The sequence below is a fragment of the Halovenus aranensis genome, assembly GCF_900100385.1.
GTDB lineage: Archaea > Halobacteriota > Halobacteria > Halobacteriales > Haloarculaceae > Halovenus > Halovenus aranensis.
The window spans coordinates 1-56,114 of the sequence record NZ_FNFC01000006.1 but is presented as its reverse complement, the minus strand read 5'-3'; the positions used below and the strand labels follow the sequence as shown (position 1 = coordinate 56,114).

Sequence of the window (56,114 nt, the reverse complement as noted above, 5' to 3'; positions counted from 1 at the left end):
GGCCGCGATAGCCGCCTCACCAGCGGCCTCTGACCGGCCAGCCCCATCGCCCTGTGGTGGATACATACTTCGAGTGTTCAACTGTGATACAAAACCGTTTATGAATCGATACCGCCGCTCTGGAACCTCTCGCAGGTGGCCTTCGAGCCCACAGTGAACGCTCTCCCGGCCGAACGGCAATCAACTGTCCATCGACCGACCGAGCTGGAAAACGATTGTACATCATTTACCCAGTTAGATTACAGCTTCGACACCCTTATCCGTGTACCCCTGCTGGGGATAGTTGCAATGGCAAACGGTAAGGTTGATTTCTTCAACGACACTGGCGGCTACGGTTTCATCGACACAGAAGACGCGGACGAAGACGTTTTCTTCCACATGGAGGACGTTGGCGGTGAAGACCTGACTGAAGGTACCGAAATCGAATTCGACATCGAGCAGGCCCCGAAAGGCCCGCGCGCGAAAAACGTCGTTCGCCTCTAACGAGGGTTCGAATCTCACTGCGGTCGTCTGCGGTCTCTCGACGGCACGCGACCGACCATCTTTACTCACACACCGCAGAGCAACAGCGCTGTGCGGTCGTCACTACGGACCGTCTACCAGCAGGGCTGACTGTAGAGGAATCGGCAGTCGAAACTCGAATGTGTCTCTATCAGTCGAGACTCAGAGAAGCGTTCGTCAGTCGATGTGGCCTTCGCTACGGAGCTGCTCGGCGTTCTGGTTGGTGTATCGCCACTCGATGTTGGCTTTCTCGTCTTGCCAGTCCCACGGTTCGACGAGCACCACGTCTCCCTCTTCTATCCACGTGCGGTACTTCATTCGGCCTGGAATACGGCCGAGTCGGTCTTTGCCATCTTCACACTGCACGCGGACGTGATTACCGCCGTCGTGGCGGGTAACGACCGCGAACAGCTCGTCGTCGTTGGGCATCCGGAGGTTCCGGCGCCCGTTTTCCTCAGTCACAGTCTCGGTACGAGCCGGAAACGGTAAAGTCCTGCGTGACGCGTGTCAGCCTTTGACCCGGCGACGGAAGCGGGTGCGGAGTCACTTCCTACACACTTTAGCCCGCGTAGGACTGACGGTCACTCGTCAGATGTCAGAGGACAAGCCACCCACCCCACTGGAGGAGATGCTCACAGCCCCCGTCCGGGACGCTATCGACAGGTCTGCGTACGGGAGTTGGCGAAATATTGCGACCGAGGATGCGGTGTCACTGAGCTACGGCTTTCCGGACCCGGACCTATTTCCACAGACTGCTCTCGAGGAGTCGTTCGGTGACGTTCTCGCCGAAGAAGGCGACGACGCCCTCCAGTACGGTGGCGGAGAGTACAGGGAGTCGCTGCGCTCGTTTCTTATCGAACAGGAGCGCGAGCGCGGCATCGATTTCGAGACGCACGACCTGCTGGTGACAAACGGCGCGACACACGCAATCGATACCGTCTGTCGCGCGTTTCTCGACCCGGGCGACACGATTATCGTCGAAGGGCCGACGTTCATGGGTGCGCTGGGCGTCTTCAGAAACTTCGGCGTCGACATTATCTCCGTGCCAGTCGACGACGACGGAATGGTCGTCGAGCAGTTGGCAACGACGCTGCGAGACAGGCGTGAGCGAGGCGACGAGATGCCAACGCTGGTCTATACGATACCAGACTTTCACAACCCGACCGGGACGACTCTCTCGCGAGAGCGACGCGGACACCTGCTCGAACTCGCCGAAGAGTTCGATTTCGCCATCCTCGAAGACGGGGCCTACAGCGACCTCTGGATAGACGAGGAGGCCCCACCGCCACTTGCCACGATGACTGATACCGACCACGTCATCCGGGTCGGCTCGTTCGCAAAGACGCTCGCGCCCGGCGTCCGGATGGGGTGGCTGACAGCGCCTACACGGATTCAAGAGGCTGCGGATACAGTCGCTGCCGGGGGAACGAACACGCTCACGGAGGCCTTCGTCGGCCACTACTGCGGGTCTGGTCGCCTCCAGGACAGCCTGCCAGAACTTCGCCGTGTCTACGGAGAGAAGCGGGACCACATGCTCGCTGAACTCGATGCGAACATGCCTGCTGACGTAGACTGGACCACGCCGGCTGGTGGCTTCTTTATCTGGGTCACGCTCCCCGACAGCGTCGATGCCGACGCGATGTTACAATCCGCCGCCGAAGCCGGTGTCACGTATCTGCCGGGCTCGCTGTTCTATCCCGGCCCTGCCGGCGATAACGAGCTTAGGCTCTCGTTTACTTACGTGAAAAAGCCCGAGATTACCGCGGGAATCGAAGCATTGGCAGCCAGTATCGAGCAGGCGAGATAAGGTGTCCGAGATTACAGCACTCTGTTCGTGATGTCTGCCGGTGTGTTGTCGGCGAGGGCGCGATAATTGTCTGCAATCAGGTCGGCCCACCGCTCGGTCGTCTCCGACGTCGTCCAGGCCATGTGCGGGGTGACGACAACGTTCGAGAGGTCCCACAGAAGTGAGTCGGCGGGAAGTGGCTCCTCCTCGAAGACGTCGAGGGCAGCGCCGTCGATGAGTCCGTACTGGAGTGCCCTGACGAGGTCGTCCTGGTCGACAATCTCGCCGCGAGCCACGTTGATGAGTACGCTATCGCGATTCATCAGACGGAACTCGTCGATGCCCAGGAGGTGTTCGGTCTGGTCGGTCAACGGACAGGCAACGACCACGTACTCCGCTCGTGTGAGCAGTTTGTGATACTCCTCGGCAGGAAACACCTCGTCGAGGGCGTCGGGTGTCGTCGACGTATCCCGCTTCGTTCCGATGGTCTCCATCCCGAACGCACTCGCTAACTCTGCAACCCGCGACCCGATAGCGCCGACGCCGATGATACCGACGGTTTTCGTCCCCAGCTCGCCGCCGCGAATCGACTCCCAGACGCCACGTCTGTGGTTTACCATGGCTTCCCGCAGGCCACGTTCGAACTGAAGCATGTAGCCGAGAACCTGCTCGGCAATCGGCTGTGCGTGGACGCCGGCCGCATTCGCCATCGACACCCCTGCCTCCTCGATATCGTCGCGTGGATACATATCGACGCCGGCCCAGAGCGACTGGACCAGTTTCAGCCGGCGAGCGTGGTCGAGCCACTCGGGTTCAAGTTGCCCGACGACGAGCATCTCGGTGGCTTCGATAGAGGCGCGCGTCTCGGCAGGCGTTACGGCGTTCTCGACGGCTCCGGAGGGGAGTCGCGTTTCGAGTTTGTTACACAGCGCACAGGACCATTCAGGCGAGACGGTGTGGGCAAGTAACAGCGACCGATTGCTCTCCATGGCGGTGGGATTCGACCGCCACCTAATTACGGCTGACGAACTCGGTCGGCCGACCAAGTTCTCCGCGGCAAGAACGAACTCCGGCGTTACCGCCGCAGCTGCTCGATAACGAGTGTGATTTGGTCTCGGAGCAGGTATATCCCAACGCCTGCCGCGATACGCCTGAGCTCCCAGAAAAAGAGGTTCCCGTTGGGGTTGCGCGAGCCGTCAGTCGCGACGGTATACACGCCCCAGACGATTACCACAATCGCGAGTACCGTGACGAGACGCGAAATGAGCTTCGCGGTTCGGCGGTTCTGGTAACACGACTGACAGAGGAGGCGTTCGTGGGAGTTGCCCGTAATCAATCCCGGCGAATCGCCGGTTCGGACCCAGGTCCCGAGCAGGAGAGCGACCCCGAGGATGACCGACGACTGAACGAGTCCCTTCCGCAGAAAGACCGAGTGGCCCCAGATTGCGTCGTACAGCGCGCCCACGATGTCGAAGTTGTACAGCGCAAACGGCACCGCGGCGAGTAACACGACGCCAGCGACGAGGCGCTGTATCCCGCCAGGATGGAACGACCGGAACGCTGGGTCGACAAACCGGTTCGTACAGTCCTCACATAGGAACGAGCCACATTCGCCACAGACGCCGACCGCGTTCGACCGGTCGTTCGTACAGGTGTTCGCTTTTGGTTTCATTTCGCCTCACCCCCCGGGAACGCCTCCTCGAACGTATTGATGAGTTCGGTGTTCAGATCCGAGGAGGCCGACCGCGCGTTGATTTCGACCTGCGTCCGGCCGCGTCGGTCCAGTGCGCCCTCGTCGGCACGGACGAGTTTGTCCGAGCTATCCTCTGACGCAGAGACGTGTTGTTCTTTCGACGAGGGAGTGTACTCGCCGGTGACGAGAATCGAGGCGTAAACCACGCCACGATTCCCGAACTCACGTTTGATATCTAGTTCGCCGCGGTCCTCTTTCCCTTTGACCTCCCAGACGCCTTCTCTGTCGGCCGCAGGTTCGGCTTCTGCCGGTGCACGCTGGTCGCGGACGTGTATCCCCTCGCGGCGGCAGATGTTTTCGAGTTCGGAGTAGATGTTTTCCGGGAGTCCAACGACATTGAACGTGGCTTCGGTCTTTTTCTGAACCTCGCCGCTCAGTGCGTCCGGGTCGATTTCGATGGAGCAGTCCACGTCGACCTCGTGGCTGGCATTGACCGAGCGCCAGATAGATTTCCCACTCTCGTCGAAGGCGCCGGAAATCACCTTGCCGCTGAGCGACGAGCCGACAATCTGTCCAGTTACCTCGGCTGAGATGTGGTTCAGGTCCAGCAGCTGACCGATAGGGCCGATAATAACGTACCGGGTTACGTCGCCGGGACTGCTGATTCGACTGTTCCACTCCACGCGTTTTTGTTCGGGGTTGTACGTCGAGCCCTGCTCGGGCACGAACTCGATGTCAGGGAAGGTCCGTGACATATCGACCCGGAACCTGTCGAGTCGAAGCTTCTGGTCGCTTCCCCCGACGTTCTCGCGGTGTTCGAGCGCGATCGACAGCGCTGCCAGCCCCTCGTATTTGGCCCGCTCGTTTTTCCGCTGCCGGTCGCGTTGCTCTCGCTCCCTGGTCTGGCGTGGGTCTGGCCCGCCGCCCTGTTGTTTGCGAAAGAGTTCGACAGCGTCGCGGTACAGCTTCGCCCGGACGATGAGAGGGAGCTGTTCACTCGGATATCCCTCGATGTCGTACGCTCGCTGGAGACGTTTGCCTTCGTCCTCTGCGAGTGCGTCTTTGAGTTCACGAGCTTCCCAATCACAGTCGAAAGACAGTGTGTCGTTTGCCGGAAGACCATCTTCGGCAGGATTCATGCTCGCGTCGTTCTGGTCTTCCTCGGAGCGCTCTGAGATACCTACGTGCACCCGCGTGCCTGGGTACCCCTGGAATGGGAGCCCCTTTCCAGCAAGCTTCCCAAGCTCTGAAAAGATGTTCGTTGGTTTGGACTGTCTGTTTCTGAGTGCCTCTTTCGTCGGCACGAGGTCGAGCTGGAGTTCTCCCTGAATATCGTGATTGCTCTTGTACTGCGCCTCTGTGATATTGAGGTCAAAGTCGAGCTCCTCGTGCAGCGTTATAGACTCAAGCGTGTCCGATATTTCGCCCCGATACGATTGCGTTTCAGAACCTCCGTTCGACCCTCTCCCTGACATTTTTCGCATCCGTGGATTCAATGGTATCCCTGTTAAAATTACCGGGCCAGCCAGTCTCAATCGCCAGACAACTAAGAGATCATATATTTTGTAAAGTGTACATACCAACAATATCTCTATTTTTGGAGCCATTTTCGCCGATTTGCTCGAAATCTATGTATCCGAGGAACAGAATCACACCGTGTCATTTTTCGTTCTATACCGTGGACCTCCTCGAATCGGCTCGGTCCGGTCAGACTGTTACTGCAGTTATCACAATGTAAAACCGATTAACATGCCAGTAAGACTCGATTTGAGGTACTCTGCGTGTGTTCTCACAGGTGATAACCCGGCAAGAGGTTTTTATACTGTGGGAGATAATGACAAAGTGGAGGCAAAGACGGCCTTTGGCCGCATCAACCATGAGCACGAACACCGCGGACGATACGGATGCACCGGTTGTCGAGAACGAAGAATCCCGGTACGCCGAGCTCAACATCGGCGACGAGGAGTACGTCATCTACGACCGAGAGAATCACCAAGCCTGGATTCAGTCGACAGTAGCATTCGCTCTCGACGACCGTCAATAACCGCGGGCATATTTCTTGGCGGTTCGATTTTGCGACTGCGAACGTACCAGCCGCGTCTTTTTTCAGCGGCGACCGGAAAGGATAGATACTGACCGAGATGGAGTACACGATAGTCGGCTACCCGTCAGACGGCCCCACGCTCGAACTCGACTACAGGGAGTTCGCATACGCCGGGAAGTTCGTGATGTCGTCGACCGGGAAAAGCGTCGCTACCGAGGGAGATGTCGTGGGTGCTGTCGCGTTCAACGCGGACCGTGACTCCCCGGGCACCGGCCACCTCAGATACGTGACTGTTCGCGAGGACCGCAAGGGAGAGGGAATCGGGTCACGGCTGTTGCGGTTTACCGCTGATGCGCTCGAAGGCGATACGTACGATACCGTCACGATTGCAGTGAACAATCCACTCGCCTACCGTGCCTGTTACAGTGCGGGATTCAGATACTGTGGCCGTGAAACCGGAATTGCAGAACTCGTGATGGAATACGACCCCACCGGGGCGAGAAAGTCCAGTCGATACAACGACGGACTGGCGGTGTTTCAGTCGCGTGACCTGCCGCCAGAGCAGCGTCGTGTACTCGAACGAACCACTGTCCCCGACGTTGTCGCGGTTCCTGACCAGTAATACGCCCCACTGCAAGAGAGGGACAGCGCCGAGGCGACAGCCACGCTGGCAAGGAGCGAATCTGCGTTCTGTTCATCCGAACGTGTCCTAAAGGCTGTCCGAGTTGTCCCGATATGCCGGTACAGCTCACTCGGTAGAACGGACTGTCCCGACGCCTTTGCTGTGACCCTCACGGAAAACGAACCGCTGGCCCTCCTCAACGAGATATGGCCGGAATTTGAATCTGATTCGGGCCGTCCCCGAGTCGCCGGGCAGGAGTTGGCCGCCAGACGGATTGATGACTGCCGCTTCGCTGACAGTCTCTAGGTGGACGACCGGCTCGTACCCCTGGTCGATGCGTGTCGGATGGTTCAACACCATCACTTCGGCTTCGAACTCACGGACTGGCTCGGGGTTGCTGTCCCGTGGCACTAGCACCATGCCGCGTTCGATATCGCGTTCGCTGATGTTCTTGAGGGCAATACCGACAATACGCCCGGCGGTGGCCCTGTCGACACGGTGGTAGTGCATCTCGATGCTCCTGACCTCGACCTCGCGGAACTCGCCGTTCGGTAACGGCCCGAGTAACAGCTCGTCACCCGCTTCGACCGCGCCGGATTTGATTGTTCCCGAGGCGACTGGTCCGACGCCGGTAACGTTGTACGTTCGGTCGACGTACATCCGAAACTGTTCGTCCTCGTGTGCAGTCCCTGTTTTCGGCAACTGTTCGAAGAGTTGGTCAAGCGTTCCCAGTCCCTCTTGTGTGACCGCACTGGTGGTCACAATCGGCACGACAGTCTCGTCGATTTCCTCGATAGCAGTCTGGGTCCCGTAACGGTCGACACGCAGTGGTGTCTTGTCAGCGTCCCGGAGGAGTCTCTCGACATCGCGCTCGACGGTCGCCAGCCGCTCGTCGTCTACGAGGTCGGCCTTCGTAATCGCGACGATAGTCGGCAGCTCTGTCGCGAGAAGGATGCCGAGGTGCTCTCGGGCCGTCTCGGTTGGTCCGTCGTCAGCCGCAACCGTCAGGAGACCGTAGTCGAGTTTCTGGCCGACCAGCCCGCGAATCGTCGTTCGAAGCCACGGCTCGTGGCCGACAGTGTCGACGAACGAGACCAGACGGTCGGCCTCCTCGACGATGCGAGCCCGGTCGCCTTTTCGATGAGGGTTATCCATCCGTATCGGCCCGTCGGCGTCGAACCCGTAGACACCATAGGAGAGGTCAGCAGACAGCCCTCGTTCGACCTCGTGAGGCTGGACGTCGAGGAAGCTTCGGGTGCCGCCTTCACCGTCGTCTGGTTCTCCTGTCACGAGAGAGCCAACGAGGGTCGATTTCCCGTGGTCGACGTGCCCTGCAGTGCCGACCACGATGTGCTCGTCGTTGTTCATCACTGGCCCCTCCCGAACCGTCGCGACGCCCACGAGTCGGTCGGGCTCTCCTGTCTCGTCTTCGCCCCACGTCTCGACGTTTTCGATGTGTGTACCGGCCTCATCAGCCAGGAGAGAGAGTACATCCATCGACTCGGAGAACTCCGCTATCGGAATGCCAGTTATCCCGCCGTTATCGGTGACACCGATGACGTACGTAGCCTCGCCGTCGCCCGACAGCACACGGTGGCGGAGCTGTGCCACCAGACTCTCGCGTCTCCCATCCTGGAGGTGGAGGTCTTTGCTGAGCCGCTCTTTGAACTCGACACTGCCACCCTCGCGCTCGCCTTTGTCGATAGCGCGCCTGAGAGCGGCCTTTTCGGGGCTCATGCGCGAGGGTTACGGGCCACCCAACAAAAACTTTCCCCGGGTCAGCGTGTGATGGCGAGCAGACGGCACGAAGGGTCCACAGGGTGGTGTGCCGTACTCCCGCTGGCCACCCCGTGGCGGCTGTCAGGTCATACAGCGCGTGGTCCCGGCATCGTATATAAACAGTCGTTACCGGTATCGCTCGGAGAGCCACTCGACAGCGTCGAGGAAGCCGTCGCCGTACGCCCCTGGGGCGCTGTAGTCGGCCTGTGATTTGACCGCGTCCGGGGCGTTGTCAACAGTGACTGCGATGCCGGCAACCTCGAATCCGGGCACGTCGTTCGGAGAGTCACCGACGAACGCGAAGTCACGGGTCTCGCGGCCGAGTTCGGCCGCCATCCGGCTGAGACCGACCCCTTTGTCGACCGACGCCGAGTGGACGTGATATGCGTAGCCGGTGTCGACGACGGTTAACCCGTACTCGTCCGCGAGATCCGCGAGCGGGTCGAGCGGTGACTCACGACTCACCGCGAGTTCGGTCGCCCGCCAGCGGTTCACCAGGTCGGCACTCCCCCAGCCGAGGCTGTGTCCACGCTCTCTGTAGGCCGCCGCAAGCGACTCGATAGCCTCGGTGTCGGCGAGGAAAATGGCATCCCGCTCGCGTCCTGGGACGACGACACCGCCGTTTTCAGCGATAACACGCGTTTCGAGTCCGAGAAACTCACAGAGTGCAACCGGATACGGCATCGCCTTCCCGGTCGCGATGACGATAGTCGACGGCCACGACTGGAGGACCGGAAAGACACGCGGGTCGACAGCGCGGGTGTCGTCGGTCAGCGTTCCATCGATGTCGACAGTCAGCGGCGGAAGCGACTCGGGCAGCGACCTGGCGAGCTGGAGACTCTCCTCGAAGTCCATACGTCGGCTCAGGGTGCGTGTCTTTTTTTGCTTCCGTTCGGGGCGACAGTAGACTTATTTCAGTCCCAACCCAGGTGCTGTGCATGAGCCAGTCCACGACGCCGACTGCAGAGGAGGCCCTCCACACCACGCTCGAGATGTCGTTCGAGGACGCCGTGCCGTTCGTTCAACTCGAACACGAACTGGCTGATTTCGAGACGGTCAAAGTCACGCGCCTCGACCAGATGATTGCGGGGATGCTCGGCGAGGACGTGTCACGGACCGCGCTGTTGGTCGTCTGTCACCCGACTATCGCGCGTGACGCCCTCCAAATCGACCAGGAGCTTGCCGGTATGTTGCCCTGTACGACTGTCGTCTATGAGAAAGCGGGTGACGACCTGGTGCACGTCCATCACTTTTCGGCCACGAAAGCAATCCGTGACTTGGGCTGTTGCCCGAAGGAACGAACCGAAGATGTTCAGGAACTCATCGAGTTTACCGGCGAGCGGATGACCGAGGTCTGGGAGAACATCGAGACACACAGTTAACCTGGTCCGATGGGCTTAATCGCCTGAACTGCCTATCTGGTAGTCATGACTGACGGGGACGCAGTCACGGGTCCAGCCGCGTTTACTGCGCTTGGCTCACGACTCCGAGACGCTCTCTCGATGCGTGGCTTCGAGTCACCGACCAAGCCACAGCGCCAAGCTATCGGCCCTATCGCTGCCGGTGAGGACGTTGTCGTCGTCGCACCGACCGGCAGCGGCAAGACAGAAACCGCGACGCTCCCCGTTTTCGACGCGCTTGCAGGTGAGGAAATCTTCGGCATCAGTGCGCTGTACGTGACGCCGCTCCGGGCGCTCAACCGCGACATGCGCGAGCGTCTGGACTGGTGGGGCGACACTCTCGGTATCGATGTCGACGTGCGCCACGGCGATACGACCGACTACCAGCGACAGAAACAGGCAAACAACCCGCCAGATTTGCTCGTAACGACTCCCGAGACGCTCCAGGCGATGCTGACCGGCTCGAAACTCCGTCGAGCACTGGAAGACGTAGACCACGTCGTCATCGACGAGATTCACGAGCTTGCGGTCTCAAAGCGCGGGGCACAGCTCGCGATTGGGCTCGAACGGCTCCGAGAGCTCGCCGGCCCGTTCCAGCGGGTCGGCCTCTCGGCGACTGTCCACGACCCGGACGAAATCGGACGGCTTCTGACCGGCGACAGAGACTGGCGAGTCATCGAAGTCGATGTCGGAAGCGCACTCGAGGTGAACGTCGAAGCACCGACTGTGACGGAGGACGACGAGAAACTCGCACAGGAGCTGGTCACGGAGCCTGAGGCGGCGAGTCACGTACGCCGCATCGACGAACTCGTGGCCGAGAACGAGGCGACACTTGCATTCGTTAACACCAGACAGACGGCCGAGGCACTCGGGTCTCGACTCAAGGAACTGGGAACGAGCATCGGTATTCATCACGGCTCGCTCGCCAAAGAGACCAGAATCGAGGTAGAAAAGCAGTTCAAGCGGGGCGAACTCGACGGGCTCCTCTGTACCTCGTCGATGGAACTGGGCATCGACGTCGGGCAGGTCGACCACGTCATCCAGTACAACAGCCCCCGGCAGGTGGCCCGCCTCCTCCAGCGAATCGGGCGGGCGGGACACCGCGAGGGTGACGTTTCGTCGGGCACGATTCTCACGAGCCACCCAGATGACGTGCTGGAGTCACTTGTCGTGGCCAGGCGGGCCAGAGCCGGCGCGGTCGAGCCGGCACCGATTCACCACGGCAGCCTCGACACCGTGGCGAACCAGATTGCGGGGCTGGTGATGGACTTCGGCGAGATAGCGGCACCACGGGCCTACGACGTGGTCACCCGGGCTTACCCCTTCGACGAGTTAGACGAGAGTCAGTTCAAATCCGTCGTGCGCGAACTGGCGAGTAACAATGTCGTGTGGCTCGAAGAGGAAGAAGACCGCATCGAGAAGCGTCGCGGCACCTGGCAGTACTTCTATCGGAACCTCTCGATGATTCCCGACGAGGCGACATACGACGTGGAAGACGTGGCGAGTGGCTCTCAGGTCGGCACTCTCGACGAGCGCTTCGTCGTCAACTTCGCCTCGCCCGGGGAAGTGTTCATCCAGCGCGGCGAGATGTGGCGCATCACCGAGGTCGACGAGGAAGACGAGGTCGTGACGGTCTCACCGATAGAAGACCCCGCAGGCGAGGTCCCCTCCTGGACTGGCCAAGAGATTCCGGTTCCACAGGTCGTCGCGCAAGACGTCGGCGAACTCCGCAGTGTGGCCGGGAGCCAACTTGCGGCCGGTGGTGACACAGGGTCGGTAGCCAGCGACCTTACTCGGCGGTACGAGGTCGACAGCGAGACTATCGCCAGCGGGCTAGAGCGGCTCGCAGAACACGTCGGCGACGGCCAGCCACTCGTGACCGACAACCAGATACTCGTCGAGTCCGGAGACGGGACGGTCGTGGTAAACGCCTGCTTCGGTCACCAGACCAACGAGGCGCTTGGCAGACTCGTCTCGGCACTGCTCGGCCAGCAGACCGGGTCGAGCGTCGGTCTCGAAACAGACCCGTACCGCATCGAGTTGACAGTCCCCTCCGGTGTTCGTGCGAGCGCAGTGGTCGACGTTCTGTCTGAGACCGACCCCGACCACGTTCGGAGTATCATCGAGCTGAGCCTGAAAAACGCCGATACGCTGAAGTTCAAGCTCGCACAGGTGGCGACGAGTTTCGGCGCGCTCAAGCGATGGCGTGGTAACGGCAGTGCCAGATTCGGCAAGGGCAGACTCCTCGATGCGCTCGAAGGGACACCCGTCTACGAGGAGGCAATCCGCGAGATATTCCACGAGGAACTGGCCGTCGACGACGCCACAACGGTGTTGGAGCGGATACAGTCGGGCGACATCAGCGTCGAGACGGTGAGCGGTCACACGCCGCTGGGCACCGGTGGCCGCGGGTCGGGGACTGAGCTACTCACGCCCGAAAACGCCGACGCGAGCGTCATCGAGACGGTCAAAGAGCGCCTCCAGAACGACCGCGTCATCCTGTTCTGTCTACATTGCACCGATTGGAAGCGCAAGAGACAGGTGAAACGAGTCTCCGACCAACCGACCTGTCCGGAGTGTGGGTCGACGCGCATCGCGGCCCTGAACCCCTGGGCCGAAGAGACCGTCAGCGCGGTCAAAGCGACGGACAAGACCGACGACCAACAGAAAGAAACCGAGCGCGCCTATCAGGCGGCGAGTCTCGTCCAGAGCCACGGCAAGCAGGCAGTCATCGCGCTCGCGGCGCGCGGAGTCGGCCCGCACAACGCCGCCAGAATCATCAACAAGCTCAGAGAGGACGAGGACGACTTCTATCGCGATATCCTCTCGCGCGAGCGTGAGTACGCCAGGACGCGGTCGTTCTGGGACTGAGAAACAGCTAAGGCCGTGGCCCGACACCGCACAGTCGATGCGACTGGAGGATTACTGGGGAATCGGTCCCAAGACGCGGGACCGCTTGGCTGAGAGCATCGGCGAAGCGGCTGCAATCGAAGCCATCGAGAACGGCGACGTGCGGACGCTGACCGATGCGGGACTGTCCGGGGGCCGAGCGACCCGGATACTCCGCCACGCCGGCGGTGGGGCCGCACTCGACGTACTCGCCACACGGGACGGGCGCAACGTCTACAAGGAACTACTCGATACGATAAGCAGCTACGCGGTGACCGACCGAGCGGCAGACACCATCCGCATCATGACGCCACTCGAATCCACCGCCGAGATAGAGGAGCGCCTCGACACAGTGTTCGAGGCAGTCGAAAGCTGGCAATCACTCCCTGAGCACGAGCGCGAGGCCGTCATCGAGGTGTTCGACAGCTACGACGAACGCGGCGGCAGGCGCGCGACAGTAGAGACGGCACTGGAGCTTCGTGCACTCGGCGTCGAAAACGGCATCTTCGAGCCTGTCGCGGCCCTCGACACCGACACCCTCGAAGAGGCGTCCCGCGCACTGGCAGGGCTAGAATCGAACGGGACTGGTGTCGGCGAGGGTGCCGACGACCGGCTCGACGACCTCCGGAGACAGCTCGGTGCCGTCGAGGACCTCGCCGCGACGCCCGATTCAGTCCTTGAATCGGTCCAGTCAGGGGCACGCGAGGCGGCACAGCTTCGCGAGGAACTCACCCGCTATCTGGCAGGCGAGACTGGTCTCGACCTCGCGAGAGTCCGGGACGCAGTCCCTGGGGAAGCGACAGATGCCCGAGGGTTCGTCGGCGAAACACTGCGGGCACTCGCCGACGAGCTACGCGAGGCCGTCGACGAGCGCGAGCAGGCAGTCGCTGCGGCGTTCGAGGAGACGCTGGCCGAAGCAGACGACGGTATCGAGGCGGCTGTCTCCGCCGTCGAAGACATCGCTTTCGCCGTCTCGCTGGCGCGGTTCACGGTCGCATTCGACCTGACGCGCCCGGCGTTCGCGAGCGACAGGGTGTCAGCGGTGGTAAACGCCCGGAATCTGTTTCTCGACGCCGCCGGCGAAAGCGTCCAGCCGATTACCTACGCCGTCGGCGAACACGGCCTCGACGTGGCCGCGAGCAGGAACCCGCCGACGGCCCACCGGGTCGCCGTGTTGACCGGCGCAAACAGCGGCGGAAAGACGACGCTTTTAGAGACGCTCTGTCAGGTGCAACTGCTGGCCCAGATGGGATTGCCGGTGCCGGCCGACCAGGCAGAGGTGACTCTCGTCGAGCGTATCGTCTTCCACCGGCGACACGCGAGTTTCAACGCCGGCGTGCTGGAGTCGACACTGCGCTCGGTGGTACCGCCGCTGACCGAATCCGGGCGGACGCTCATGCTTGTCGACGAGTTCGAGGCGATTACCGAACCGGGCAGCGCGGCGGACCTGTTACACGGACTGGTCCGGTTGACTGTCGACCACGACGCGATGGGTGTGTTTGTGACACATCTGGCTGACGATTTAGAGCCCCTTCCCAACGAGGCACGGACCGACGGCATATTTGCCGAGGGACTGACGCCGTCGCTGGAGCTGGAAGTGGATTACCAGCCACGGTTCGAGTCAGTCGGTCGGTCGACTCCGGAGTTCATCGTCTCACGACTGGTCGCCAACGCCGGCGAACCCGCCGAGCGTGCCGGCTACGAGACGTTGGCACAAGCGGTCGGCGAACAGGCTGTCCAACGAACACTCGCCGACGCCCGATGGACGGAGTGACGGCGGAGAATCAGTCTGCGCCGGCGACTGCTGACTGCCCGTGTTCCTCGACACCGGAGCGAGTAATCGAGAGTTCGATGTCGTTCTCGATGGAGACGTGGACATCCTCAACAGACCGGGCGTACTCGCTGGTGTGTTTCCCGTTGCGAGAGATGCGGAGCTGCTCGTCGAGCAGTCCCGTCTCGGTCAGCAGTTCGAGCTTGCGGTAGGCCGTCGACAGCGGCAGGTCGCAGGCTTCGGACAGCTCGTTGGCCGTGAGCGATTCGTCGGCCGTTGCTTCCAAGATGGCCCGACAATCTTCGTCTTCGAGCGCGCCGAGCATCGCCTCTACTTTGCTCGTCTCGCTGACTGTCGTTGACTCGACACCACCGGCGGGGTTCGGCCGGGAACGCGGCGAGTGACTCATATCTAAAGGTCTATTCCCGTTCCAAACCAGTGTACACCACAGATATCGTGGGTAGTTTATATACCCCACCCGCGATATGCGGGGACAGGCCGGAAGGGGTACTGTTTACTTCGTCACCGAACTATCGTCACGCATGAGCGAACTGAGCACACTGGCGTCTAGGTTCAAGCGGCGACGAGGAGGGATGGCTCCGTGAACAGTGCAGCAAAAATCGTCTGCACGCTCGGTCCAGCGTCCGAAAGTGCAGAGAGTATCAAAGCGCTTGCGGGTGCGGGTATGTCCGTGGCACGCCTCAACGCGAGTCACGGGACACCCGAGAGTCGGCGGGAGCTGATAGACCGCATCCGGCGTGTCGAAAAAGAGGGGGAGTACCCGATTTCGGTCATCCTCGATTTGCCGGGACCAGAGGTGCGGACTGCGCCAATCGAGGAGTCGGTTTTCCTGGCCGACGGGTCGACTATCGAACTGTTCGAGGGTGAGACAGCGAGCCCCGAGCGCGTCGGACTCTCCGCGAATCTCGACGCGGTCGCGCCCGGCGACTCGATACTCGTCGACGACGGTCGTATCGAACTCGAAGCGACCGGCGTCGACGACGGTGTCGTGACGGCAACCGTCGCCTCCGGCGGCGAGTTGACGAGTCGGTCTGGCGTTAACGTCCCTGGCGTTGACCTCGGATTGCCGACTATCACCGAGCGTGACAGCCGGGAACTCGACGTTGCGGCCGAGAAAGAGGTCGACTTCGTCGCAGCGAGTTTCGTCAAGCACGCGGGCGACATCTACGAAATCGGCAGAGCCCTCGAAGAACGCGGGGCGGATTTGCCGATTATCGCGAAAGTAGAGCGAGCCGACGCCGTCGAGAACATCGAGGGAATCATCGAGGCCGCCGACGGGGTGATGGTCGCTAGGGGAGACCTCGGCGTCGAATGCCCGCTAGAGGACGTCCCGATGATTCAAAAGCGCATCATCCGGTCGTGTAACAGGGCTGGGACGCCCGTCATCACCGCGACCGAGATGCTCGACTCGATGATATCCGAGCGCCGGCCGACACGCGCCGAAACCTCGGACGTAGCGAACGCGGTGCTGGACGGGACCGACGCCGTGATGCTGTCCGGCGAGACGGCAATCGGCGACCACCCGGCACGGGTCGTCGAGACGATGGGTCGCATCATCGAGGATGTCGAGACGAGCGAGGAGTACGCGGAACTCCGCGAGAGCCGGGTGCCGCCGGCCGACGAGACGCGGACGGACGCACTGGCGCGGTCGGCGCGGTTCCTCGCCCGTGACATCGGGGCCAGCGCCGTCGTCGCGGCGAGTGAATCCGGCTATACCGCGGAGAAGGCCGCGAAGTACCGGCCGAACATCCCTATTATCGCAGCGACCCCCGATGACGAGGTCCGAGGCCGGCTGGCACTTCGGTGGGGTATCATTCCGAGACAGGTGTCGTACGACGGCGAAAGCGCCGATTCGGTCATCCAGAGCGCGGTTCAGGCCGCAATCGACACGGGCGCGGTCGACGGTGGCGACACCGTCGTCGTGTTGTCGGGAATGATGACCGAGTACGACGACCTCGATACCGCGAACATGCTCAAGGTACACGTCGCCGCCGAGGCAGTCGTCTCCGGCCGGTCGGTTGTCTCGGGCTCGGTCACCGGGCCGCTCTATCGGCTGGCAGACGGCGACCTGACCGAAGTTCCCGACGGCACAATCGTGGCACTGCCCGCGGGATTCGACGACGAGTTCGAGGGCGACATCTCGAAGCTCGGCGGTATCATCGACGCCCATCAGGGGTCGACGAGCTACGCCGCTATCGTCGCCCGTGAAGTCGGTCTCCCGATGATTAGCTACGCCACAGTGCCGACGCGAATCGAAGACGGCGAGGAAATCAGCCTAGACGCCGAGCGGGGCGTCGTCTACGCCGACCCGGTCGAGACAGAGTGAGTCGGCCGCCAGCAGCTTTTTGAGAGGGGGCGTCCAGAGCCTGTGTATGGGGGATTTCGACGGACTCGACCTGCAGGCAGTCGAAGACCAACTCGACGACGAGACTGACGACGACAGCGACGGGGCAAACTGTGTCGTTCTGGGCGTCCTCGATGGGTCGACCGCGCCAGAGGAGTGGGTGTCAGTCGTCGCCGAAGGGAATATTCTTGTCCTCAACGTCGAGGGCGACCTGAACCAACTCGCCTCGGGGTTCGCCCGAGATGTCAAAGACGGCGGCGGCAGCCTCACGCATTTCCGTGGCTTCCTAGTCGTGACGCCAGCAGGCGTCGATATCGACACGGACCGTCTCAGCCAGTGACTTGCATCGCCGGTGACCCTGTTACTCGGAGGCCGGGAACAGCGTGAGGTAGTGCCCGTCGAGGTCACGAAGCCGGAGTCCCCCGTCTCGCTCATCGATGGTCAACACGTCGTCACGAACCTCGTCGACGACGGCGGCCGGACTCTCGACAGTGACGCCCATGTCGACGTGGAGACCGCCTCGTGCGTCGGCGATACCTAGCTGTGGCTCCCAGAGTTCGAGCGCGAAGGAGTCGGCGTTCAGGCGGACACGCCGGCGGTCCTCGCCGCGGTCGACCACCTCGAACCCCAGACGCTCGTAGAGGGAGACGGCTCGTTCTAGGTGCTCGACCTCGAGAACGACCTCGAAGAGACCGGCGATACCCGTTCCGTCGGCGGCAGACTGCCCGAGTTCGAGACAGTTCCCGTCCGGGTCGTAGAAATACAGCGACTTCGAGTCGCCGAAGCTGTGTTCGACGAGGTCGAATCGCTCGTCGAGGTCGTCGTACCAAGAGTCGTACTCGTCGGCGGGAATCGAGAAGGCGTAATGTGTGTGAACGCCACCGCGAGGCACCGGTCCAGGCGACCGGAGAATCAGGTCGGTCTCGCCGGCTCCGAACGTGACCTCACTCTCGGACCGAGAGCGAACGTCGAGGTCGAGAAACGCCTCGTAGAAGGCTTCTGCGCGGTCGAGATACTTCGTTTCGAGTGCGAGCCATCGGAGTGTGTCGACCATATCGGCGGTTGGTCGTCCCGCGATATAAACGGTCCGTGATACTACAGGGTGAAAACGAGGCGTTCGTTGCTTCCGAGTGAATGGACGACCTCGACGACCTCGACGTTGGCCGGGAGTGACTCGACCAGCGTGACGATGCGGGCCTTCCGCCCCGGCTGTACCTCGACCTGTCTCGTGTGACAGCCGGGACCGAGAGAGGATGGGTCCAGGGATGCGCGTGTCGGCCCGTAGGTGTACTCGTCGTCACCGATGAACTGCGTCCGGCTCGACTGCCAGCGCAGCGGGCTGTCGCTCGTGTTTTCGACGTCGAACAGCGCGACGGGCTGCTGTCCGCCGCTGTCGACCTGATGGTCGTAGACGAACTCCTCGATATCGACTCTGGGGACACCGACGAGCGTCGCCCGGGCGGAATCGGAAGCGACAGTCACCGTCTCCCGACTGGAGAGCGAGCCGGAAACGGCGTCGGCAATCGACCCCGCTTCGGCTGACTGGACCGCGTTCGAATCGCGTGACGCCAGCTCTCGCCGGTGGTTCGTCCGTGCGGAATCGGAACGCGGCCGGTCGCCATCGTATCGCTCGATGTCTCCGGCCCGACGCTTGTCGTCACTCATTCACCGAACGTTACACACGAGGGATATGAATAGCCTTCGGTGAACACGACCCTGCCCGCCAAAGTTAGGTTCGAGCTTTTTTAACCGGGGAGACGAAAGGGAAGCCATGAAATCATCTGGACCGGCGACAGATTGGCAGGAGATAGACAGATTCGACGGCGGCGTCGGCTGGATAGCGTACCCCGACGAGACGATGCAACGGGCCAGCCACGCCCTAGCGGTCGACGGCGAGGTGTGGCTGGTCGACCCTGTTGACGCCGAGGGCATCGACGACTGCATCGAGGAGTACGGTGAGGTCGCGGGCGTCGTGACCCTTCTCGACCGGCACAAACGCGACGCGGCCGCGTTCGCCACCCGCCACGACGTTTCGGTGTGGGTTCCTGCGTTCATGGACGGCGTGGTCGACGAACTCGACGCACCGACCGAGCGGTTCCGTCACGAACTGGCAGACACGGGCTACGTGTTACACGCCCTCGTCGACAACCGCATGTGGCAAGAAGCCGTTCTGTACAACGAGGAAAACGGTGTTCTGGTGGTACCGGAAGCAGTCGGTACAACCTCTTATTTCCGGGCCGCCGACGAGTCGCTGGGCGTCCACCCGATGCTCCGACTGACGCCACCCCGAGAGCTCGACCGCTTCGACCCCGAGCGACTCCTCATCGGCCACGGCCCGGGTGTCCACGACGACACGGCGGAGACACTCGCTGACGCCCTCGCAGGGTCGCGGCGGCGGACCCCACAGCTGGTGGTACAGACCGTCAAAGACACGCTCCTTGGCTGAGTCAGGCTCGCTGTGGCGTGTCGTATAAGTTACTCCCGGCCGAATTCAGTGACGTGATACACATAACGCGCGGGCTCGTCGAGACGCTACTCCGGCAGGCCGAGGAAGCCGAGCCCGACTCGCGGACGGTTCCCCTTGCGGTGACCCGAGCCAAGAACCTCCCTGCTGCCGGGTTATCACCAGATACCCCTGTCTTCACGCACTTCTATCTGTCCAGCAAGGGCGACGCGATAAACGCCATCTTCGGCGTCGATATGAAGACGCCAGCGGCACAGACGCCCGGAATCTTCGTCTCACATCCCCTCGGTGAACTGAAAGTCACGAAAGAGGACGATATGCGGGAAGTCATCTTCCTCGCCGTCCCCCCCTGGTCGACGGATTCGTTCAAGGCCTTCGACCGCTCCGGGAACGTCAGAGAGCTTGAGATACTCGATATCGAGCCGCCAGAGGAGACGCAGTTCGCCGAACAGTAACGCTACTTGCCGACGACGAGCTGTTCGTCGTACTCGACGAGATTCTCGTAGCCATCCTCGGTGACAACGACGAAGTCTTCGATACGGACGCCCCCGACCTCGGGGTCGTACAGACCCGGCTCGATGGTGATGACGTGGCCGGGTTCGAGCGTGTCGCCGCTCGGGGCGACACTTGGCTGTTCGTGAACGTCCAGTCCGAGGCCGTGACCCGTGCTGTGGATGAACCCGGTCTCGGTTGTCGGATTGCTCCGTAGCGTCGGTTCGCCAGCCTCTTCGTAAACCTCACAGACTGCCGCGTGTACCTCTTGTCCCGTCGCTCCGGGTTCGACGGCTGCCAGGGCGGCCGCTTTTGCCTCCTGTGTCAGGTCGTACCACTCGCGGATTGTGTCACCCGGCTCCCCGTGACAGAACGTCCGCGTCATATCGGCGTGATACTTCGACTGTTTGTTCTGTGGGAAGATGTCGACGATGATGCTCTCGCCGGCACGCAACGGACCGCTCCCGCGGTCGTGAGGGTCGGCGGCGTCACTCCCGCAGGCCACGATTGTCTCGTCGAGCCCACACCCGTGTTCCAGGAGCGTCATCTCGATTTCTTCCGTGACGCGCTCGCTGGTCAGTAGCTCGCCGTCCTGGCGGAGCCGGCCTTCGTCGTCGACGTTTGCGGTCCCGATGAGTTCCTCGGCACGGGCCATCGCCGCTTCGTTAGCCCGCTGTGCCTCGCGGATGTGTTCGACTTCCTCGTCGGCCTTTTTCGCCCGTATCTCCGTGATGACGCTGCTGTTGTCGGCAGTTACGTCGACACCCTGCTCGCGGAGCTGGTCGGCCGTCTGGAGCGGGAACTTCGGCGGCGTCGCGACCGACTCGACCCCGTGTTCGGAGAGGAACGCCTCGAGAACGCGGGCGCGGGCCTCGTCGGGGTCGTGTTCGGCGAGTAGTGACTCGAAGTCATAATCCGAACCGCGCTCGACGGTCGCCGCGCGGGCTTGTTTTTTCGCGCGGCCGTATTCGAGGCTTCGGAACAAAAAGAGGTGGACCTCACCGTTGTACAGCGTGATATACGGGTCCGGCGCGTCGAATCCCGAGAGATAGTACTGGTCGGACTCCTCGGAGTCAGCGTGAACGAGGTAGCCGTCCGTGTCCGTCTCTGACAGGTACGCATCCAGGGCCGTGAAGTCGGGTTCCATGGCTCTATCATCGACCGGCCCACACTTATGAATTAAGACGCCGGCACCGACGTGTTTCTCGGACAATACGAACACCCAGAAAACACTTACCAGGCGACGGCTGTATCGACGTGACGATGGTCGAACAGCTCTACTCGGAGTTTCCCGACCTGTACGACGCGATTCAGTCCGACTGGGACTACGACCGCGACGTGTCGTTTGTCACCGATAGGCTGGCGGCCGGCGACCGTGCCGGGACTAAGCTACTGGAGGTCGGCTGTGGTACCGGAGAGCACACCCGCAGATTCGTCGATGCGGGGTTCGACGTGACGGCCGTCGAACCGAACGAGGGGATGCGCTCGCGTGCCCGCACGAAGACCGACGCCGCGTTTCACAGCGACGGCCTGCCCGACTTCGATATCGACGGCAGATACGACGTTATCGTCGCAATCCGGGGCGTTATCAATCACCTGGCGCCGTCCGAACTGGAGGGTGCAGTCGAGACGCTTGTGGCACATCTCACCTCGGGTGGCGTGCTCGTGTTCGACAACTCGCCGCTCCCGCCTGAGGGAAACGAGGTTGCACTCGATGTGGGCGCCAGTGAGCGCGGGCAGTACGCGCGGATTGTCCAGATGGACCCGACGGGGGACGGGCGACTGAGTTGGAACTCGGTCGTGTTTACGCCCGGTGGGGATTTCTTCATCGACAGCTGCGAGATGACGCCGTTCGAGGACGTGACCATCGCGGCGGCACTCTCACAACACGGTCTTGCAGTCGAGCCGATAGATGGCTACGGACCGGACGACCACCGGACCGTGTTCGTGGCCCGGAAGTAGGCGGCCGTATCAGTGGAAGGTCCGGCCGACTTCGGTCTCGCTGGTGGCGGGTTCGGTGGTGTCGAATTCGTCTTCGATTTCGCTGTAGCGCTCGCGAGTCTCCTCGGTGACACTCGGGCCGACCTCGTCGAGTGCCGTGTTGAAGTGCTCGCTCGTCACGAGAACGTTGCCGACGCTGTCACCGACATCCTCGGGTGAGACGCTGTTGATGAACTCGCGCGATGCAGCCATCGAGGCCTCACGACAGACTGCCTCGATATCGGCACCGACGTAGCCCTCGGTCCGCGCGGCGATGTCGTCCAGATCGACATCTTCTGCGAGCGGTTTCTCGCGGGTGTGGACCTCGAATATCTTGCGGCGGGCCTCCTGGTCAGGCACCGGGACGTGGACGTGCCGGTCAAGCCGACCGGGCCGGAGCAGCGCCGTATCGATGAGGTCCGGGCGGTTGGTCGTAGCGATGACGACGACGTCTTCGAGGTCTTCCAGCCCGTCGAGTTCGGTCAGCAACTGGGAGACGACGCGCTCGCCGACGCCGGAGTCGCCCACGTTCTGGCCCCGTTCGGTCGCAATCGAGTCGATTTCGTCGAAGAAGACGACAGTCGGCGCATTCGAGCGAGCCTTCTCGAAGACTTCGCGGACGCCTTTCTCGCTTTCTCCGACGTACTTGTTCAGCAGTTCGGGACCTTTGATTGAGATGAAGTTACTCTGTGCTTCGTTGGCGATAGCTTTGGCGAGTAGCGTCTTCCCGGTACCGGGCGGGCCATAGAGCAGGACGCCCTTTGCGGCCTCCATATCCATCTGCTCGAAGACTTCGGGGTACTCCAGGGGCCACTGGATGGTCTCCCGGAGGCGCTCTTTCGTGTCGGCGAGGCCGCCGACCTGATCCCAGGTCACGTCCGGAACTTCGACAAACACCTCGCGCAGCGCGGAGGGTTCGATTCCTTTCATCGCCTGTTTGAAGTCTGTCTCCGTGACCCGAAGCTGTTCGAGCGTCTCGGCGTCGATTTCGTCCTCTTCGAGGTCGAGTTCCGGACGCACCCGACGGAGCGCGTTCATCGCCGCTTCCTTTGCGAGTTGTTCGATGTCAGCGCCGACGAAACCGTGGGTGTTGTCGGCGTACATGTCGAGGTCGATGTCGTCGGTCAGGGGCATCCCCCGGGTGTGGACCTGGAGAATTTCCTTGCGGCCGTCTTTGTCCGGGACGCCGACCTCGATTTCACGGTCGAAGCGGCCGCCACGACGCAGTGCAGGGTCGAGTGCGTCGACGCGGTTTGTCGCGCCGATGACGATAACCTGGCCGCGGTCTTCGAGTCCGTCCATCAGCGAGAGGAGCTGGGCGACGACACGCCGCTCCACGTCGCCGGAGGTCTCGCCGCGCTTGGGAGCAATAGAGTCGAGTTCGTCGATGAAGATGACCGCGGGGTCGTTCTCGGCGGCTTCCTCGAAGACCTCGCGGAGCTTCTCCTCGCTTTCACCGTAGTATTTCGACATAATCTCCGGACCGGAGATGTCGGTGAAGTAGGCGTCAATCTCGTTGGCGACGGCCTGTGCCATCAGCGTCTTCCCCGTGCCCGGCGGGCCGTGTAAGAGGACACCCTTCGGCGGTTCGATGCCGAGTTGCTGGAACAGTTCGGGGTGGCGCATCGGCAACTCGACCATCTCGCGGACCTGTTCGAGTTCGTCGTCGAGGCCGCCGATATCCTCGTAGGTGACGTTCGGGGCCGTCTGGGCCTCCTCTGTCTCCTCGCCAGCGATCTGTTCGGCGGGCTGCTCGCTGAGTGAGATGTCTGTCGAGTCCGTCACGACGACAGTTCCCTCTGGGTCGCTGTCGGCGATGCGGAGCGGAATCTTCTGGCCCGACATCGACGACAGTGGCCCGAGACCGAACGAAATCTGAACTGTCTGCCCCTTGGTGACCGCTTGCCCACTTAGGTTCTGCTGAATCATCGGGGCGACGTTGCCGCGAACCCGGAGGTTCTGGGGGAGCGCGACTGTCAGGCTCTTTGCGGGCTGAACGTCGGCTTTCTCGACAGTGACGCCGTCGTCGATGCCCGTGCCAGTCTCCTGGCGGAGCTGGCCGTCGATGCGGACGACACCGCGGCCGCTATCTTCGGGATAGCCGGGCCAGACGCGCGCAACCGCGCGGCCACCCTCACCCTCGATGAGGATGTAGTCCCCGTTTTCGAGGTCCATCTCCTCCATCGCCTGTCTATCTACCGCCGCTAGGCCGCGACCGGCGTCTTTCTGTTTCAGTGGCTTGACTGTGAGTCTCATTTGTTCACCTCGATAGTGAGAACGTCATTGTTCAAAAACACTCGTGCGTCAGCGGGTAGCTCGACATCGTGCTGCTCCTCGCCCGCCACGACGATAGCCGTATCACCGACGACATCGACGCTCACACCGTCGCGGGAACCGAAGTCAGACACGTACTCGGTCCGGTCCTCGTAATCGACCCGACGAGTCTCGAGACCCTGCTCTCTCAGCGTTTGTTTCAGTCTCATCCTAACTACAAGTAAGCTGCAATTGTATATAAACCTTTCTCTAAACTGCGGGGTACGTCCCCCATGTATCGAGAAGAACACTGATTGCGGTTCACACTGGTAGGAAGGGAACAGACGCCACTGTATGCACTGGCTCAGTTACCGAGACAGAGAAAAGAGAACTCAGTAGTGGGCAGCCAGTCAGGCGTTGAAGACCTGCCAGAGAAACTCGTCGTCGGCAGTCAGCGCGTCGAATCGGCCGGCAAACAGGAACCCGGCGAAGACGAACGCAACCGCGCTGAGCAGGCTGAGAACGACCACAGTGGGAAGGTGTTGGACCGATGTGAGGACCGCGCTCGTGGCGGTGATGCCCAGGAATCCGGTCGCGATTGCCATCGTGAACAGGAGGCTCCTGCGGCGTTCGGTCGTGTTTGCCTCGAACAGTTGTGCCCGGTTTCGGAGTGTAGCCAGCGTCGATTGCGTTGAACTCATAAATCTGTCCACTGTATCTTGATGGTCTCTATACACTTGAGCCTTCGTCAGACAATCGTCACATTTTGCCCTGAACCATGAGAACACAGAACGTTTACAAACGACAGGACCAAATCGCACGAAGATGAGTTCTGTCCCCGACCGAGGCGACATCGACGAGCAGTACCGATGGGAACTTGGCTCGCTGTACGAAAGCGACCAAGAGTGGGAAGACGCCTACGAGCGCGTTGCCGAGGAGATAGACGAGTTGGCGGCGTTCGAAGGGCGGCTGACAGAGGACCCGACGACGCTTGCGAATTTCTTCGACGAACATCAGGCCATCATGCGGCAGGTGAAAAACGTCTACACATACGCGCGCCTGCGCAGCGACGAGAACACCCAAGACAGCGACGCACAGGCGATGGAGACGCGCGCGAAGTCGCTGTACACCGAGGCTCAGACGGTGACGAGTTTCATCGAGCCGGAGCTACAGGAGCTGACCGACGAGGAAGCCGAGGCGCTTCTCGCCGAGGAGCCACAGCTCGAACAGTACGAACACTACATCGACGATGTGCTGCGCCAGAAACCACACACCCGCTCGGAGGAAGTCGAAGCGCTGCTGTCTGACCTGGGCGAGGTCACTGGTGCGCCCGGCGAGATATACAATATGCTCGCCAACGCGGATATGACCTTCCCGACGGTCGAAGGACCCGACGGCGACGACGTACAGATTACGCTCAGTAACTTCACGACACACCTCAAAGACCCCGACAGAGAGTTCCGCCAACGCGTCTACGAGGCGTATTTCGACGAGTGGGGGAACGTCCGTAACGCCGTCGGCACGGCCTACCGCAACAGCGTCAAGAAAAACGAGAAACTCGCCTCAGCGCGGAACTACGACACTGCCCGCGAGGCCGCGCTCGACGACACCAACATCCCGACGGCGGTGTACGACACTCTGGTCGACACCGTCCGAGACAACCTCGATGCGCTCCACAGACACGCGAACCTGAAACAAGATGTCGTCGGCGCAGACGACCTCCAGATGTGGGACCTCTACGTGCCACTGGTCGAAGACGAGGGACCAGAGATTCCGTACGAGGACGCCTGTGAGTACGTTATCGATGCCGTCGAACCACTTGGCGAGGAGTACCAGAGCCGGCTCGCCGAGGGGCTCGACTCCCGGTGGGTCGATGTCTACGAGACCGACGGCAAGCGCTCGGGCGCATACAGCAGCGGTACCTACGACTCACAGCCGTACATCCTGATGAACTATCAGGACGACATCTCGTCGATGTTTACCCTGGCACACGAACTCGGCCACTCGATGCACTCCGAGCTGGCCAGTGAGTCCCAGCCGTACGTCTACGCGAGCTACTCGCTGTTTATCGCTGAAATCGCCTCGACGGTCAACGAGACGCTGTTGACCCACCACCTGCTCGAAACGCTCGAGGACGACCACCTCCGCAAACACGTACTCAACGAGTATCTCGAACGGTTCCGGTCGACGCTGTTCCGACAGACCATGTTCGCGGAGTTCGAACACCGCGCACACCAGCGCTCACAGGCCGGCGAGCCGCTCACCTCCGACGCCCTCGACGACCTGTTCGCAGAGATCAAAGGCGACTACTACGAGCCAGCGACACTCGACGACAGCATCGCCCGCGAGTGGATGCGCATTCCCCACTTTTATCGGGCGTTCTACGTCTTCCAGTACTCGACGGGCATCTCTGCGGCGGTGTCGCTGGTCGAATCGATTCGTGAGGAAGGCGAGCCTGCCGCAAAGCGGTACCGACAGCTCCTCCGCGACGGCTCGCATGGCTACCCGCTCGACATCCTGAACGAGGCGGGAGTCGACCTCACAGAGCCGGCGCCAATCCAGCAGGCCATCGACGTATACGACGAGACGCTCGACGAGATGGAGTCCCTGCTGTAAGCGTAGGGTATCGTTCACTGCCGTTGATACGATTGACACGCGTACACGCCCCACTCCCGAAAGCCTTTATTTCGTCCTACCCAACGATAACACACCCAAATGTCTCGAAGTCCATCGCTTCCTGAGCGTCCGCACCTCGATTTAGACCCGGACATGTCGCCCGAAGAGCGACTGGAAGCCCTCCGGGACCACTTCGAAGAGGTCGTCGAGGTCAACCAGAAACTGGAAGAACAGCTCGAGGTCGCCCACGACCGCCGAGAAGAACTGACCGACGAGGTGGACTCGCTAGAACGCGAGAACCGCACCCTGAAGTCGTCCTCGCTGTACGTGGCGACGGCCGAAGAGGTAACCGACGACGGCATCATCATCAAACAGCACGGCAACAACCAGGAGGTCCTGACCGAAAACACCGCCGCAGTAACAGAGGACCTAGAGGCTGGCGACCGCGTTGCTATCGACGACTCGTTTGGCATCCAGGCTGTGCTCGACCCCGAGACCGACGCCCGGGCGCAGGCGATGCAAATCGACCAGAGCCCGGCAGTCACGTACGACGACATCGGCGGTCTCGAAGAGCAAACTCAGGAGGTCGTCGAGACGGTCGAAGACCCCCTCAGCGACCCCAAACAGTTCGACGCAGTCGGCATCGAACCCCCTTCCGGCGTGCTCTTGCACGGGCCGCCGGGCACGGGGAAGACGATGCTCGCCAGGGCCGTCGCCAACGAGACCGACGCCACCTTCATCCGGATGGCAGGCTCGGAGCTGGTCCAGAAGTTCATCGGCGAAGGCGCGAAGCTGGTCCGAGACCTGTTCGAACTCGCCAGCGAACACGAGCCAGCGGTCATCTTCATCGACGAAATCGACGCGATTGCCTCGAAGCGTACCGAGTCGAAAACGTCGGGCGATGCGGAAGTCCAGCGGACGATGATGCAACTGCTCTCGGAGATGGACGGCTTCGAAGACCGCGGTAACATCCGCATCATCGCCGCGACCAACCGCTTCGACATGCTCGATCGCGCCATTCTCCGACCCGGCCGCTTTGACCGCCTCATCGAAGTGCCCGAGCCGGACCTCGAGGGCCGGACCCGCATCCTCGAAATCCACACCGACGACATGAACCTCGCCGACGCCGTCGACCTCGAAGGCATCGCGGCGGAGACTGAAGGATTCACCGGCGCAGAACTCGCCTCGCTTGCGACCGAGGCGGGGATGTTCGCCATCCGCGACTCGCGAGCAGAGGTCACGATGGCTGATTTCAACAACGCCCTCGAAAAAGTTCGAGAAGAAGACGATACCAGCGGCACCCCGATTGCGTTCGCCTAATTCTCAGTCGTCGGTCTCGACAGGCAGCGCACGCGTCGTTTCATCGACGAAACAGAGCGCGTCGAACGCCTCACCGTATACGTACTCGGTCAGGTACTCCCGCGGCGCTGTCTCGTCGTAAGTCGCCCCCGTCGAGAAATGCTGCTGTGGTTCGTTCAGGAGCGCATCAAGCCGGTCGTCGCGCTTTGCCTCGCGAACATCAAGGAGAAAGCTACCAACATCACGGGACGCCAGCGTGGCGTCTATCGTTCCGGGGACCGGCGACTGGAGCGTCTGTCGCTGGAGACCCTCTCCGGGCGTGATAGCCTGAAACGAGCCCGAGCCAAACGAGAATCCGACAGCGACGTACGCATCGCCGTGGCGGTCGGCGAGAAGCTTGCCCATCGGGTCTGCGACCGCGTCGGTTCCGCGGATAGTGTGTTTCTGACGGTTGATGTGTGCGTCGTGGGCCCACAGAACGATCGTGTCTGTGTCGGTAAACTCTAACAGCCACTCGACGTTGTCTGCCATCGCCCTGTCGCGCACTTGGAGAATCTCTTCGACCGCGTCGAGTTCGTCGTCTGATAGGTCACCCTCGAACTCGCCGTCGTACCGGTGTAAGGCCCGCTGGTATGCAGTCGCCTGTTCGATAGTCGTGAGCGACCGGCGTGAGAGCGCGTACGCCCGCTCGTCGGTTGCTGTAATATACGCCTTCCGGTGGTCGTCGAAGTGGTTGTTCAGAGCCTCAACGAGACGTGGCGCGGTATCGAGACGTGGCTGGATATTCCCGTCTGGCCGCTCGCCATCGTCGTCGACGGCAGCAAGGTCAGCTCTGAGCGTCTCCGGAACCGGAATTTCGGCCCGGTCGAGGAAGGCATCGAGTCGCGACACCGCCCCGGAGGTGTACTGTGCGTCGAAGCCGAAAAACCGGACGCGGTCCTCGAGTGGTCGCCCCTCGTTGAACGACCTGAGCCACTCCACCATCGAGAGAACTGCCTCGACGTTCCAGGTCCAGAAGTAGATGTTCTCGATGGCCTCGCGTGGGTCTCCTTCCCCGTAGACGACGTAGTCGTTTATCGCCAGCGTCTCGGCGAACGTGGCCTCCATAGCGAAGACGCGAACGCCCTGTGTCTCGACGAGACGCCGGAGGACCCGGTGTTTCAGCCGGAAGAACTCCCGTGTGCCGTGTGTCGCTTCACCCAGAGCGATGATGCTGCCGTCGGCGGCGGTAGTTGACCACGGGCGAGAATCCTCGAACGCTGCAAGTGGGTCGATACGCTGGAGTTGTGTCGTGTAGTCTGTGAGCGCCGTTGCCTCGGCGTCGGTGAGTTCGGTTGCTGTACCGCTGGTCTCGGATGCTGAGTCGTCTATCATCGTGCTATGGCGCAAGCTGTGTGGTTGTCACTTTCCGTTCAGTACAACCCCGAAAACGAGGTGACTCAGCACCGAATGACTTTCATCATCGTAATTCAGTTGGCCAACGGTCAAATACCTACCGGTGGTTGCGCCCAAAGCGTTAAGTGTGTTAAGTGGTAACAAATCACTGAGGTCCCGATACGTGGGGCTTCCGGCGGGAACCACCGTCGCAGGGAACTGTGAATTGGCACCGCAGTCCAGGTAACGCGCCACGATATCGCTGGCCAGCACCCTCGTGGCATTTTTCGGGAGAGATTTAGGAGGCACGGGCACGCAGTGTGCCTATGGGCCGTCCCTCACGCCTCCCCGGGACCGACGTGGACGACCAGCTCGTCTGTCACGTCGATATCGACTGTTTTTACGCGGCCTGTGAACGGTTGCGCGAGCCAGCGCTCCGGGGGCAGCCGGTAATCGTCGGGATGGGCTACGAACCCGGAGAGGACATCGGCGCTGTCGCGACCGCCAGCTACGAGGCACGAGAGTACGGCGTCGAGAGTGCACAGGCCATCTCGACGGCACTCGACCGGTTGCCCAGAAAGCGGGAGGCAGCCAGACGGGACGACCTCGACGTCTCGGAGGCGGCCTTTTATCGCCCCGTCGATATGGAGTACTACGAGTCAGTGGCTGCGGATATCAAGGAGATTCTCCACGAGCGGGCGACGATTGTCCGCGAGGTGAGCATCGACGAGGCGTACCTCGACGTGACCGACGCGGCCGACTGGTCGACGGTCGAGACGTTCGCGACAGAGCTCAAAGACGAGATTGCAACCGCGGTCGGCGTGACAGCGAGTGTCGGTGTCGCGCCGACGATGAGCGCGGCTAAAGTAGCCAGCGACCACGACAAGCCGGACGGACTCGTGGTGGTTCGGCCCGGTGAGGTTGCTGACTTTTTCGCGCCGCTCGACATCGAATCAGTGCACGGGGTCGGGCCGGTGACGGCCGACAGACTCCGGGCCGAAGGTATCGAAACTGCCGGGGACCTCGCGGATGCAGACCCGTCGGCACTGGAAGACTGGTTTGGCGAGCGAGGCCGGCGTATCTATCGCTTCTCCCGAGGGGAAGACGACCGGTCAGTCGAGCCACGCGGCCAGCCAAAGAGCCTCTCGCGAGAGTCAGCATTCGCCGAAGCGACCGCCGACCCCGAGCGCCAGCACGACCGGCTCCAGTCGCTTGCAGGTGCCGTTGCGAGACGGGCACGCAGCCGCGACGTGCTCTACCAGACCATCAGCATCAAGGTGGTTACGCCACCCTACGACATCCAGACGCGTGCCCAAAGTCTCCCGGGGCCCGTCGCGGACGAGCGCCTCGTCGAGGAAGTCGCTCTGGAACTGTTCGAGGATTTCCGGGGCTCAGATGTCCGGAAGTTGGGCGTCAGGGTCGCGAACCTCTCGTTTACGGGAGAGAGCCAATCGAAGCTCGGCGAGTGGGCGGACGAAAGCGACGGCGACTCGAACGTTAGCACGCGCCCGGAACACCGCCGTTCGGGTCAACGCACGCTCACTGACTTCGAGTGAAACTGAGCCAAGGGTTTAAATGTGACAGTCGCTTTCGTCCTTCTAGAAGCAACGCATGTCTACTGATGATACATCTGACGGTGAGCCAAGCGAGGGGTCTGTCAACTCGGATGCCACGACCGGCGACGGGCACGGAGGCGACGACTCTGAACACGGGGACGAGTTAGTCGGGTCAGACGTCCGCGAGCGCCTCGGTGAAAGCGCCGACAAGGCAATCGACCAGTTCGACGAGGGGCTCATCGACCTGCTCGCCTGGATGCTGGAAACAGAAACGCGGGCACGAATCTACATCAGCCTGCGCTCTGCCCAAGAGCAGACCAGCGACGAAATCGCCGAGCGGACGGGACTGTATCCGAGTACGGTCCGAGAGGCACTGGCATCGCTGCACGAGGACGGTATCGTCACGCGAGACAAACGCCAGAATGCTGGTGCCGGCAACAATCCATACGAGTACAGTGCGATTCCGCCGAGTGACCTCGTCGGCGAGGTCGTCGACGACATCCAAGACCACCTGAATGCGGTGTTCAATCTCGACAACTACATGGACCGGACGGAATCCGCTGAGAACGACTCCGACCCAGTGACGATTACCGTTACCGAAGAGCGTGAAGACGAGACGACAGACGACTCGGCTACAGCGGACGGTTCTGGCACGACAGACGAGAACTCCGAGGACACAGACGACGAGTAGCGGTGCAGGCCGCTTCGTAGAAGCTAAACGTTACGGGATGCTGTGCAGTGGTATGAAGGTCGCGCTGGGCGGGACATTCGACCCGATTCACGACGGTCACCGGGCGCTGTTCGACCGTGCGTTCGAACTCGGGACTGTTACGGTTGGTCTCACGAGCGACGAACTTGCGCCTAAAACTCGTAGTGAGGACCGGCCGATTCGGGCGTTCGACCGTCGCAAAGCGTCTCTTCGGGCCGAACTCGAAGCCCGCGCCGACGAACACGACCGCGCGTTCGATATCCGAAAGTTAACTCAGCCGACGGGAATTGCTACCGACGAAGCGTTCGACGTACTCGTTGTCTCGCCGGAGACGAAAACGGGTGGCAAGCGAGTCAACGAGATACGCCGCCAGCACGGACTGGACCCGCTCCGGCTGGAGGTGGTGGATTTCGTCTACGCCGATGACGGCGAAATCATCACCTCGACACGCATCCTCCGCGGCGAAATCGACGAACACGGGCGCGTGACGCCGGACCGGGACGGCCAGATGAGCGCCGGAACAAACTGACTACCAGCCGGGCGGTTCTAGGCCGGCGGCTTCGAGCTGGTCTTTCCAGTGTTGTTGAACCGACAGCCGTGAGACGCCGACAGCGTCGGCGACGGACTGCTGGGACCGCTCGTCGCCGGCCACGAGTGCGCCGACATACAGCGAGGCCGCGAGTGTGGTCTGTTTCGACCGACTCTCGTCGGGGACTGTCGACAGGAAGACATCTCGGGCACGTGAGCGCGCTTCGGTCTCTAATTCGAGGCGGTCGGCCGCCACTTCGAGTTGGGCGAGCCAGTCGGCGTTGTCCCGTTCGTCACTGGCGCGGTACACACGAGCGTGTTAGCCACCATCGGTAATAAATATCGCCCCAGAGCGAAGCGTTCTTCATGATGGTGAGCAAAGTGGGGAGTGCGCGCGGGTAACCGAGCCAGGCCAAAGGTGCAGCGCTTAGGACGCTGTCCCGTAGGGGTCCGCCGGTTCAAATCCGGTCCCGCGCACTGAACAAAAACTGCGAGCGTAGCGAGCAGTTTGCAGTGAGGGAGCAGAACCGATTTGAACCCTATAAACCGAGCGAAGCGAGGTTTCATCCGGTTCAAATCCGGTCCCGCGCATGAGCGAACGAAGTGACCGAAAGGCAGTACCGATTTCCCACCTCAAAGACGAGCGGAGTTTTGGCGGTTAACTCTGGTCTCACACACCGACTAAGCGCGCTAATGGATAAATTACGTTAGAATAACAGAGCTAACTCCAAAGACGAACTCAGCCCGTGTCTTGGTCTTGGACTGGGGACGCGGTGGAACGAATCACCCCTGTCGTCGAGTAGTGCAGCGCAATTAATCGTCAGCCGGCGCAGCAGACCCGCCGGACTCGACGATGCTCTCGTTGTTCGCGACCCACCGCAACAGCAGGAATGCGAAGACGTACTTCGCGAGCACGTCGAGGCCGGAGTAGAGCCACGAGGTCGTGCCAACAGACTCGATGAGCGCTAGCCCTTCGACGCCGATGGCCCAGACAATTGGGTATCCGAGCCACAGGACAACAGTAAGCAGCCGCAGCGTGCCGAAGATGTCGTCCGTACCGGCGGCCTTGGCCTTCTGTGGCCAGGTCACGAGCAGCGCGTACAGTACAACGGCAAAGAAGGCACAGCTAACGGCATAAAACGCCCACCGAAGCTCTATCGATGCCGTCGTCTGAGCGGCGGCCAGCCCGGTGAGACACATGCCAATGTCAGCGCCGATGACCGCCAGCATGTCCGCCTTGTCGACTCTGGCGAGCCAACCGAGGGCAGCGAGGATGAGCGGCGTCGAGAACGCCCACGTCAGGTACCGACCCCACTGGCTGACAACCTCGTCCAGTGGATGCCCGGCCGGCATCTGGAGTGTCCCGATTGTGAGACCAGACAGCAGGCCGAGATAGCTCGAAATGGAGACGAGCGGTATGAACAGCGCCACGACCCAGATCATCCGAGACCGTTCACCGTGAACGGACTGCCCCATGTACGCGAACAGCAGTGCCGCTACCCCCGCCAACGCGACGTTGACCCACAGCGACGACGCGAGAAGCGAGTCACCCTCGATCACCTCCGCTACCTGTAGCGGGTACGTTACTCCAGAGTCTGTTAGCAGCGTCTGCATGTGCCATTGTATCATGACCGTTTATCAAATAGGGGTCATAACTAATAACTTTAATCTATAACAAATTATAATTATTGAAACACACTACTGCGGAATTTACCCGACGAGAGCAAAGCGAGAAACGCGTCGGGATTGTCGTGTCAGAGACAGTCGACGCAGGTAGGTACGGGATATCCCGACGGCGGCGTTTGCGGGACGTGTCTCCGCATCCGAAACGAGAGCGGCGGTTTATTTGTCTCCAGATGAACATTCACGGCATGAACCGCAGGCGTATACGGACTGTCGTGCTCGTCGCAGTCGGCCTCGCAGTGCTCGTTGCGATGGCTGGCTGTTCGATGACAGTCCCATTCGGTGACGACACCGACGACAGTGGCCCAGCGACGCCGGACGGGACCGAAACCCCGTCTCCTGAAGCCGAGAGTCCGTCCCCGTCAGCGGGCGACCGCGACTCAGGCTCACAGACAGAGACTCCCGGCGGCGCTGACAGCGACTCCGGTCCTGACGACGGCGAATCGACGACAGAGAACGGCGACACCGCTGAGGCAACTGGCGAGGAGGAAACGACGGGGCCGATTAGCGACACAGGCCTGCCGGTAGACGAGAATCGAGTGTACAACCTGACCCGCGACCTGCTCGGCTCGGACGCTGACGCGCCGACAGTCAGCGTCGAGGAACTCAACTACAGGTCGGGCGAGACAGACCGGCCGTTTTTCGAGTATATGGGACTGACAAACGACACCGAGGGAGGGTCCACCGGGGCGGCTTCCGCGGCAGTGGCAGAAGGACCGAATTCTGTCGTCGTCAACGAAGACGTACTCGGGCAGTACGAAAATAACTCTGTCGACCGCTTCGGGTTGTTGTTGGCACACGAGTTCGCACACACGATTCAGATGGAGGAGGGTTGGTCGAGAGCCGAACTTGCCCGTAAGCTCGACCTTTCGACGAGCGAGTCGCTGATGCTGTATCGGTCGCTCGTCGAGGGCGGCGCCGTGTTTACGGCTGACCAGTACGCCGACGAGGAAGACCTGGAGCTGAGCCAGATAGCGCGCTTTGACCGGCAGTACGGGGCCGCTCCCGACGAGCAGGTCTATGCGTATGCGCCGTACCATCACGGCGGCCAATACTTCGATACGGTGCTCGACGCTGCCACCGGGCTCGGCGCTGTCTATACGGACGATACTCCGGCGAGTACGGAGGCGGTGTTACACCCTGAGTACAACGACACCGAGCCGAGTCGGGTCTCGTTCTCGGCGACGTCCAACCGTACCGGGTGGGAACGCCAGCGGTCCACTGACGACAGGCTCGGCTCACTCTTCGTCCACGTCGTCATGACCGCACATGCTGACAGAGCCGTGGCTGAGAAGGCCTCGAAGGGCTGGGCGAACGACAAGGTATTCGGGTTCGAGAACGGCAGCAACTCGGCTTTTGCCTGGGCGACACACTGGGACACGGCCGACGATGCCGACGAGTTCGCTGTGGCATTCAACCGAACGCTCACCAGTCGCACTGACGAGTCTGCCACAAACATCAGCGTCGCCCGTGCGGGCAACCGCTCGGTTGTGGTTCTCACTGGACCACGGACGTTTAGGAACGCAATCGCAATCGACGGTGAAAACGCGACCCTCGACATTACGCTTCAGGCAGACTCCGACGGGTCGGTCGACACGTGGGCGACAGACAGCCCGAGCCGCCAGACCGCGGTCACAGGCTGAGCGAGTCACGCCTCAGTAGCAGATAATGTGTTCATATCCCATTAGAGAGTGCTGCTAAATTCGAAGCGTTAGTGGCAATATCCCGAATAATATACTAATATATAGGAGTATTATAAATCCTCATCACAGTGAACAGACATCCAAGATTATGGAGTCGGTGAGAGAGAAAATCGCCGTGAGGAGCAACTACAAACTGAAATTCTCTCTGGCTTTACTGACTATTTTTCTGCTGACGGGAGTGGCGGGGGGTTACATCTATCTCACTGTCGACGAACAGATAACCAACGAGACACAGCACCAGCTCGTATCAACAGCAGAGGGAGAATCTGTCGAAGTGGGTAACTGGCTCGAGTTGACCGACCAACAGCTAGTCTCGTCGGCACGGACCACCGCGGTGCGGTCAGGTGAGACGTTCCAGATTGCAGACCTGCTCACTCGTATCTCGGAGCGAAACTCGATTACCGAAACCCACTTGGTCGACAGTGAGACTGGAGACGTTCTCGTCGGCACAGGCGGCGAGCAGACGATTACCACAGACCAGACACTCGTCGGCGACGCGCTCGCTCGCGTCCAACAGACAACAGGAAACAGCACCACCGGGGTGCAGTTTTCCAGGCCGTTCACGGCCGCCGATGGAGCGCCGCTGTTGTTGGCGACCAAACAGACCGAGAGCCGCGACGGTCGGGCGCTCGTGGCAGTCGTCGACCTGCGACAGCTTTCGGAACGACTGATTTCGGCAGGATACGAGCGAAGTGAGAACCAGACGATTAACGTACTCGGACGAGACGGGACGACGCTGCTGTCGAGCAACGAGTCAGCCATTCTGACAGAAGACCCGACCTGGGACGAGGCGACCTACAACGGCAGCGGCTACGGGACCTACGACGCCGGAAGCGAACTGGCAGTCGGATACGCCAGCCTCGACAGACAGCCCTGGGTGGTAACAGACCAGGTCGAGACCGACGAGGCATACGCGCTCAGGAGCAGTGTCGCGAACCGAATCCTCCTGCTGCTGGCGGTGTTACTCGTCGGGCTTGGCGCCTTCGGCCTGACTGTCGGCCGGGATACCGTGCGGACGGTTCGGGCGCTCGTCTCAGAGGCCGAAACACTCCGGTCAGGGACGCTAGACACCCCAATCGAAACCGACCGCGACGACGAATTCGGCGATATCTTCCGAGCGCTTGAACAGCTACGCGATTCGCTGGGAGAGAAAATCGAGGAAGTCGAGGCCGAGTTCGAACGCGCCGAAGCCGCACGCCAGAGCGCAGAGGCAGCACGGACTGAGGCTGAACAGGCACACAGTGAGGCCGAGGCCCTCAACGAGCATCTCGAGGAGAAAGCGACCTCGTTCAGCGCGACGATGGCACGTGCCGCGGACGGTGACCTGACCGAGCGGATGGAGACCGAAAGCGAGAACGAAGCGATGGCCGAGATTGCAGCGTCGTTCAACGAGATGATGGCCGAGTTAGAGACCACATTCGGCCAGATTCAGTCGTTCGCCGACGAGGTGGTTACGGCAAGCGAAGAGATGCACCGCAGTTCACAAGAGAGTCAGAACGCGGGCACACGAGTCGCAGAGTCGGTGCAGGCAATTTCTGCCGGCGCGGACTCGCAGTCACAGCGTCTCGTCACGGCAGCAGACGAGGTTCAGGAACTGTCGGCAGATATCGAACAGGCATCTGACCTGGCCGCTGATGCAACCGATATTTCTGAGGAGACGGCACAGAGAGGTCGTCACGGCAAGACGGCCGCGTCGGCGGCGATTACTGAGATGGAATCGATAGAGGCGAAATCGAACGAGACAGTCGGCGAGATGGAGCGCCTCGACGCTAAGGTAGACGAGATACAGGCGATAAGCGGGCTGATTTCGGACATCGCAGCGCAGACCAACACGCTCGCGCTGAACGCTTCGATTGAGGCGGCACGAGCAGGGGAAGACGGGGACGGATTCGCCGTCGTGGCCGAGGAAATCAAGACGCTTGCCGACGAAACCGCGGCGGCGACCGACGAAATTCAACTGCTCGTCAACGACGTACAGGACACGACCAACCGAGCGGTCGCAGAATGCAGGCGATGAACGAACAGGTCGTCACGGGGGCCACGACAGTCGAGGAGGCGCTCGCTGCTCTCGAAGAGATAGCTGAGAATGCCCAGCAAGTCAACGAACACATGCAGGACATCGACGCCTCGATGGACAGACAGGCTACGTCGGCGAACGCAGTCGCCGAAACCATCGGCGACGTTGCGACGGCGGCCGAGAAGGTGAGTGCTGAGTCAGATACCGTCTCCGGGGCCGCCCAGGAACAGACCGCAACGCTAGCCGATGCGGTCAAGCGAGCCGAGACACTCAGTGAAACCGCGACACACCTCCAGACAGAACTCGAGACGTTCACCATCGACGGTAACACAGCGTCGGTGTTTCAGGCCGACTCGACCGAGACGACCACGTCCTCAGCACTGGACGACTGACCGACTCGGGGCCAGGTCTTCCGTCCGAACGGACGTGGTTGGCCTCCCTGAACAACAGTGATGACAACGGATACGAACGTCAACGCAGCGACCGGGGGAAGATAACGACTATACGTATCGCATCTGACTGTGGAGGCAATGAGTGATTCCGAGCAGGAAGCGTCCGTCTCGGCCGAGGAGTCCGAGTACGGGGCGCCAGCGACGGGCAAGGTCCTGCCAGACAAGTTCTCCTCTGACGAGGTGTTTCAGCGCATCGTCGCAGATGCCGAACACGAGGTGACTTCGAACACCCGAGAACTGTTTTTCAGCGCGCTCGCTGCGGGGTTCGCAATCACGATTACCTATCTGCTCTATGCCTCGATGTCGGCGAAAGCCGATAGCAGTATCATAGCAGCACTGCTGTACCCGCTTGGTTTCATCTACATTATCATCGGTGGCTACCAGCTATACACGGAGAACACGCTGCCGCCAGTGGCGCTGACACTCGAACGGCTGAGTTCGGTCCCAGCGTTGTTCCGTCACTGGCTGGTCGTTCTCGCAGGGAACTTCGCGGGTGGCGCACTCGGTGCGCTCGCGCTTGCCCACGGCGGCGTCTTCGACGAGTCGACCAAGGCCGTCGCAATCGAAATCGCCGAAAAAGGCATGAAAACACCGGTCTGGGACCTCTTTTTCAAGGCGGCATTTGCTGGGCTCATCGTCGCCGGCGTCGTCTGGATGATATTCGCGGCGAGTGATACCATCTCGCGGTTGGCTATCGTCTATCTCGCCTTTCTGGCGATTCCACTCGGCAACCTGTTTCACGTCGTCGTCTCGTTTACCGAAGTCGTCTATCTGGTGTTGGTCACTGACCTCGCGGTCGGCGCCGGGATGACCCAGTTCGTCCTCCCTGTCCTCGTCGGCAACACACTCGGCGGCGTGTTGCTAGTCACAGTCGTCAACTACTATCAGACCAGCGAGCAGCGGCTGGAAATCGCCCGCTTCGAGAACGTCCGCCGGCTCACGACCCGAGAGTTACTGCTTGGCAACCTGGCCGGGCGGTCTTACGTCCCGCTGGTCGACACGCTCGAAGAGATTGCCAGAGACCCCGACTCCTATCGCATCCTGGTCCCGATTGCGAACCCACGAACAGAGCAACGCCTCGTCGAGTTCGCCGCCAAGATGGCCGGAACCCGCGAGAAAGGCTGTGTCCACGTCGTCCACGTCGTCCAGGCACCCAAGGACATCTCTGTCAGCGCCGACAGTCGACAGCACGACCGTATTGTCCGGGAATCAGAGCGGTTACTCGAAGACTTCGACCGCCTTGGGGAGCGCCACGACGTGCGCGTCGACACGTCGACAATTGTCTCGCCGCGCTCGTTCGTCGAGATTTTCGACCGCGCCCGGCGCACCAATCCGGACCTCGTCGTGATGGACTGGGACAGGGAGAAAGTCTGGAATTCGGCCCGTGCGGAGGGGTATCTCGACGAGTTGACCAACCGACTGCCCTGTGATTTCCTCGTGACGCGAGACCGGGGACTCGATGCCTCCCGGATTCTCATCCCGACAGCAGGCGGGCCAGACTCGGACCTGAGCGCACAGACCGCTGCGATACTCCAGCAGACCGACGGCGCCGAGGTGACGTTGCTCCACGTCGTCGACGGTCACGGCAAACGCGAGGCTGGCGAACAGTTCCTCCGCGAGTGGGCCAGCGACCACGAACTCGACGACGCGACACTCGTCGTCGACGACGGCGGCGACATCGAGGAGGCAATCGTCAGCGAAGCTGACGACGCGACGATGGTCCTCATCGGTGCGACCGAGCGTGGACTGCTCTCGCGGTTGGTGACAGACTCGCTTCACCTCGACATCGTCGACGACGTCGACAGTTCCGTGCTGTTGGCCGAACGACCCTCGAATCGTGGCCTCCGCGAACGGCTGTTTGGGAGAGGGAGACGGCGAAAGTAACGGCCGCGCACTACTCGTGTCGGAGTGCTTCTATCGGGTCGACTTTGGCGGCCCGCCAGGCGGGGTAGATGCCCGAGAGGATACCGACACCGAGGCCGACGACGACAGCGATGACGACCCAGTCTGTCGGGTACGCCATCGGCCAGCCGATGAGTGTCACTCCCAGATACCCCACGCCGATGCCGACGACCACCCCGAGGAACGCGCCGACCGCCCCGAGGATGCTGGACTCGATGAGGAACAGCTGGATGATGTCACGCTTGCGCGCACCGACAGCTTTCATGATACCGATTTCACGCGTTCGCTCGGTGACACTCACAATCATGATGTTCGCGATGCCGATGGAGCCAACGACCAGTGAGATTCCCGCGATACCGCCGATGAAGACGGTTAGCTGGTCGATGACGCTCGTAATCTGGTCGACAGCGTCGTCGATGGTCTGGACCTGAATATCCTGGTCGTCTTGTTTCAGCTGTGCCGCGTCGGATTCGGTATCAAAATACTCCGTGGCACGCTTTTTTACGTCGTCGACGACCGAGGCGTCCTCGGCACCGATAATTAGCGAGCTGTATGCCTTCTCTTCGGTCCCTCTGGGCGTCTCGATTGTCGTGTTGTAGTGGTGTTCAAGCGAGAGGTAGACCGCCGCGTTCGGCCCAGTTCCGAAGCCCCCCTCGACAATACCAGTCACCGTGAACTCCTCGGCCGCTCCGTCGTCGAAGTTGACGCGTATCTGGTCACCCACAGACGCCTGGCCGTCGGTCATGTTGACCAGCGACTGCGTAAGGAGTGCCTCGTCGGCACTCTCGAACATCTTGCCTTCGATCAGGTCCTCGGAATTGTACTGGTCGGGAGAGACTGCCTGTACGCCGAATCCGCCGGTCTGGCGTGTGTCCCCAATAGAGAACTGGCTAGCACGAAGGTTCGCTTCCGGTCCGACGAAGTCGACCCCGTCTATGGCTTCGAGGTTCTCCACGTCAGTTTCGGTGTAAATCGGAGCAGTGACGAACTGGAAGCTACCAGTACCGACCTGTTGTGTGTTGACCCACATCCCCGGTTCGCCGTCATCTTCCTCGAAGTCCTGGACGATGTTCTGCTCGAAGGCACCGCCCAGCACCATGAACACGATGACTGCCGCGATACCGATGATGACACCGACGGCGGTCAGCGTAGAGCGGAGTTTGTGGCCGGTGATAGCCCGCCAGGAGATGCGCAGGCTCTCGGTCAGTTTCATGCCGAGTCACCTCCCAGGTCTTCGATTTCTTCTATCTGGCCGTCGACTAGGTGGACGATACGGTCGGCGTGTTCGGCGATGTGGCGCTCGTGAGTGACCATCAGGATAGTGCGGCCTTCCTCGTGGAGTTCTTCGAAGAGGTCCATGATTGTACTGCCCGTCTCCGTGTCGAGGTTCCCGGTTGGCTCGTCGGCGAGCAAGACGGAGGGTTCGTTGACGAGTGCGCGGGCGATAGCGACGCGCTGGCGCTGGCCGCCGGACAGTTCTGGCGGCGTGTGGTCCAAGCGGTCGCCCAGCCCGACGCGGGTCAACAGCGTTTCGGCCCGCTCGCGGCGGCCCTCGTCGACGACGGTCTGGAACACCATCGGCAGCGTCACGTTCTCTGCGGCAGTCAGCCGCGGCAGGAGATTGAACTGCTGGAAGATGAATCCCAACTCCGCGCCGCGCAAGCGAGCCCGTTTCCCATCCGGCAGGGCACCTACGTCTTGGCCGTTGACCGTCACCGTCCCCTCGTCGGGCGTATCCAGACAGCCAATCATGTTCATCAACGTCGACTTCCCGGAGCCGCTGGGCCCCATCACTGCAGTGAACGACCCCTCTGGCAGTGAAAGCGACACGCCATCTAACGCATCCACTGGCTCACCCAGGTAATACGTCCGTCGCACCGACTCCAGCGAAACCACCGCCTCCTCCGGTGAGGCCCCGTTCTGTCGTTGAGACTGTGTACTGGTCATTCGTAGTACACTCCAATCTCGGACATCGTTATCTGACTGGCGGTCTCGACTGTCGATTCTCTACCAGCGCGCTGCGGACTCACTGGGGAGAGGGTCGTGTCGCCCCTCGCAAGGAGAGCGAAGCGTTGCTGAATCTGTGTACTGTTCCGTTCTCGTTGCATGCGTTACTTGGAGGAATTACCCGCATTCACCTTGCAACGATTGCTAGCTATGAAGACTCGGCTGCCGGCTTACCTCTAGCAGTACAGACACGACCAAATCGTCGCCGGGTGGCTGGAACCGTCAGTGGCTTATCCGTACTGGCGGTAGGCAGGAGTAGTGACGCCCGAAGTTACGCGGACAGAGTCAGAGGGTATCGATTACGGCTGGGTTATGCAGGTGACGTTTATTACGAGCATCGTAGTCGGGGTGCCCGCCGTGATGCTGCTCTCGACGTTCGCGACGCTCGAGACGTGGCCAGAGCGCGCCCAGTTCGCGGCGGGCATCGGCGCTGTCATCTGGTTTATCGTCGCAGTCAGCGTCTATTTCTACGCTCGCCACAAGCAGACCGAGGACTAATCCGCGCGGGCGTCGAGGTAGTCCTCGACGTACTGGAACGCGACACCGGCGCGGTCAGCCGTAATTTCGTCTCGCTCGCTGTCCCCGATAAAGAGTGCCTCAGAAGGTGACCCAGACAGCAGGTCGACAGTTCGGAGGAGCGGCTCCGGGTCCGGCTTTTTCGACGAAACCGTGTCGCGGCCGACGACGGCGCCGACGTGAGCAGCCAGGTCGTGTGTTTCGAGCGCGAGTCTGCAGGCGTCCTCACAGTTGAGCGAACAGACGCCCGTCGGAACATCGTGTGGGAGCGCGCTCGCAGCATCGAGCAGCGTCGACGTTCGAGCACCGTCCCGCTCGTGGGCGGCCAGTTCCCGCTCGACGACCGCCGCGAATCCTTCGTCGGTGCCGCGTTCGAGTAGCTTCCAGAGCGTCTGGCCGTCGGCATCGATACCCCGCTCGCGAAGCGCCAGCGCCGTGTCAGCTCTGGCCTGGTCCCAGTCGACCCGCAGACGGACCAATGTGCCATCGAGGTCGTAGACAATCGTTTCGTACTCGTCGGTCAGCATACAGACACACTACTCTTCGACGAGCGTGATGTCGAGGAACTCTTCGAGCGCGCCGACCGTGCTACCGCCGACACCGGCCTGCGTGGCACGGCCTTGTTCGAGCGCGAGGAGGTCGCCGTCGTCGATACCTATCTCGGCCGCGAGCTCTTCGAGCTGATAGCCGGCCTCCTGCCGGGCGGAGGTGACGACTTCGTCGTACCCCGAGACGAGATAGGGAAGCTGGTCGTCATCGTAGTCGGCGCCGCCTTCCCAGTGTGACGAATCCTGCTTGGCGGCGTCGTGCATCTTCGCCATGTTCTTGGCGGCGCGTTTGTCGCGGCTCTCGCGGCTGTCGTCCTCGGTGTTGGTGGTGTTGTCGTCGTGTTGGGCGCAACTGCCACAGACTTCCAGTTGAGCACCAGCGACGTTGGCTGTCTGCAACTCTACGTCCGACGCACCACAGAGCTCACAGCTTCCGGAAGAGTTCCCTCCGCTGCTACCGGTCGAATATTTGGCCATGCGGACGCTAGATGACTGTCCCTATTTAAGCCTTCTATGCACAGTTTTCGCGGCCAGCAGACACCAAACGTAGTTTCCGACCGAAAAAGAGCAGTCCTGTGTGACATAATCGGTTGAAGCGACACCGGTTCCGTCGCCGCGTCGCGTGTAACCGAGTCACATCGCGGGTCGTAAACGAAAGTGCTTTTATTCACCCACGGAGAAGATGTGATGCAGAGCGTGGGTAGCCAAGCCAGGCCAACGGCGCAGCGTTGAGGGCGCTGTCCTGTAGAGGTCCGCCGGTTCGAATCCGGTCCCACGCATCTTCTATCACTGGACGTGACGACGAGACACATCGCGGCCGGTGTGGTTCGTCGATTCTGCTATCAAAATCAATAATCGAGCCAAGGATTTAATATAGTGTCGCACTCACTGACATTTAGGCACCGTTCTGGTGCCAACCCCCCTACCACCCCACCCAACCCCACCCAGTCTTCTGGGTTTTTCAGTACTGTGTTGCGAGTTCCCGAGCGCGCGCTCTGATTGCCGGTGCGTCGACGGTCGTGTGTCCCTGGTCGTAGACCACGCGTCCGTCGACCATCGTGAACTCGACGTCGTCGCCGTGGGCCGCGAAGACGAGATGTGACAGCGGGTCGTGGACAGGTGTCGCCCGCGAGGACTCGGTTGAGAGGCCGATTACGTCGGCTTTCCAGCCGGGTTCGAGCTTCCCGACTCGGTCGAACCCTGCTGCCTGTGCGCCGTTTGTCGTGGCCATCTCGAAGACGTTGCGTGCGGGCAGCGCGGTCGGCTCTAACGCGTCGACTTTCGCCAACAGACTCGCCTGTCGCATCTCGGTGAACGCATCGAGCGTGTTGTTACAGGGCGGTCCATCGTTACCGAGCGCGACGGTAATCCCTCGCTCTCGGTACTCGTCGATAGGCGCGACACCGCTTGCGAGTTTCATGTTCGCCGACGGGCAGTGGACGACGTTCGTATCGGTCTCGGCAAGCAGGTCCCGCTCGTGTTCGTTGGTCCAGATGCAGTGTGCCAGTACCACGTCCGGCCCAGTCAGACCGACCTCGTGGAGCCATTCGATGTTCTCTTTGCCTGTCTTCTCGCGAACCCGCTCGCACTCACTCTCGTTCTCGCTCGCATGCGTGTGCAAGCGCACGCCCTCGTACTGGTCCGCTAGGTCTCGCGCCCCGCGGAGGCAGTCCTCGGTGCAGGTGACGGCGAATCTGGGCGTGACGGCGTACCTGATGCGGTCGTCGAACGCGCCGTGATACTTCTCGATGAGCCGTTCGGACTCACGCAGTCCTGCCTCCGTCTCTTCGAGCAGTCCGTCGGGAGAGTCTGTGTCCATCAGCACTTTCCCGAGTACGCCGCGAATTCCCACCGAACCCGCCGCCTCGAAGGCCTGTTCTGCGTGGGTGACGGTGAGGTGGTCGATGACGGTGGTGGTGCCGCTCTCGATACACTCCAGATATCCGAGCGTCGCCGCGACGCTCATCGCCTCGGCGTCCATCTCGGCCTCCATCGGAAGCACGTGGTCGAACAGCCAGTCAAGCAGTTCCTCGTCGTCGGCGATACCGCGGCCGAGGCTCTGGACGCTGTGAATGTGTGCTCCCACGAGACCGGGGGCCACGATATCGAACGCCCGGCGCTCGTGGTCGGGATACCGCTCTGTGGCCTCGTGATGTGGGCCAACGAAGACAATTTCATCCTCGATAGTAACGACAGCACCGTCCTCGATAACCGTAGTAGAGTCTGCAACGAGTGTTCCAGCGAGTAACATCAATTGAACTACGACAGCGAGCATGTAGTAGTTAAGGGTCTAACTCCAGCCGAGAGCGTAGTCGCGCGACCTCCCCGCTGAGTTCACGGACGTGCTCGCGGTCTAACACACCGCGCTCGGTGACGAGGGCGTCGTAACAGTCGGGGGCCACCGCCTCGAACGTCGGGTTGTGACACTCTGCTATCGTGGCTTCGGCCAGTGCTCCGGTTCTCGGTTCCGGGTCGAAGGAATCGCTGGCGCTGATTTTATCTCTCGCCGTGGCGACGACCACTCGCACGCCGTGGTGAGCCGCCCCGGCTGCTGCCCCGAACGTGCCGACCTTGTTGACGACCCGGCCGTCGGCGAGCACTGCATCTGCACCAACGAGTAACAGGTCGGCACCCCACTCGCCGAGTTGGTTCGGAAATGCCGCGTCACTCGTCAGCGTCGTCGACACGCTGTCTGCGAGCGCATCTGCGACGGCGGTCCCCTCACCGCCGGGCCTGGATTCGGCGACGAGCACCGCGCTGGGTTCGCCCACAGAGAGCGCAGCGCGGACCGTCCCAGAGCGAGAGAGCGTCGCGACGCGTTTGTCTGTGACCTCGGTGGCCGCGGCCGCCGCTGCCTCGTCGTCTGCAGACAGCGCACGGCCGATAGCGGCGTGTGCGGCGTCGGCGACTGCATCGAGCGTCCGGTGTTGCGGGGCATCGAGTGCGCGACAGACCCGGTTCGCCAGTGCAGTCATCGTCGGCCGTGCGGTCACGAGGTCAGCTGTGACGGATTCGATAGCGGCAAACCCGCGTCCCGCGTCGGCGAGGATTGCGGCCTCGTCTCTGAGTACCCCGAGCGCGCGCACGGACAGCGCTGTCGAGCCGTGTGTCGCGTCGGTGGCGATCGTCTCGACAGTCGGTCTGATACGGTCGTACCCGCGCCACAGGACGGAGTTATCGAGTAACGCAGTCGGTGGGACTGGCGTCCCCTCGGTCGGTCTCTTGTCACACTCGTACAGGAACGGATACGCTTGGACAGGACCCTGTGGCTCGTTCTCAGCCACCCCCGGTACTGGCGCTGTCGTCTCGATGGGGTCGCCGTCTCTGACCTGCTCGACAGTCGCCGGCTCCAGCCCGTGCTCGCGAAGTGTGTGGGTCGCCATCTCAGCGGGCGTCTCTCCCCGTGTGCCGACGGGCACGGTGGGACAGTCGCCTCGCTCCCGGACGAAGAGTTCGCCCTCGTGGCGGAGATAGACGAGCGCGACCGGCGTGGCGTCCATACCGACGGCAGGTGCCGGGGCCTGAAGAACCCTACCGCTGGCGTTCGACGACGAAAAAGGCGAGACTCTGTAGGTACTCGACTGTCTCCTGGTCGTCGACCTGTGCTGCTTCGAGGGCGTCGAGTGCCTGTTCGGCCTCTGTGCGCGCTCGCTCGTTTGCCTCCTCTGGGGAGAGGCCGGTCACTTCGACGATAGAAGGTCGTTCCTTGACAGAGTCGTGCTGGGTCGGCTTGCCGAGCGTCTCGGCGTCGGCAGTCGCGTCGAGTACGTCGTCGCGAATCTGGAAGGCGACGCCGACACGTTCGGCGTACTGGCCGAATGCCTCGACCGTGTAGGGGTCTGCGTCGGCCGCGATAGCGCCGAGTTCTGCGGAGGCCCGAAACAGCGCACCCGTCTTCCGACGGGCCAACTGCATGTAGGCCGATTCGGCATCGGGCTTGTTTGCAAGCTCTGTCGCTTCGCCTTCTCCCAGTTCGGCCATGGCCTCGGTGACAGCCTGCATGGCCTCGGGTTCGCTGGTAAACAGTGCGAGCGCTTCGCCGATGAGTCCGTTCGATGCGATGATAGCACCCGGGTGACCGTAGGCCGCCCACGCCGAGTCAGTTCCCCGGCGGAGTTCCGACTCGTCGATGATGTCGTCGATGACGAGGGAAGCGCCGTGAACGAGCTCGATGCCGGCGGCGAAGTCCATCGCCACCTCGACATCACCGCCGAGCACTTCACAGACCAGCAGCGTCACGTTTGGCCTGACGCGCTTCCCACCCGAGAAGACGACGTGTTCGACCTGGTCGCGGAGTTCGGGTGGCTCCACCGCCGAGAGGACCGATTCCAGCCGCGCGTCGATGCGGTCCTGATGGCGGGTCAAGTTCTCCATTACCGCCTCGTTGGGCATACGTCCTCAAGTACGTGACGAAGGGTGTGTGTTGTAGTCGGCGGTTTTTTACGGCTGTAACAGCTATATAGGGAAGACTTCTATGTATGGAAACTCCCCGATTGGAGACGAGTCGACGGCGGAGGAGCTGACCCCACAGCAGCGCCAGAATCTACGTGAGGGACTCTCACGTGTCGCCTCGCGAACGCGTGAACTGCTGCCCGGCGAGTTCGTCGTCGGTTCCGAAATCGTCCCGAGCACGAGCGGGCCGCGGGCGACTGTCGCCGTCCAGCCGCCCGTCGGCCGCGTCGTGAGTGCGGATTACTCTCCCGAGGGTGACGTCGATATCTCCCCCGAGGAACGCGACGACATCGCGACCGGGCTCGCCGCCAGTGCGGCGCTTCAGGTCAAAGACGCGATGAGCGACGACGACGAGCCGACGGCGAAGTAATAGTTATCTGATATCCCGTAGCGGTGTCGATGGTTCTCGACCGATGCGGTCAGAATTCGTCTACCACCGAGACTGTTGTCGCTCTGTGAGATTATTTCTTAGCTATGTAAGAGTATAAATACTTTTATCGAATACAAACAGCATATATTACATGAGCCGACGGCGATTCCTCAGTTTGGCCGGTGCAAGTCTGGCTAGCGCCGTGAGCGGTTGCCTATCTGGGTTTGGTGACAGTCACCAAGAAATAGCTGATTGGCACGACCTGCACAGAGTCCGTGATAATCGAGACAGAACATACGTCCTGACGGCAAATCTCGATGCGACGACCGACGGATACGATTCACATGTCGGTTCAGCCGCTGGTGGATGGGACCCAATCGGCACCCGGAACGAGTTGTTCACTGGCACAGTCGACGGGCAGGGACGGACAATCACTGACCTTGTCATTGACCGACCAGAGCAAGACAACGTCGGACTGTTCGCTAACAATGCGGGCTCGATAGAACAACTTACGTTTCAGAATGCGAAGATAACTGGCGCATCAAGCGTGGGTGTCGTCGCTGGCCGGAATAGAGGCGAATTGACGGTTTCACTGTCTGAACCCGAGGTTACTGGCGAATCTGGTGTCGGGACAGGGACTGGGGTAAACGAAGACGGAACAATGACCGGACACGCCCGGGATGTTCTAATTCAAGGCGAAACAGATGTTGGTGGATTCGTTGGGCGAAATTACTCCGCCCAGATTGAGCGCGCATGGACAACCGGGACCGTCACAGGAGAGTCTAATGTCGGCGGTATCGTCGGCATAAATACCGATGAGAGTCTCGTTTCGCAGTCGTACGCAGGAACAGCGGTGTCTGGACAGGTGAGAACTGGTGGGCTGGTCGGACACAACGGCGTGGACGGGAAGGTTAGTGACGTACATGCGTGTGGCGAAGTGAGCGGTGAGTCATCAGTCGGAGGATTGGTAGGCAAGAATCGCGGCTTCGGAGATATCGAAAACGGATTCGTCTACTCTCGAGTCAGTGGAACACGAAAAAGTGGAGTTGTTGCCGGACATAACGTGAGTGGCGGACGGATTCAGCACATTTATTGGCAGAGTGCAGAGGCGGATATCGATACCGGGGTTGGCGTTAACGATGGAACGGCAACAGTACAAGAACTGGACACGGACATAGAGAATACAGCGGAGGAGATGGAGGAGTTAGACTTCGAGGGGGTCTGGACGGTTGATGAGTCCTCACAGTACCCGTCTCTTCAGTGGCAGACTGGCAAGGATGCGTGCCACGCCTCTAGAACCGAGACAGCGCACTGAATCTGGTACGACGTTCGCGAAACCGAGAGGGGGAAGGTATACGGTCCCCCGTTCGTTACTTCGGACCGATGATAGCGGCACAGGACCTGCGCAAAGAGTACGGCGAGTTCGTCGCCGTCGAAGGAAGTACGTTCTCCGTCGAGGAGGGTGAAGTCTTCGGCATCGTCGGGCCAAACGGTGCCGGGAAGACCACGACGTTGAAGATGCTCGCTGGACTGCTCGACCCGACGGCCGGCACCGCGCAGGTCGCTGGCTACGACACGAGCGAGACCGAGATGCGCAAACACCTCGGCTTTCTGCCCGAGGAGTCACCCCTGTACGAGGAGATGACCGCGACCTCGTATCTGCGGTTTTTCGCCGACCTCTACGACGTGCCCGACGGCGTGGCCGAGACACGGATTACGGAGACACTCGACAAGCTCGACCTCGAACACCGCGAGCGCCAGCTCGGCGACATGTCCAAAGGGATGAAGCGAAAGGTCGCAATCACGCGCTCGCTGGTCAACGACCCGGACGTGCTGATATACGACGAGCCGGCGAGCGGCCTCGACCCGCTGACGACGAACTACATCATCCAGTTCACAGAAGAACTCGCAGCGGAGGGGAAGACAATCGTCTTCAGCGCACACAACCTCTTTCACGTCGAGTCTATCTGTGACCGTGTGGCGATTATGAACGACGGCGAAATCGTCGCCCGAGGCGACCTCGACGAACTCCAGCAGGCACACGGCGAGACCACCTATCACGTCTATACCACCGTCGAGGTGGCCGACAGCGTGCGAGAAAACGGCAGATACCGGCGGACCGTCGAATCGATGTCTGAAGTCGAGGAGACGCGCACGCTCGCCCAGGAGGCAGACGGCGAGGTCGTCGACATCCGGACCGAAGAGTCGAGTCTCGAAGAGGTGTTCCTGAACGTCGCCGACCCCGGCTCGCGCTCGGAGGGCTGAACGTGCGGCCACGAAAGCTCCTCCGCATCGCCCGGTGGGAAGTGACAAAAAACGCCGGCGGCATCGACCGCCGGACCGTCGGCATCGCGCTGGTCGCGCTGGCGCTGTTCGGGCTCGTCGTTCCGTTCATCATAAGTGGCGATACCGGTCTCGACGACGGTCTCTACCGTGTATCGGTCGACGAGGAAAGTCCCTACTACGATGTGGTCGATTCAGAGGGTGCGTTCGTCATCCGCGAGGGTGGAGAGAGGGCAGTCAGTCGAAGTGAGGTAGAGTTGTACATCGGCGACGGCGAGATAGTGTACGCCGAGTCACGGAAGGGAATCGCCGCCTACGGACAGCTACAGAGCGCAGTCAGCCGCTACAACAACAGACAGCTACGACAGGAGCTGAACCAGACCGCAGCGTTTCCCGTCTCGGTCGTGCTGGAGTACCGCCAGCAGAGTGCACTTGGCGACGGGCTTCGCCTCGGTGGCGACTCCGGCGGAACAGACGACTCGGACGACGAGGACGGCTCGACCGGTCAGACAGACGGTTCCGATGGCGGCGAGAGTGGGGAGAGTGACGGGAGTGAGGCGGGTGACACATCTACCGACCAACCGGACGACGGCGAACCGGACGGACCTGCCACCGACCGCGAGACGACGACCGATACAGGGGGGTCGGGCGGCCCGATTGGTGGGTTCGGTGCCTCGTTCACAGAGGACTCTATCTCGGGGTCACCGTCGGACATCAATCCGCCGTTTCCGTTCCAGTCGCTCGTGCTCGCGTTTCTGGTCATCATTCCGATGAACTTCCTCATTCAGGCCTACGGCAGCACAATTCTCTCCGAACGGACGAACCGCCGCGGCGAGTTGCTTCTGGTGTCACCGGTCAGCCGGTTCGACATCATCGGTGGGAAGACACTACCCTACTTCGTGGGTGGAATGGCCGTCGAAGTAGCCATCATCGCCGGGCTGTTTGTGCTCGTCAACGGGCAACTGGGCGGCCCTGTCTCCGTACTCGCGGTGATGCCACTCGTCTTGCTCTTTCTCGGGGCGACATTCCTGGGTGCGATGTTCGCCCGGTCGTTCAAAGAACTGACCTTCGTGACCGTCACAATCACCGTCACGCTGACCAGCTACGCGTTCGTGCCTGCCATTTTCACTGACGTGGGCGCGGTTGCACTCATCTCGCCACTCACGCTGCTCGTCCGCGAACTACAGGGAGAGGCAATTAGCCTCGCGGAATTCGTCTTCTCGACGACGCCGCCGCTGCTGTGTGCTGGCGTCTTCTTCGGACTCGGTGCCGGCCTCTACCGCGAGGAGGACATGTTCGACCAGCGCTCGCTCCGAGGGCGCGTCCTCGACGCACTCGTCGGGCCGATTCCGGTGCGGGGGAAACCCGGCGGATTCACGGCCCGCCTGAACGGACTGCTGCCTGTCGACGTGACACCGCTCCGGCAGTACCTGGCAGTCGGTGGCCTCACAGCCGCGCTCATCCCGTTCGTGTTCGTCGTCCAGTTACTGGCTATCGCCCTGCTCTTTGCGCTCGGCGAGATTTCAGTCGTCCTCATCCTCGTGGTCGTGGCCGTCGTCGAAGAACTGGCAAAGAGCCTACACATCTACGCCGGTTACACGCACCGGCGGTTCGCGTCGGGCCGTCGCCGAGCCGTGTTACTCGGCGTCGCAAGCGGGGTCGGGTTCTTCCTCGGCGAGAAGATTGCACTACTCGCCCAGCTTGTCGGCTTGCCCGACCTCGCTGTCGGTGAGGCGGGTCTCCAGGGCGGTATCATTCCCGGCCCGCCGGTTCTGACGGTTCTGTTGTTCCTGCTTGCACCGCTTGCGTTACACGTGGTGACTGCCGGCATCTCGGCGGTCGGAGCCAGCCGGAGCAAGCGGGCGTACGTCGTGGCGGTCGGGACCGCCATGCTGGTTCATCTGGCGTATAACCTAACGGTGGTGGTCAGCGTTGTTTGACCACCCTCGGTGGACGATTACGAAACGCGAACTGGGGTCGCTCAGCCGCGAGAAGACCATCGTCCTCGCGATCTGTATCCAACTGTTTATCGCCGCCTTCTCGTCGTTTCTGGTCGTCGGGCTCACCTCGCTGTACGACCCCGGTTCGGTCGACGGCGGGGCCGACATCGAGGTCGGCGTCCCCGGCGATGTCGAAGAGAATCTGATTCGGGCAGGCCAGGAGGTCGATGGTGTCACTATCCGCCGGGTCGCCTCGAACGACGACGCGCTCGAATTATTCGAACGGGGACAGCTCGATGCCGTCGTTTCGACGGCCAGTTCACCCGTCGGCGGCGGGACACAGGTACAGGTCGAGGCAGTCGTTCCGGCCGAAGACCTGCGGACGACAGTAATCGTCGTCAGTGTTCGCGAGCTACTGTCGGAACTGGAGCGTCTGGAGCGCGTCGAGCGTGTCGACTACCTCGACGAGGCGCCGGTTCAAATTCCAGAGGACGTGGGGTCAAGTTCGTACTTCGGGTTCACCTACACGATCCTGTTGCCGCTGTTGTTGTTCCTGCCGGCGTTTATCAGCGGCTCTATCGTCGTCGACTCGATTACCGAGGAGATAGAACAGGGGACACTCGAACTGCTCCGGGTGTCGCCGCTATCGCTGGTCGATATCGTCGACGGCAAGGCCGCCGGGATGGTTGCAATCGCTCCGATTCAGGCCGGCCTCTGGATGGTGCTGTTGCGTCTCAACGGGACCGGTATCGAGAACGTCGGTGTGTTGCTAGTGTTCGTGGCCGCCATGACACTGATTACGGTCGTCGTCGGGACGATGCTTGGGCTACTGACCGGTCAGCGCCGGCAGGCACAGTTGTTGTACTCGCTGCTTGCGGTCCTCCTCTTTGGCGGGACAATCGCCTTGCCGGAACATCCCGCGAGTACGGTCGCCTTGCTTGCCGTCGACAGCGCGACAGGCACGACGCTGGCACACGTCGCCGGATTCACTGTACTGGGGATTGGGCTGTATGCCTGTGTCCGGTGGTACGTGGGACGTGTCGATGTCGAATCTCTCTAGTCGACCCGTAGCGTCGCGGTGAGGGTCGCGCCCTCGGCAAGGGCCTCCACGAGGTCACGGTCGATATCCGCAGCCGCCTTGTCCGCGTCGATTGCGACGGTCCGCTCGTCGACGTACTCGCTCGTCCGGACGACCATGCTCCGGTCGCTCTCGAACGTTAGCTCCGGGTGGCCACTGGCCTCGATGCTGTCTGTGTGCTGGTTCGCCTCCAGCGTTATCCTAATCGAGGCCTCGCCGTCCTGGCAGGCGTGAATATACGCCTCGTCAAACGAGGCGGGAACCGTGTCAGCCTCGATACCGACGATACAGTCTCCCGCCGGGGTGAGGTAGTCGTCGCTCGTCAGTTCGAACGTACTTTCATGCGCCGCCGACACGTTGTCGTGGCCGGTCGCTTCCACGACCGTCCTCAGGGTTTCGACCATGGCTGTGGCTGTGGGTGAGAGCGGCAATAATCAGTCGATTCGAGCCGACCTGCCTACAGCAGGGAGCCGACGCCGATGGCGATTGTCGAGCCGACCATCAGAACGACGAAGAAGATAGCAATCCACTGTTCTGAGTCCATACACGAATGGAGTCTGTCCCGCAAGTTAGGTGTTTCGCTAGCGATACACTCAACAGCCAGCGGACCAAATCGCGTGGTATGGGTTCCCGTTCGGCGACACCGGTGTTCGAACTGGTAATGCTGTTTGTCGTCGTGTACGCTCTCCAGATGGTGTCGGCGCTTGCGGACCTCGTCGGCGAGTTGTTCGTGTTGCAGCCTCCGATTCAGGAGAACCCCTGGACGGTGGTCACGAGCGTCTTCGCACACGCCGACCTCGGACATCTGGTTTCGAACGCGGTCGCACTGGCGGTTATCGGGCTTCCGGTGGCAGTGTTCACTACCCGGGCTCGATTTCACGCGTTTTTCGTCGTCGCTGGGGCTGTCGCCGGCGTCTCACAAATTGTATTGAGTGATGTTGTCACCGTGATACCGGGCATCGGCGTGACTGCCTCGCCAGGTGTCGTGGGTGCAAGTGGGGGTGTCTTCGCGTTGCTCGGCTATCTGCTTGCGGGTAACCGGGTCGCGGCGACACTCGGTTCGGCCGTCAATCTACCCGATTGGCTGACATACTCCGTGTTTTTCGCGCTCGCGGGGATGGTGACCCTCGCAACAGCAGCACCGGGTGTGGCACTGATTGCACACTTTACCGGCCTCCTCGTCGGCCTCGTCGCGGGCCGGGTACACCTGCTCGATCCGAGTCGTCGGTAGGGGCCACCAGCTTCAAAACCCCCGGGGACGAATCGGCCGCAAGTGATGTCTGACGGGATTCGAGCGACTGTCTCCTTTGCCGACCCCGGCACCTGCCCGATAGCGAACGCCTCTCGCTCGACAGAGGGCCCTATCGAGCAGGTCTCGACGAGCGTGGCCCTTCCTGACAGTGATGGAAGCGTCTCTGAGTTTATGGCCGATAGCGACCTCGACGACGTTCCCCGCGTCGAACCGGTATTCTCGTACGGGGAGGCAACGCTGTACCGTGTTAGCCACGACGGGTCGGCCGACTGTCCGTGCGAGACGCTGGGAGAGTTCGATTGTCCCGTTCACCGATACGTCGCCGAGGACGGCACGCTGACGCTCGTGTTCCACGCGCCGGAGTTCGAGACCCTGCAGGGCATCATGGACACCTTCCGCGAGGAGTATCCCCCCGTCGACGTCCAGCGATTGCTCCAGCCGCCACTCGAAGGGTCGCCCGAAGACCGGGTGTTCGTCAACCGCGGGAGACTGACGAACCGACAACGGGAGGTTCTCAGGGTCGCCTTCGAGATGGGATATTTCAGGCGGCCGAAGGGCGCAAATGCGACTGAAATCGCCGACGCGCTGGGCATCGCACAGTCGACGTTCACCGAACATCTGGTCGCCGCCCAGCGAAAACTGTTGACCGATATCCTCGATTGAGGCAGGGGACGGACCAACGGAAATTAAGGGACTGGCCTTCTATCCACGAGTACGAGACAATGTCACTTGCGAAGGAAACAGAAATGGGGAGAGACGAAATCGACGAGTTCGTCGCCAGCCGCGAAACTGGCGTTCTCACCCTCGCCCGCGAGAACGAACCCTATTCGATTCCGATTTCGTACGGCTACGACGCCGACACCGGTACATTCTACATGCGCCTGGTCTCCACAGCCGAGAGCGAAAAGCGAGAGTTCCTCGACTCCGCGCCGTCGATTCGACTCGTCATCTACGATGAGGAAGACGACCGCGAGACCTACAGAAGTATCGTCGCCAAAGGGACGCTTCAGGAACTCGACCCCGCAGACCTCTCGGTCGAACAGATAGAGCAGTACGGCGAGGCGAAACGGCCGCTGTTCGAAATCTGGGGACACGGTCGGGACGAACTCGATATCAAACTCTACGAACTGCAACCGGCCGAGATAGCAGGGCGTCGGACAGAAATCGACCGCGACGCGTTCTAATCTACGAAGCTTTGCTCGGTGACCGAGCTGGCACAGACCGGACAGCCGTTCGAGAGAATCGCCCGCTTCATCTCCGGATTGACCGATATCTCCTGAGCACAGGCCGGACAGGTGAATACACACTCGTCTATCGACCCTTCTGACTCGTCTCGACCCGGGCACCCTTCAGACATATCTCTCGTTGTTGGCATCTACCACCAGAGACGGGAATGTATCGGCCCCGGATATAGAGGGATATTAAAAAGAGGGTCCTCGGTGTGGCCGAGGGCACCGGTATCAACTATCCGTAAGGAACATGCAACAGGCCGTTGACAGGCCAACTATGGACGACGAGCTGTCACTACAGGAGACTTCACTTACCGAGCGAATCGTATTACTGGCCATCGTCGCGGCCGAGAGGCGTGACGAAACGCCGGTCGCTTCTGTCGATATCCGGTCGCATTGTCTCGAACTAGTCGAGGAGGCAGAGACCGAGCAGGTGAGCACGCCGGGGGAGTCAGACATCATGCGCGCACTGAGTGTTCTCGGGACCGAGCCCTACGTCGACGAGCGACAGCACGAACATTCACCCACAGGGAAAGGCCGGCCACAGTACGGGTTGTCAGC

The 56,114-nt window shown here is 61.4% G+C and carries 57 protein-coding genes and 2 tRNA genes (1 of these 59 running past the window's edge); 33 read left to right on the top strand and 26 right to left on the bottom strand.

The window, feature by feature from the left end; translation table 11 throughout:
* On the bottom strand, positions 1-66 hold the 5' portion of the coding sequence (locus tag BLR34_RS07400; RefSeq protein WP_092701429.1) for an ABC transporter ATP-binding protein. The gene continues 726 nt to the left of window position 1, outside the view; the window shows 66 of its 792 coding nt (coding positions 1-66); it begins with the start codon at positions 64-66; its stop codon lies off the left edge, out of view.
* A 222-nt stretch (positions 67-288) separates the two neighbouring features.
* Here BLR34_RS07400 and BLR34_RS07395 point away from each other — a divergent pair, with 222 nt between their 5' ends.
* Complete coding sequence (locus tag BLR34_RS07395) at positions 289-483, top strand: cold-shock protein (RefSeq protein WP_092701426.1); 195 nt, start codon at positions 289-291, stop codon at positions 481-483.
* A gap of 195 nt (positions 484-678) precedes the next feature.
* Here the strand turns inward: BLR34_RS07395 and eif1A are convergent, their stop codons facing one another.
* Positions 679-963, bottom strand: coding sequence for a translation initiation factor eIF-1A (eif1A, locus tag BLR34_RS07390; RefSeq protein ID WP_092701423.1), 285 nt, complete (start codon positions 961-963; stop codon positions 679-681).
* 130 nt (positions 964-1,093) lie between these two features.
* Here eif1A and BLR34_RS07385 point away from each other — a divergent pair, with 130 nt between their 5' ends.
* The gene (locus BLR34_RS07385; RefSeq protein ID WP_092701420.1) at positions 1,094-2,308 is read left to right on the top strand and encodes an aminotransferase-like domain-containing protein; all 1,215 of its coding nucleotides are present in this window, start codon (positions 1,094-1,096) and stop codon (positions 2,306-2,308) included.
* Between the two features lie 11 nt (positions 2,309-2,319).
* On the opposite strand, the gene BLR34_RS07380 is transcribed toward BLR34_RS07385, so the two are convergent.
* The 3 genes from BLR34_RS07380 to BLR34_RS07370 form a co-directional block, all read right to left on the bottom strand.
* On the bottom strand, positions 2,320-3,276 hold the full coding sequence (locus BLR34_RS07380; RefSeq protein WP_092701417.1) for a D-2-hydroxyacid dehydrogenase: 957 nt from the start codon (positions 3,274-3,276) through the stop codon (positions 2,320-2,322).
* 86 nt (positions 3,277-3,362) lie between these two features.
* Positions 3,363-3,959, bottom strand: a complete 597-nt coding sequence (locus BLR34_RS07375) for a spermatogenesis-associated protein 2 (RefSeq protein ID WP_092701414.1) — start codon at positions 3,957-3,959, stop codon at positions 3,363-3,365.
* Entirely contained in the window at positions 3,956-5,455 is a 1,500-nt protein-coding gene (locus BLR34_RS07370; RefSeq protein WP_176765266.1) for a hypothetical protein, read from the bottom strand. The genes BLR34_RS07375 and BLR34_RS07370 overlap by 4 nt, the downstream gene beginning before the upstream one ends.
* A 401-nt stretch (positions 5,456-5,856) precedes the next feature.
* Between BLR34_RS07370 and BLR34_RS16915 the strand changes: the two genes are divergently transcribed.
* Together BLR34_RS16915 and BLR34_RS07365 are read left to right on the top strand one after the other, a co-directional pair.
* Positions 5,857-6,024, top strand: a complete 168-nt coding sequence (locus tag BLR34_RS16915; RefSeq protein ID WP_176765265.1) for a DUF7331 family protein — start codon at positions 5,857-5,859, stop codon at positions 6,022-6,024.
* 97 nt (positions 6,025-6,121) lie between these two features.
* On the top strand, positions 6,122-6,646 hold the full coding sequence (locus BLR34_RS07365) for a GNAT family N-acetyltransferase (protein ID WP_092701408.1): 525 nt from the start codon (positions 6,122-6,124) through the stop codon (positions 6,644-6,646).
* A gap of 126 nt (positions 6,647-6,772) precedes the next feature.
* Here the strand turns inward: BLR34_RS07365 and BLR34_RS07360 are convergent, their stop codons facing one another.
* Both BLR34_RS07360 and BLR34_RS07355 read right to left on the bottom strand, forming a co-directional pair.
* Positions 6,773-8,383, bottom strand: coding sequence for a GTPBP1 family GTP-binding protein (locus tag BLR34_RS07360; protein ID WP_092701405.1), 1,611 nt, complete (start codon positions 8,381-8,383; stop codon positions 6,773-6,775).
* A gap of 168 nt (positions 8,384-8,551) precedes the next feature.
* Positions 8,552-9,244 carry a phosphoglycolate phosphatase gene (locus tag BLR34_RS07355; RefSeq protein ID WP_394327686.1) on the bottom strand — a complete coding sequence of 231 codons (693 nt, stop codon included), beginning with the start codon at positions 9,242-9,244 and terminating at the stop codon, positions 8,552-8,554.
* A gap of 119 nt (positions 9,245-9,363) precedes the next feature.
* On the opposite strand from BLR34_RS07355, the gene BLR34_RS07350 reads away from it, so the two are divergent.
* From BLR34_RS07350 to BLR34_RS07340, 3 genes are read left to right on the top strand one after another with little or no spacing between them, the layout of a single operon-like run.
* Positions 9,364-9,807 (top strand): DUF302 domain-containing protein, encoded by a 444-nt coding sequence (locus tag BLR34_RS07350; protein ID WP_092701400.1) that lies wholly within the window; start codon positions 9,364-9,366, stop codon positions 9,805-9,807.
* 45 nt (positions 9,808-9,852) lie between these two features.
* Positions 9,853-12,696, top strand: coding sequence for a DEAD/DEAH box helicase (locus BLR34_RS07345; protein ID WP_092701397.1), 2,844 nt, complete (start codon positions 9,853-9,855; stop codon positions 12,694-12,696).
* Between the two features lie 37 nt (positions 12,697-12,733).
* Positions 12,734-14,488, top strand: a complete 1,755-nt coding sequence (locus BLR34_RS07340) for a MutS-related protein (protein ID WP_092701394.1) — start codon at positions 12,734-12,736, stop codon at positions 14,486-14,488.
* 10 nt (positions 14,489-14,498) lie between these two features.
* Here BLR34_RS07340 and BLR34_RS07335 read toward each other — a convergent pair whose 3' ends face one another.
* Positions 14,499-14,894, bottom strand: coding sequence for a helix-turn-helix domain-containing protein (locus BLR34_RS07335; protein ID WP_092701390.1), 396 nt, complete (start codon positions 14,892-14,894; stop codon positions 14,499-14,501).
* A 192-nt stretch (positions 14,895-15,086) separates the two neighbouring features.
* Here BLR34_RS07335 and pyk point away from each other — a divergent pair, with 192 nt between their 5' ends.
* Together pyk and BLR34_RS07325 are read left to right on the top strand one after the other, a co-directional pair.
* Entirely contained in the window at positions 15,087-16,832 is a 1,746-nt protein-coding gene (pyk, locus tag BLR34_RS07330; RefSeq protein ID WP_092701387.1) for a pyruvate kinase, read from the top strand.
* 46 nt (positions 16,833-16,878) lie between these two features.
* Positions 16,879-17,190 (top strand): DUF5779 family protein, encoded by a 312-nt coding sequence (locus BLR34_RS07325; protein WP_092701384.1) that lies wholly within the window; start codon positions 16,879-16,881, stop codon positions 17,188-17,190.
* Between the two features lie 21 nt (positions 17,191-17,211).
* Here the strand turns inward: BLR34_RS07325 and BLR34_RS07320 are convergent, their stop codons facing one another.
* Positions 17,212-17,904 (bottom strand): VOC family protein, encoded by a 693-nt coding sequence (locus BLR34_RS07320; protein ID WP_092701381.1) that lies wholly within the window; start codon positions 17,902-17,904, stop codon positions 17,212-17,214.
* A gap of 41 nt (positions 17,905-17,945) precedes the next feature.
* Positions 17,946-18,515, bottom strand: a complete 570-nt coding sequence (locus BLR34_RS07315; protein WP_092701378.1) for a hypothetical protein — start codon at positions 18,513-18,515, stop codon at positions 17,946-17,948.
* 106 nt (positions 18,516-18,621) lie between these two features.
* Between BLR34_RS07315 and BLR34_RS07310 the strand changes: the two genes are divergently transcribed.
* Positions 18,622-19,296 (top strand): hypothetical protein, encoded by a 675-nt coding sequence (locus BLR34_RS07310; protein WP_092701375.1) that lies wholly within the window; start codon positions 18,622-18,624, stop codon positions 19,294-19,296.
* Positions 19,297-19,349: 53 nt separating this feature from the next.
* Positions 19,350-19,769, top strand: coding sequence for a JAB/MPN domain protein-containing protein (locus BLR34_RS07305; protein ID WP_092701372.1), 420 nt, complete (start codon positions 19,350-19,352; stop codon positions 19,767-19,769).
* A gap of 2 nt (positions 19,770-19,771) precedes the next feature.
* Here the strand turns inward: BLR34_RS07305 and BLR34_RS07300 are convergent, their stop codons facing one another.
* Positions 19,772-20,953 (bottom strand): M24 family metallopeptidase, encoded by a 1,182-nt coding sequence (locus tag BLR34_RS07300; RefSeq protein ID WP_092701369.1) that lies wholly within the window; start codon positions 20,951-20,953, stop codon positions 19,772-19,774.
* 116 nt (positions 20,954-21,069) lie between these two features.
* Between BLR34_RS07300 and BLR34_RS07295 the strand changes: the two genes are divergently transcribed.
* Positions 21,070-21,768 (top strand): class I SAM-dependent DNA methyltransferase, encoded by a 699-nt coding sequence (locus BLR34_RS07295; protein ID WP_092701366.1) that lies wholly within the window; start codon positions 21,070-21,072, stop codon positions 21,766-21,768.
* A 9-nt stretch (positions 21,769-21,777) separates the two neighbouring features.
* Here BLR34_RS07295 and BLR34_RS07290 read toward each other — a convergent pair whose 3' ends face one another.
* From BLR34_RS07290 to BLR34_RS07280, 3 genes are all read right to left on the bottom strand, one after another.
* A complete protein-coding gene (locus tag BLR34_RS07290) occupies positions 21,778-24,042 on the bottom strand; it encodes a CDC48 family AAA ATPase (protein WP_092701362.1) in 2,265 nt (754 codons plus the stop codon).
* Positions 24,039-24,269 (bottom strand): DUF7127 family protein, encoded by a 231-nt coding sequence (locus tag BLR34_RS07285; RefSeq protein ID WP_092701359.1) that lies wholly within the window; start codon positions 24,267-24,269, stop codon positions 24,039-24,041. Before BLR34_RS07285 ends, BLR34_RS07290 begins: the two co-directional genes overlap by 4 nt.
* A gap of 180 nt (positions 24,270-24,449) precedes the next feature.
* The gene (locus BLR34_RS07280; RefSeq protein WP_092701356.1) at positions 24,450-24,740 is read right to left on the bottom strand and encodes a hypothetical protein; all 291 of its coding nucleotides are present in this window, start codon (positions 24,738-24,740) and stop codon (positions 24,450-24,452) included.
* A 124-nt stretch (positions 24,741-24,864) separates the two neighbouring features.
* On the opposite strand from BLR34_RS07280, the gene pepF reads away from it, so the two are divergent.
* Entirely contained in the window at positions 24,865-26,655 is a 1,791-nt protein-coding gene (gene pepF, locus BLR34_RS07275; protein ID WP_092701353.1) for an oligoendopeptidase F, read from the top strand.
* A 99-nt stretch (positions 26,656-26,754) separates the two neighbouring features.
* On the top strand, positions 26,755-27,975 hold the full coding sequence (gene pan2 / locus BLR34_RS07270; RefSeq protein ID WP_092701350.1) for a proteasome-activating nucleotidase Pan2: 1,221 nt from the start codon (positions 26,755-26,757) through the stop codon (positions 27,973-27,975).
* 3 nt (positions 27,976-27,978) lie between these two features.
* Here pan2 and BLR34_RS07265 read toward each other — a convergent pair whose 3' ends face one another.
* The gene (locus BLR34_RS07265; protein ID WP_092701347.1) at positions 27,979-29,328 is read right to left on the bottom strand and encodes an erythromycin esterase family protein; all 1,350 of its coding nucleotides are present in this window, start codon (positions 29,326-29,328) and stop codon (positions 27,979-27,981) included.
* Between the two features lie 326 nt (positions 29,329-29,654).
* Here BLR34_RS07265 and dinB point away from each other — a divergent pair, with 326 nt between their 5' ends.
* The 3 genes from dinB to BLR34_RS07250 are packed head-to-tail and all read left to right on the top strand — an operon-like array spanning position 29,655 to position 32,122.
* A complete protein-coding gene (gene dinB, locus BLR34_RS07260) occupies positions 29,655-30,884 on the top strand; it encodes a DNA polymerase IV (RefSeq protein WP_092701344.1) in 1,230 nt (409 codons plus the stop codon).
* Between the two features lie 55 nt (positions 30,885-30,939).
* Entirely contained in the window at positions 30,940-31,575 is a 636-nt protein-coding gene (locus BLR34_RS07255) for a helix-turn-helix domain-containing protein (protein WP_092701341.1), read from the top strand.
* A gap of 52 nt (positions 31,576-31,627) precedes the next feature.
* A complete protein-coding gene (locus tag BLR34_RS07250; RefSeq protein ID WP_092701338.1) occupies positions 31,628-32,122 on the top strand; it encodes a phosphopantetheine adenylyltransferase in 495 nt (164 codons plus the stop codon).
* On the opposite strand, the gene BLR34_RS07245 is transcribed toward BLR34_RS07250, so the two are convergent.
* Positions 32,123-32,431 carry a transcription initiation factor IIB family protein gene (locus tag BLR34_RS07245; RefSeq protein WP_092701335.1) on the bottom strand — a complete coding sequence of 103 codons (309 nt, stop codon included), beginning with the start codon at positions 32,429-32,431 and terminating at the stop codon, positions 32,123-32,125.
* An 82-nt stretch (positions 32,432-32,513) separates the two neighbouring features.
* Between BLR34_RS07245 and BLR34_RS07240 the strand changes: the two genes are divergently transcribed.
* Positions 32,514-32,598, top strand: a tRNA-Leu gene (locus tag BLR34_RS07240).
* A gap of 336 nt (positions 32,599-32,934) precedes the next feature.
* On the opposite strand, the gene BLR34_RS07235 is transcribed toward BLR34_RS07240, so the two are convergent.
* Entirely contained in the window at positions 32,935-33,735 is an 801-nt protein-coding gene (locus BLR34_RS07235; protein ID WP_092701332.1) for a bacteriorhodopsin, read from the bottom strand.
* A 257-nt stretch (positions 33,736-33,992) separates the two neighbouring features.
* Here BLR34_RS07235 and BLR34_RS07230 point away from each other — a divergent pair, with 257 nt between their 5' ends.
* The 4 genes from BLR34_RS07230 (at position 33,993) to BLR34_RS07215 (ending at position 39,860) form a co-directional block, all read left to right on the top strand.
* A complete protein-coding gene (locus BLR34_RS07230; RefSeq protein ID WP_092701328.1) occupies positions 33,993-35,447 on the top strand; it encodes a hypothetical protein in 1,455 nt (484 codons plus the stop codon).
* A 238-nt stretch (positions 35,448-35,685) separates the two neighbouring features.
* A complete protein-coding gene (locus BLR34_RS07225) occupies positions 35,686-37,524 on the top strand; it encodes a methyl-accepting chemotaxis protein (protein ID WP_176765264.1) in 1,839 nt (612 codons plus the stop codon).
* Positions 37,512-37,916: a methyl-accepting chemotaxis domain-containing protein gene (locus BLR34_RS07220; protein WP_092701321.1), complete on the top strand. Its 405-nt coding sequence runs from the start codon at positions 37,512-37,514 to the stop codon at positions 37,914-37,916. Before BLR34_RS07225 ends, BLR34_RS07220 begins: the two co-directional genes overlap by 13 nt.
* Before the next feature lie 138 nt (positions 37,917-38,054).
* On the top strand, positions 38,055-39,860 hold the full coding sequence (locus BLR34_RS07215) for a formate/nitrite transporter family protein (RefSeq protein ID WP_092701318.1): 1,806 nt from the start codon (positions 38,055-38,057) through the stop codon (positions 39,858-39,860).
* Between the two features lie 10 nt (positions 39,861-39,870).
* Here the strand turns inward: BLR34_RS07215 and BLR34_RS07210 are convergent, their stop codons facing one another.
* The gene (locus BLR34_RS07210; protein ID WP_092701315.1) at positions 39,871-41,091 is read right to left on the bottom strand and encodes an ABC transporter permease; all 1,221 of its coding nucleotides are present in this window, start codon (positions 41,089-41,091) and stop codon (positions 39,871-39,873) included.
* Entirely contained in the window at positions 41,088-41,825 is a 738-nt protein-coding gene (locus BLR34_RS07205) for an ABC transporter ATP-binding protein (RefSeq protein ID WP_092701312.1), read from the bottom strand. The genes BLR34_RS07210 and BLR34_RS07205 overlap by 4 nt, the downstream gene beginning before the upstream one ends.
* Positions 41,826-42,143: 318 nt before the next feature.
* On the opposite strand from BLR34_RS07205, the gene BLR34_RS07200 reads away from it, so the two are divergent.
* Positions 42,144-42,383 (top strand): DUF5822 domain-containing protein, encoded by a 240-nt coding sequence (locus tag BLR34_RS07200; protein ID WP_368086077.1) that lies wholly within the window; start codon positions 42,144-42,146, stop codon positions 42,381-42,383.
* Here BLR34_RS07200 and BLR34_RS07195 read toward each other — a convergent pair.
* Both BLR34_RS07195 and BLR34_RS07190 read right to left on the bottom strand, forming a co-directional pair.
* Complete coding sequence (locus BLR34_RS07195) at positions 42,380-42,928, bottom strand: HAD family hydrolase (RefSeq protein WP_092701309.1); 549 nt, start codon at positions 42,926-42,928, stop codon at positions 42,380-42,382. The genes BLR34_RS07200 and BLR34_RS07195 overlap by 4 nt on opposite strands.
* 9 nt (positions 42,929-42,937) lie before the next feature.
* Positions 42,938-43,426 (bottom strand): helix-turn-helix domain-containing protein, encoded by a 489-nt coding sequence (locus BLR34_RS07190; protein ID WP_092701306.1) that lies wholly within the window; start codon positions 43,424-43,426, stop codon positions 42,938-42,940.
* A 217-nt stretch (positions 43,427-43,643) separates the two neighbouring features.
* Here BLR34_RS07190 and BLR34_RS07185 point away from each other — a divergent pair.
* Positions 43,644-43,728: transfer RNA gene (locus tag BLR34_RS07185), tRNA-Leu, on the top strand.
* A gap of 182 nt (positions 43,729-43,910) precedes the next feature.
* Here the strand turns inward: BLR34_RS07185 and BLR34_RS07180 are convergent.
* From BLR34_RS07180 to BLR34_RS07170, 3 genes are read right to left on the bottom strand one after another with little or no spacing between them, the layout of a single operon-like run.
* A complete protein-coding gene (locus BLR34_RS07180) occupies positions 43,911-45,200 on the bottom strand; it encodes a 5'-deoxyadenosine deaminase (protein ID WP_092701303.1) in 1,290 nt (429 codons plus the stop codon).
* 31 nt (positions 45,201-45,231) lie between these two features.
* Positions 45,232-46,449: an eIF2B alpha/beta/delta subunit family protein gene (locus BLR34_RS07175; RefSeq protein ID WP_092701300.1), complete on the bottom strand. Its 1,218-nt coding sequence runs from the start codon at positions 46,447-46,449 to the stop codon at positions 45,232-45,234.
* A gap of 31 nt (positions 46,450-46,480) precedes the next feature.
* On the bottom strand, positions 46,481-47,323 hold the full coding sequence (locus BLR34_RS07170) for a polyprenyl synthetase family protein (protein ID WP_092701297.1): 843 nt from the start codon (positions 47,321-47,323) through the stop codon (positions 46,481-46,483).
* Between the two features lie 100 nt (positions 47,324-47,423).
* Between BLR34_RS07170 and BLR34_RS07165 the strand changes: the two genes are divergently transcribed.
* The 5 genes from BLR34_RS07165 to BLR34_RS07145 all read left to right on the top strand — a co-directional run bounded on the left by BLR34_RS07165 (position 47,424) and on the right by BLR34_RS07145 (position 53,054).
* Positions 47,424-47,771 (top strand): DUF5811 family protein, encoded by a 348-nt coding sequence (locus BLR34_RS07165; RefSeq protein WP_092701295.1) that lies wholly within the window; start codon positions 47,424-47,426, stop codon positions 47,769-47,771.
* Positions 47,772-47,922: 151 nt separating this feature from the next.
* Positions 47,923-49,086, top strand: a complete 1,164-nt coding sequence (locus tag BLR34_RS07160) for a hypothetical protein (protein WP_092701292.1) — start codon at positions 47,923-47,925, stop codon at positions 49,084-49,086.
* A gap of 68 nt (positions 49,087-49,154) precedes the next feature.
* Positions 49,155-50,036 carry an ABC transporter ATP-binding protein gene (locus BLR34_RS07155; RefSeq protein WP_092701289.1) on the top strand — a complete coding sequence of 294 codons (882 nt, stop codon included), beginning with the start codon at positions 49,155-49,157 and terminating at the stop codon, positions 50,034-50,036.
* Positions 50,037-50,038: 2 nt separating this feature from the next.
* Complete coding sequence (locus BLR34_RS07150) at positions 50,039-51,994, top strand: ABC transporter permease (protein ID WP_092701286.1); 1,956 nt, start codon at positions 50,039-50,041, stop codon at positions 51,992-51,994.
* A complete protein-coding gene (locus tag BLR34_RS07145; RefSeq protein ID WP_245683192.1) occupies positions 51,987-53,054 on the top strand; it encodes an ABC transporter permease in 1,068 nt (355 codons plus the stop codon). Before BLR34_RS07150 ends, BLR34_RS07145 begins: the two co-directional genes overlap by 8 nt.
* Here BLR34_RS07145 and BLR34_RS07140 read toward each other — a convergent pair.
* Positions 53,051-53,476, bottom strand: a complete 426-nt coding sequence (locus BLR34_RS07140) for a DUF371 domain-containing protein (RefSeq protein ID WP_245683191.1) — start codon at positions 53,474-53,476, stop codon at positions 53,051-53,053. The genes BLR34_RS07145 and BLR34_RS07140 overlap by 4 nt on opposite strands.
* Before the next feature lie 218 nt (positions 53,477-53,694).
* Here BLR34_RS07140 and BLR34_RS07135 point away from each other — a divergent pair, with 218 nt between their 5' ends.
* Genes BLR34_RS07135 through BLR34_RS07125 form a run of 3 tightly spaced genes read left to right on the top strand, consistent with a single transcriptional unit; the run spans position 53,695 to position 55,508 of the window.
* On the top strand, positions 53,695-54,303 hold the full coding sequence (locus BLR34_RS07135) for a rhomboid family intramembrane serine protease (protein ID WP_092701283.1): 609 nt from the start codon (positions 53,695-53,697) through the stop codon (positions 54,301-54,303).
* A 45-nt stretch (positions 54,304-54,348) separates the two neighbouring features.
* Positions 54,349-54,987 carry a helix-turn-helix domain-containing protein gene (locus BLR34_RS07130; RefSeq protein WP_092701280.1) on the top strand — a complete coding sequence of 213 codons (639 nt, stop codon included), beginning with the start codon at positions 54,349-54,351 and terminating at the stop codon, positions 54,985-54,987.
* A gap of 59 nt (positions 54,988-55,046) precedes the next feature.
* Complete coding sequence (locus tag BLR34_RS07125) at positions 55,047-55,508, top strand: pyridoxamine 5'-phosphate oxidase family protein (protein WP_092701277.1); 462 nt, start codon at positions 55,047-55,049, stop codon at positions 55,506-55,508.
* Here BLR34_RS07125 and BLR34_RS07120 read toward each other — a convergent pair.
* Complete coding sequence (locus BLR34_RS07120) at positions 55,505-55,681, bottom strand: DUF7560 family zinc ribbon protein (RefSeq protein ID WP_143414142.1); 177 nt, start codon at positions 55,679-55,681, stop codon at positions 55,505-55,507. The two genes, BLR34_RS07125 and BLR34_RS07120, sit on opposite strands and share 4 nt — an antisense overlap.
* Before the next feature lie 149 nt (positions 55,682-55,830).
* Between BLR34_RS07120 and BLR34_RS07115 the strand changes: the two genes are divergently transcribed.
* Positions 55,831-56,114 (top strand): hypothetical protein (locus BLR34_RS07115; RefSeq protein WP_092701810.1); only part of this gene is annotated, 284 nt, incomplete at its 3' end.

Bases quoted from the DNA above. Each gene is read 5' to 3' on its own strand.
- BLR34_RS07395 (WP_092701426.1), top strand. From the start codon at position 289: ATGGCAAACGGTAAGGTTGATTTCTTCAACGACACTGGCGGCTACGGT.
- BLR34_RS07385 (WP_092701420.1), top strand. From the start codon at position 1,094: ATGTCAGAGGACAAGCCACCCACCCCACTGGAGGAGATGCTCACAGCC.
- BLR34_RS07380 (WP_092701417.1), bottom strand. From the start codon at position 3,276: ATGGAGAGCAATCGGTCGCTGTTACTTGCCCACACCGTCTCGCCTGAA.
- BLR34_RS07375 (WP_092701414.1), bottom strand. From the start codon at position 3,959: ATGAAACCAAAAGCGAACACCTGTACGAACGACCGGTCGAACGCGGTC.
- BLR34_RS07370 (WP_176765266.1), bottom strand. From the start codon at position 5,455: ATGTCAGGGAGAGGGTCGAACGGAGGTTCTGAAACGCAATCGTATCGG.
- BLR34_RS16915 (WP_176765265.1), top strand. From the start codon at position 5,857: ATGAGCACGAACACCGCGGACGATACGGATGCACCGGTTGTCGAGAAC.
- BLR34_RS07365 (WP_092701408.1), top strand. From the start codon at position 6,122: ATGGAGTACACGATAGTCGGCTACCCGTCAGACGGCCCCACGCTCGAA.
- BLR34_RS07360 (WP_092701405.1), bottom strand. From the start codon at position 8,383: ATGAGCCCCGAAAAGGCCGCTCTCAGGCGCGCTATCGACAAAGGCGAG.
- BLR34_RS07350 (WP_092701400.1), top strand. From the start codon at position 9,364: ATGAGCCAGTCCACGACGCCGACTGCAGAGGAGGCCCTCCACACCACG.
- BLR34_RS07345 (WP_092701397.1), top strand. From the start codon at position 9,853: ATGACTGACGGGGACGCAGTCACGGGTCCAGCCGCGTTTACTGCGCTT.
- BLR34_RS07340 (WP_092701394.1), top strand. From the start codon at position 12,734: ATGCGACTGGAGGATTACTGGGGAATCGGTCCCAAGACGCGGGACCGC.
- BLR34_RS07335 (WP_092701390.1), bottom strand. From the start codon at position 14,894: ATGAGTCACTCGCCGCGTTCCCGGCCGAACCCCGCCGGTGGTGTCGAG.
- BLR34_RS07325 (WP_092701384.1), top strand. From the start codon at position 16,879: ATGGGGGATTTCGACGGACTCGACCTGCAGGCAGTCGAAGACCAACTC.
- BLR34_RS07320 (WP_092701381.1), bottom strand. From the start codon at position 17,904: ATGGTCGACACACTCCGATGGCTCGCACTCGAAACGAAGTATCTCGAC.
- BLR34_RS07315 (WP_092701378.1), bottom strand. From the start codon at position 18,515: ATGAGTGACGACAAGCGTCGGGCCGGAGACATCGAGCGATACGATGGC.
- BLR34_RS07310 (WP_092701375.1), top strand. From the start codon at position 18,622: ATGAAATCATCTGGACCGGCGACAGATTGGCAGGAGATAGACAGATTC.
- BLR34_RS07300 (WP_092701369.1), bottom strand. From the start codon at position 20,953: ATGGAACCCGACTTCACGGCCCTGGATGCGTACCTGTCAGAGACGGAC.
- BLR34_RS07295 (WP_092701366.1), top strand. From the start codon at position 21,070: ATGGTCGAACAGCTCTACTCGGAGTTTCCCGACCTGTACGACGCGATT.
- BLR34_RS07290 (WP_092701362.1), bottom strand. From the start codon at position 24,042: ATGAGACTCACAGTCAAGCCACTGAAACAGAAAGACGCCGGTCGCGGC.
- BLR34_RS07285 (WP_092701359.1), bottom strand. From the start codon at position 24,269: ATGAGACTGAAACAAACGCTGAGAGAGCAGGGTCTCGAGACTCGTCGG.
- BLR34_RS07280 (WP_092701356.1), bottom strand. From the start codon at position 24,740: ATGAGTTCAACGCAATCGACGCTGGCTACACTCCGAAACCGGGCACAA.
- pepF (WP_092701353.1), top strand. From the start codon at position 24,865: ATGAGTTCTGTCCCCGACCGAGGCGACATCGACGAGCAGTACCGATGG.
- pan2 (WP_092701350.1), top strand. From the start codon at position 26,755: ATGTCTCGAAGTCCATCGCTTCCTGAGCGTCCGCACCTCGATTTAGAC.
- BLR34_RS07265 (WP_092701347.1), bottom strand. From the start codon at position 29,328: ATGATAGACGACTCAGCATCCGAGACCAGCGGTACAGCAACCGAACTC.
- dinB (WP_092701344.1), top strand. From the start codon at position 29,655: ATGGGCCGTCCCTCACGCCTCCCCGGGACCGACGTGGACGACCAGCTC.
- BLR34_RS07255 (WP_092701341.1), top strand. From the start codon at position 30,940: ATGTCTACTGATGATACATCTGACGGTGAGCCAAGCGAGGGGTCTGTC.
- BLR34_RS07250 (WP_092701338.1), top strand. From the start codon at position 31,628: ATGAAGGTCGCGCTGGGCGGGACATTCGACCCGATTCACGACGGTCAC.
- BLR34_RS07235 (WP_092701332.1), bottom strand. From the start codon at position 33,735: ATGCAGACGCTGCTAACAGACTCTGGAGTAACGTACCCGCTACAGGTA.
- BLR34_RS07230 (WP_092701328.1), top strand. From the start codon at position 33,993: ATGAACCGCAGGCGTATACGGACTGTCGTGCTCGTCGCAGTCGGCCTC.
- BLR34_RS07220 (WP_092701321.1), top strand. From the start codon at position 37,512: ATGCAGGCGATGAACGAACAGGTCGTCACGGGGGCCACGACAGTCGAG.
- BLR34_RS07215 (WP_092701318.1), top strand. From the start codon at position 38,055: ATGAGTGATTCCGAGCAGGAAGCGTCCGTCTCGGCCGAGGAGTCCGAG.
- BLR34_RS07210 (WP_092701315.1), bottom strand. From the start codon at position 41,091: ATGAAACTGACCGAGAGCCTGCGCATCTCCTGGCGGGCTATCACCGGC.
- BLR34_RS07205 (WP_092701312.1), bottom strand. From the start codon at position 41,825: ATGACCAGTACACAGTCTCAACGACAGAACGGGGCCTCACCGGAGGAG.
- BLR34_RS07195 (WP_092701309.1), bottom strand. From the start codon at position 42,928: ATGCTGACCGACGAGTACGAAACGATTGTCTACGACCTCGATGGCACA.
- BLR34_RS07190 (WP_092701306.1), bottom strand. From the start codon at position 43,426: ATGGCCAAATATTCGACCGGTAGCAGCGGAGGGAACTCTTCCGGAAGC.
- BLR34_RS07180 (WP_092701303.1), bottom strand. From the start codon at position 45,200: ATGTTACTCGCTGGAACACTCGTTGCAGACTCTACTACGGTTATCGAG.
- BLR34_RS07175 (WP_092701300.1), bottom strand. From the start codon at position 46,449: ATGGACGCCACGCCGGTCGCGCTCGTCTATCTCCGCCACGAGGGCGAA.
- BLR34_RS07170 (WP_092701297.1), bottom strand. From the start codon at position 47,323: ATGGAGAACTTGACCCGCCATCAGGACCGCATCGACGCGCGGCTGGAA.
- BLR34_RS07165 (WP_092701295.1), top strand. From the start codon at position 47,424: ATGTATGGAAACTCCCCGATTGGAGACGAGTCGACGGCGGAGGAGCTG.
- BLR34_RS07160 (WP_092701292.1), top strand. From the start codon at position 47,923: ATGAGCCGACGGCGATTCCTCAGTTTGGCCGGTGCAAGTCTGGCTAGC.
- BLR34_RS07155 (WP_092701289.1), top strand. From the start codon at position 49,155: ATGATAGCGGCACAGGACCTGCGCAAAGAGTACGGCGAGTTCGTCGCC.
- BLR34_RS07140 (WP_245683191.1), bottom strand. From the start codon at position 53,476: ATGGTCGAAACCCTGAGGACGGTCGTGGAAGCGACCGGCCACGACAAC.
- BLR34_RS07135 (WP_092701283.1), top strand. From the start codon at position 53,695: ATGGGTTCCCGTTCGGCGACACCGGTGTTCGAACTGGTAATGCTGTTT.
- BLR34_RS07130 (WP_092701280.1), top strand. From the start codon at position 54,349: ATGTCTGACGGGATTCGAGCGACTGTCTCCTTTGCCGACCCCGGCACC.
- BLR34_RS07125 (WP_092701277.1), top strand. From the start codon at position 55,047: ATGTCACTTGCGAAGGAAACAGAAATGGGGAGAGACGAAATCGACGAG.
- BLR34_RS07120 (WP_143414142.1), bottom strand. From the start codon at position 55,681: ATGTCTGAAGGGTGCCCGGGTCGAGACGAGTCAGAAGGGTCGATAGAC.